Origin of the sequence: Pseudomonas migulae, from assembly GCF_043225285.1 — a bacterium.
Classification (GTDB): Bacteria; Pseudomonadota; Gammaproteobacteria; order Pseudomonadales; family Pseudomonadaceae; genus Aquipseudomonas; species Aquipseudomonas migulae_C.
Genome location: NZ_CP171224.1, coordinates 4,901,009 through 4,957,171 on the forward strand (window position 1 = coordinate 4,901,009; position 56,163 = coordinate 4,957,171).

The following is a 56,163-nucleotide window of genomic DNA, read 5'->3' on the forward strand; positions in this document are numbered from 1 at the left end:
CACGACCTGTACCGCGATCACCGTGGCTGGCTGGAAGGCTGGTTGAGAAAACGCATGGACAACCGCTGCGATGCGGCTGACCTGAGTCAGGACACGTTCCTGCGCGTGCTCGCCAGTTCCCAGCGGATCGCCGACCTGCAAGAACCCCGTGCCTACCTGCTGACCGTGGGCAAGCGCCTGCTGAGCAATTTCTACCAGCGCCGCAGTCTTGAGCAGGCCTACCTCGCCGCACTGGCATCGATGCCGGAAGAATGCGCGCCATCCCCCGAGCAGCGCTGGTTGCTGCTGGAAACCCTGCAAGCGCTGGATGAACTGCTCGATGGATTACCGAGGGCGGTGCGTCGGGCATTTTTATGGAGTCAGCTCGAAGGCCTGAACTACCAGCAAATCGCCGAGCGGTTGCAGGTTTCCGAGCGCACGATCAAGCGCTACATGGCGCAAGCCTACGAGCATTGCCTGTTGGTGGACCTGTGAACAGCCAGGCGTCGGGTCCCCGTCAGGCCGTGCGAGCGGCCGCGCAATGGCTGGCGTTGCTGGAGTCCGGTGGGGCCAATGAGCAGGACCGGGCGAATCTGCAACGTTGGCGTGACGCCTGCGCCAGTCACGAGCAGGCCTGGCAGAAGGCTCAGGCCTTGCGCCAGCGTTTCGCCGACCTGCCTTCAGCGTTGGCGTTGAGCAGCCTGGATCGTCCTGATCCATCCCGGCGCATGGTGTTGAAGCGCGCATTGGGCGCCGTGGCGTTGGTGCCGGCCGCCTGGCTGATCAGCCGCCAGTTACCCCTGGATGTCTGGCGTGCCGACCTGCACACCGCCACTGGCGAGCGCAAAAAAGTGCAGCTCGCCGACGGCAGTTCCCTGCAACTCAACACCGCCAGCGCGGTTGATGTGGATGTGCAGGCCCGTCACGTTAAGTTGATCGAGGGCGAACTGTCGCTGAAGGTGCCGGGATCTGCTCCGCTGACGATCCAGACGAAGTTTGGCAACGTGATCGTCAGCCGGAGTGAAGTCTGCGTACGCCAGGATGCGCGCGGCTGCCGGGTGTCGGTGTTCAATGGTTTCGTGCAGTTGCAGCCTCTGCAAGGCCCGGCACTGGCATTGCGCGGAGGGCAGCAAGTCAGCCTTCAAGCGACGGGGGCTGGCACGATCACACCGTTCGATGCGCTGGCGCCGGGGTGGCGTGAAGGCGTGCTGATGGCGAACAACCAGCCGCTGGGCGATTTCCTCCGCGAGCTTGGCACTTACCGGCTGGGCGTCCTGCGCTGGGAGCCGGAGCTGGAAAACCTGCGGGTCACCGGCAGTTTCCTGCTCGACGATACCGATCGCGTCCTCGCGCTGCTCGCGGCCAGCCTCCCGCTGGAAGTGCATGCCCGCACCCGTTATTGGGTCACGCTGCAGCCGCGCAAAAATAGTGTGTAAAGCCTGTCCCCTTTTTTCGGCTCGCTTGTCATTCAAGGCATGTGAACGAATCAAGAGAGCAATTCCAATGCCTGCACCTTGTTATCCGCGTCTGCGTCCGTTGTTGCACCTGAGCCTGTTGCTGGGCCTGAGTGCCAGTCCGATGTTCATCACTGCCAGTTGGGCCGATAACAGTGCCAGGCGTACCTATCAGGTGCCTGCCGGCAGCCTGAGCGACGCGCTGACCCGTTTCGCCGGGCTGGCTGGCGTCAATCTGTCGGTGGACCCTGCACTGGTGCGCGGTCGCAACAGCAGCGGCCTTTCCGGCGAATTCGCGGTGGAGGAGGGCTTTGCCCGACTGTTGCAGGGTTCCGGTCTGCAACTGCAAGCGGTGGGCGAGCAGGCCTACATCCTGACCCCGGCGCCGGAAGGTGGCAGCCTGCAACTTGCGCCCACCTCGATCCTCGGTGCCACGGGCGGCGCAGCAGACGGCGAGGTGTACGCCGGCGGCCAGGTCGCGCGTCGTGGCTCGCAAGGTTTGCTCGGCTCGAAAGACTTCATGGAAACGCCGTTCAGCATGACCACCTACACCAGTGAGGCGGTGCAGAACCTGCAAGCGCGCACCCTGGGCGACCTGATCGCCAGCGACCCATCGGTGCGCGCCACCAACCCGGCGGGCGGGCGTTATGAGCAATTCACCATTCGCGGGTTCAGCCTGTTCAACAGTGACGTCGCCTACAACGGGCTCTACGGCGTCCTGCCGACGTACACGATCGACATGGAAATGGCCGATCGCGTCGACATCCTCAAAGGCCCGAGCCAGTTGATCAACGGCATTTCTCCGCGAGGTGCCGTAGGTGGCGGGATCAACGTGGTGCCCAAGCGCGCGACCGACAAACCGATCACCTCGTTCACCGGCAACTATGCGTCCGACAGCCAGGTCGGCGGTGCCGTGGATGTCGGTCGGCGCTTCGGCGAAGACAATCAGTTCGGTCTTCGTTTCAACGGCGTGAAGCAGTCCGGCGATACCGAATGGGATCACCAGAGCGTCGACCGCGAGATGGCTGTGCTGGGCCTGGATTTTCGTGGCGAGCGCCTGCGTCTTTCGACCGACATCGGGCGCACCGAGCGCGATACCGATGCGCCGCAGGAGCGCGTGCAGGTCGGGGCCAACGCGAAGGTGCCGAATGCCAACGATGTGCGCCACAACTATGCGCAGCCCTGGAGCAAGGCCAGCACCAATGACACGTTCGGTACGGTGAACGGCGAGTTCGACGTCAGCGATTCGGTCATGCTGTACGGCGGCGTGGGGGCGCGCAAAAGCAACCATGACTTCCTCCGCCATGCCGTCGCGGTCACCAACGACAAGGGCGACTTCAGCGTCCTGCCGCGTGATTTCACCCGCGACGAAAATGTCCGGACCGCCACGGCCGGCGTGCGCAACTGGTTCCATACCGGGCCGGTGAGCCATGAAGTCAACCTGGCGGCCAGTTACTTCTACATGGACTTTGAAAACGGCGGCGCCCGTTATGCGGCGGCCCCGAGCAACCTTTACAACCCGGTGGAAACACGCACGCCGGTCACGCCGACGCGACTCGATTCCAAGGTGTATACCGAGAACCGTTTCAGCGGTTTGGCGTTGTCCGACACCCTGGGTTTCTTCGATGACCGCTTGCTGCTGACCCTCGGCGCTCGCTGGCAGCGGGTGAAAGTTGATGACTGGACCGACGATGTCAAAGGTGACACGGCTTACGACGAGGAAAAGGTGTCGCCTTCCGGCGGCATCCTGTTCAAGGCCACCGACAAGCTGTCGCTGTACGCCAACTACATGGAAGGGCTGAGCCAGGGCAAAATCGCGCCGTCGACGTCGATCAACGAAGACGAGATCTTCCCGCCGTTCGTCAGCCGTCAGATTGAGGTGGGTGCCAAGTACGACGCCGGTCCGTTTGCCGTCACTGCGGCAGTGTTCCGGATCAAGCAGCCGGCCTACGAAACCAACGCCACGACGCGGGTCTTCGGTCCGAACGGCAAGCGCCAGAACGATGGGGTGGAGCTGAGTGTGTTCGGTGAGCCGCTCAAAGGGTTTCGCTTGCTGGGCGGCGTGATGTACATCGACAGCGAGTTGACCCACACCACCAATGGCACCTTTGACGGCAACCGCGCGCCGGCCACACCGAAATACAACGTCAACCTGGGCGCCGAGTGGGATGTGCCGCATTGGCAGGGGGTGACGCTGACCACGCGGGGTATCTATTCCAGCTCGCAGTATCTGGATCAGTCCAACGACAAGGAAATCGATTCCTGGGAGCGTTTCGATGTGGGGGCCCGCTATGCCTTCAAGGTCGAGGACAAGAACATCACCTTGCGTGCGAATGTCGAGAACGTGGCGGACAAGCGCTACTGGAGTTCGGCCGGGGCTTCGGATGACAGCGAGCCTGGGTTGACGCTGTCGACGCCTCGCACCTATCTGCTTTCGGCGACTGTGGATTTCTGAGGGTTCTTTATTGGCTGATCTGACGCTATCGCGAGCAGGCTCGCTCCTACATTTGATTTGTGTGCGACTCAGATCATTGTAGGAGCGAGCCTGCTCGCGATGGAGGCATCAGCCACACCACCAAAGGCTCAGCCTTGCAAATACACCGCATGCGTATGCGTGTACTCATACAACCCATGCTTGCCATCCGCCCCGCCAATCCCGGATTTGCGCACCCCGGCATGGAAGCCCTGCATCGCCTCGAAGTTCTCCCGATTGACGTAGGTCTCACCAAAATCCAGCTCGCGCATGGCGTGCATGGTTTTGCTCAGGTCGCGGGTATAGATCGACGAAGTCAGGCCGTATTCGCAGTCGTTGGCCAGGGCGATGGCTTCGTCCAGGTCGTCGATGATCTGGATCGGTAGCACCGGGCCGAAAATCTCCTCGCGCATGATGTCCATGTCCGCGCGGCAGCCCGTCAGCACCGTCGGCTGAAAGTGAAAACCGTTCGGCAGATCGGCAATTTGCCCGCCGCTGATCAGGCTCGCGCCCTGGCTCAACGCCGTGCGTACCTTGCTATTGACGCTGTCCAGGCCCTGACGGTTGATCAGCGGGCCCATCTCGACATCGGGTTGCGCAATCGGATCGCCGTAACGGGTCGCACTCATCGCCGCCGCAATGCGTTCGATGAATTGGTCAGCGACTTTACGCTCGACGTATACCCGCTCGGCGCAATTGCACACCTGGCCGCTGTTGATGATCCGCGAATCGCGGATGGCCTTCACGGCCAGGTCGAGATCGGCATCCGCCAGCACAATCGCCGGCGCCTTGCCGCCCAGTTCCAGATTGAGCTTGGTGATGTTCGGCGCGGCGGCGGCCATGATTCGCGAGCCGGTGTCGACGCTGCCGGTAAAGCTGATCATGTCCACACCCTTGTGCGCACTGAGCGCCGCGCCCACTCGACCGTCGCCGCAGACCACGTTGAACACGCCGGGCGGCAGATCGGTTTCCGCCACCAGCCGGGCGAATTCGAAGCAGTTGTTCGGGGTTTCCTCGCTGGGCTTGATCACGATGGTGTTGCCGGTCAGCAGCGCCGGCGCCATCTTGCGCGCGATGAGGAAGAACGGAAAATTCCACGGCAGGATCCCGGCGACCACGCCCAGCGGTTTGCGAAACAGGAAGATGTTTTCGTTCTGCCGGTCGCTGGTGATGATCTCGCCTTCGATGCGCCGTGCCCACTCGGCCATGTAGTCGAGGTAATCGGCAGTGAAGTTGACCTCGACTTCGGCCAGGCCACTGACCTTGCCTTGTTCCAGGGTAATGGTGCGCGCCAGGTGCGTGACGTTTTCCCGCAATTTGGCAGCGATCCGCCGTAGATGCCCGGCGCGCTCGATCGCCGGTTTGCGCGACCAGTCCTTTTGCGCAGCGCGCGCGGCGGCGAGGGCGCGGTCGACGTCTTCGGCGGTCGAGGCCGGGACTTTCGACAACACCGCACCGGTGGCCGGGTTGATCACATCGATATGCGCAGCGCTGGCCACGAACTGGCCGTTGATGAAGTTTTCGTAAACAGGCGACATGGGACGACTCCTTGATCAGTAGGTGCGCGACGGCGCGTGTTCGCTGGCCGGCGTGCGATAGCGCGCGAGAGTCGCCGTGGCGCTCTGGCGCAACAGGCTGATATCGATGGCCACCGCGATGAACTGGCAACCCCAGCTTTGATAACGGCGCGCGTCTTCTTCGTTCGGCGCGAGAATGCCGCACGCCTTGCCGGCCGCGAGCGTCGCTTGCACCGCGTGTTGAATGCGCTCCTGAACGTCGGGATGCCCGGGGTTGCCGGCATGGCCGAGGCCGATGGACAGATCCGCCGGGCCGATGAACACCGCGTCGACGCCTTCGACGGTGGCGATCGCTTCGACGTTTTCCACACCGATCCGCGATTCCACCTGGACGATCAGGCACAGCTGTTCATGAGCGGTGTTCAGATAATCCGGCACGCCATCCCAGCGCGTGGCGCGGGTCAGGCCGCCGCCGACCCCGCGAATGCCGTGGGGCGGATAACGCATGGCGCGCACCAGCGCTGCGGCCTGTTCGGCGGTTTCGACCATCGGGATCATTAGCGTCTGCGCGCCGATATCCAGCAATTGCTTGATCAGGTTGGCGTCGCCCGTCACCGCCCGTACCACCGGCGCGGTGGAGTAGGGCGCGACGGCCTGCAATTGCGCAAGCACGCCGGGCACGGTGTTCGGCGCGTGTTCACCGTCAATCAGCATCCAGTCGTAACCGGTGGTGGCGACGATCTCGGCGGCGTAACCGGTGGCGAATCCGGCCCAGATGCCGTACTGGGTCGCCGGGTTTTTCAGGGCGGCCTTGAAAGCGTTGTGAGGCATGTTCATTGACGGGTCCTTTCTCAGCGGTTGTAAGGCCGGTGCAGCTGGCATTCCGGGTTGAGTGTCACGCCGAAGCCGGGCTGATCGAGCGCCGACAGACGCATGCGGCCATTCACCGGCACCGGTTCGCCGAGCAATTGAGGGTGGAACATCGGCACCACTTCATCGGCTTTCGGCGCCATCATCAGGAACTCGGCGAACGGGCTGTTATGCCGCGTCGCGACGAAGTGATAGCTGTAGACCGACGAGCCGTGAGGAATGACCAGCGCGTTATGCGCGTCGGCCAGGGCGGAAATCTTCACCAGTTCGGTGATGCCGCCGCACCAGCCGACATCCGGCTGGATGATGTCGCAGCAGCCCATTTCCAGGAGCATGCGGAAACCCCAGCGGGTGGCTTCGTGTTCGCCGGTGGTCACCAGCATGCCTTTGGGCACGTTGTTGCGCAGGGCGGCGTAGCCCCAGTAATCGTCCGGCGGCAGCGCTTCTTCGATCCACTTCAGGCCGTGTTCGTGGGCGCCGACCGCCAGTTTGGTCGCATAGTTGAGGTCCAGGCTCATCCAGCAATCGAGCATCAGCCAGAAGTCCGGGCCCACCCGCTCACGCATGGTCGCCAGCTCTTCGAGGTTTTTGCGCAGGCCTTCTTCACCCTCGGCCGGGCCGTGGTGCAGCGGCATCTTGCCGCCGATGAAACCCATTTTTTGCGCGAGGTCCGGGCGGGCGCCGGTGGCGTAGAACTGCAATTCATCGCGCACCGCACCGCCGAGCAATTGGTGCACCGGCTCCTGGCGGATCTTGCCGAGCAAGTCCCACAGCGCCAGGTCGACGCCGGAGAGGGTGTTGATGACGATGCCTTTGCGCCCGTAATACAGGGTCGACTGGTACATCTGGTCCCAGATCTTTTCGATGTCGGTGACCCGTGCGCCTTCGAGGAAACGCGCCAGGTGTTTCTCGACGATGTAGGCCGCGGGCTCGCCACCGGTGGTCACGGCGAAACCGACGGTGCCGTCGCTGGCTTCGATTTCCACCACCAGGGTGCCGAGCACGTTGATGCCGAAGGTGCGGCGGCTCTGGCGGTACTCCGGGTATTTGCTCATCGGCGTGGCAATGTGATCGTCGATCCAGTGGCCGTCCGCCTGGTCGTGATAATCCGCGCCGCCGCCTCTCAAGGTGAAAGCGCGGACGTGTTTGATGGTTGGAATGCCCATGGTGTGACTCCTCAGGTTTAAACGGTGGCCGGTTTGTTCGAGGCTTTATGGCCGGGCGAACGCACGCCCAGCACCAGCAACGCGGCGACGACAGTGGTGCCGGCCAGCACGTACAAACCGGCGGCCGGTGAATGGAAGGCGCCTTCGGCCCAGTTCTTCAGCACCGGGGCGATGAAGCCGCCGAGGGCGCCGAACGAGTTGATCAGGGCAATACCGGCGGCAGCGGCGCTGCCGGCGAGGTAGCTGGACGGGAAGGTCCAGAACACCGGTTGCACGGCGATGAACCCGGACGCGGCGAAACACAGGGCGACGATGCCCAGGAACGGGCTGCTGAAGGTCACCGAGCAGGCAATCCCGGCAGCGGCCATCAGCAAGGTCAGGCTCGCGGTACGGCGACGTTCGCCGGTCCTATCGCTGTAGCCGGGAATCAGGTAGGCGGCCACCAATGCGCAGATCCATGGGATCGCCGTGACCAGCCCGACCATCAGCCCGACCTTGGTGCCGAGTAGCCCGCCCACCTGGGTCGGCAGATAGAACACTACCCCGTAGACGCTGGCCTGGATCAGTAGATAAATCAGGCACAGGTACAGCACCGAGGGTTGGCACAGAACGTTGAGCAGGCTGCGGCCGTGGTTCTGTTTGTGGCTGTCTTCCTGATCGAGCAGAGCCTGCACTTGCTGGCGCTCTTCGACGGTCAGCCACTTGGCATCGGTGGGGCGATTGTCCAGGTAGAAGTAGGCCCAGATGCCGACCACGGAAGCCATCAAGCCTTCCACCGCAAACAGCCATTGCCAGCCGTGGAAACCGGCAAAGCCATCCAGCTCCAGCAGCAGGCCGGATAACGGGCTGCCAAAAATGAAGGCCAGCGGCGCACCGAAGTAGAAGAACCCCATGGCTTTTCCGCGTACCGCGCTCGGAAACCAGTAGGTGAGGTAGAGAATCACGCCGGGGAAGAAGCCCGCCTCGGCCACACCCAGCAAAAAGCGCAGGACGTAGAAGGTGGTTTCGTTGTGGGCGAAGACCATGGCCGCGGAGACCAGGCCCCAGGTGACCATGATGCGGCACATCCACAAACGGGCGCCGACGCGGTGCAGGATCAGGTTGCTCGGCACTTCGAGCAGCGCGTAGCCGACAAAGAATACGCCGGCGCCGAAGGCGAAGGCGGCATCACTGATATGGGTGTCGGCCTGGAAAGCTTGCTTGGCAAACCCGACGTTGGCGCGGTCGAGGAAGGCCATGATGTACATCAGCAGGAGAAACGGGAGCAGCCGCCAGGAAATTTTGGCGAGCAGAGGCGCGGGTAGAGTCTTCATCGCAGTTTTCCTTTGGTAGGGCATTTGTTCTTATGTGAAGGACTGTACGGCCGCTGATCGATGCGTTACAAATCGAATCTAGCTAACAACTGATACCCTCAAGGTATCGACTGAAAAGGCCCGCCATGACCCAAAACCATTCGGTTAAACGATCGCGCTCTCCTGTAGGAGCGTGCCTGCTCGCGATGGTCGTCAACGATGCCGCGTGTTCTGCTGATTCAACGCGGCGCTCTCGAGTCCATCGCGAGCAGGCTCGCTCCTACAGAGTTTTCGAGTAAACGACATGACCACACCAACCATCTCCCGCAGCCTGCTCAACCGCCTGCGCTACAAGCATTTGCACATGCTGGTGGCGCTCAGCAGCAGCCAGAACCTGCACCGCGCCTCGCAAAGCCTGAACATGTCGCAACCCGCCGCGACCCGCATGCTGCATGAGATCGAAGACATGTTTGGCTGCGACCTGTTCGAACGCTTGCCGCGCGGGATGCGGCCGACGGCATTGGGGCAGGAGCTGATCCGGTTCGCTGAGTCCGCCATCAGCGGCCTGGATCGCTGCGCCGAAGACTTGATCGCGCGCCAGCAGGGCGGTTATGGCTATCTCTCCATCGGCACGATCATGGGGGCGGCTCCTGACCTGGTGATGGATTCGATCGCCGAAATCAAGGCGCTCAACCCGCAACTGCGCATTCGCATCATGGGCGACACCAGCGACCAGGTGATCCAATTGCTGGAACAGGGGCGCATCGACCTGGCCATCGCCCGGCGCAACGCGGCCACCGACAGCGAGCACTACACCTTCGAACAGTTGGGCAACGAACGCCTGCTGGTGGTGGTGCACGCCGGTCATCCGCTGGCCAAACGCAAGAAACTGGCGCTGGCGGAACTGGTCAGCGACTGGCCGTGGATCCTGCAACCGGAGACCAGCCCGGCGCGCATCGGCCTGGATCAGGCCCTGCAACGCCTGGCGATGCCGCTGCCGGCGGACATCATCGAATGCAGTTCGGTGTATTCCATGCAGCAACTGATTCAACTGACCGACGCAATCATGGTGCTCTCGGAAACCGCGTTGCGCGACTACCTGAAAATGGGCCTGGTGGTGGCGTTGCCGGTGGAGCTGGACGTGCAACTGGCGCCGTTCGGCTTGCTGCTGCGCAAGGGCGAGCACATCAGTCGCGAGCTGGGTTTGTTCATCGATTTGCTGCGACGCAAAGCGGCGGTTTTCTGATTCGCTGGTCAGATTTATGTAACCAGTTGTTTTCTAAAAGTGCATAAGCCTATAAAGTTAACCTTTCGGTCAGCTTTGCACTGTCAATTCAGCCCTTTGTTACGTCAATAAGGGCTTCTGCAAGACTCGAGATTTCCAGAACTAACCAGAAGGGCGGACCCATAACCGCCCAGAGGATGATCCATGTCCAACCGTGATATATCCCGGCGCTCGTTCCTTCAGGGCGGGCTGGTGGCGGGTGTGAGCGTGACGCTCACGCCGCTCAGCAGTCAGGCGCTGGCGGCCTTGATGGAAAACAGCGTGACCGTGCCGTCCGAGCAGTGGCTCGGCAACAACGGCAAGGCGCGCTCGCGTAACGATGCTTTGTCAAAAGTCTGCGGCAGCAAAGTCTTTGCCCGCGACATCCGCGCCAAGGACATGCCGGGCTGGCCGCAACAGCAGGGCCACGCCATGCTGCTGAAAACCATCAAGGCCGATCGCATCTACGCAGGCTACGACCTGTCGTGGCTCGGCGACGACCTGCAGCCGGATCGCATCGTCACCGCCGCAGACCTGATCAAGGACGGCATCGTCTTCCCGGAAGAGCACGCGCCGGATCCGTTGCTGCCGGAAGGCAAGGTGCCGATGTTCATCGGTCACCCGGTTGCGATCCTGATCTGGAACGATTTCGAGCGTTTCCGCCAGGCCAAGGCCAAACTCAAATTCAATGACAAAGCCATCCGCTACGGCGCTCAGGTTCCGTTCTACGAGGGCGACCCGTACGGCAGTTTCCGTTACGTGCGCGTCGGCGGCGCGACCTCGGCGGACGAAGACGAATTCGCCAGCCTCAAGGATTCGATCCTGTTCCCGATGCTGCGTAACCGGCGCCCGGTGTGGAATTCGCAACCGAACCTGCACGGCAACCTGACCGAGCGCGGGCTGTTTTACGCCGAGCGCATGAAGCAGCAGATCGACACGCCGCCCGACAACTGGCTGGTGTTCGACGAGCGCTACAAGACGCCATCGATCGAACCGGCCGCGATGGAGCCGGACAACGGCAACGGCTGGTACGACCCGGCGACCAAGACCCTGCATTTTGTCGTCGCCACCCAGTGCCCGCTGGAGACCGCCACCGAGACCGCGAAGATGATCGCCCCCTCGCGTTTCGGCCTCGCCAACCTGAACATGCACCCGGGTTACACCGTCGGCTACGGCTCCAAAGACCACAACATTTTCGTCTACTACGCAGCCCTCGCGGCGCTGTACGGCGCGGGTGTGCCGGTGCGTCTGGCCAACGATCGCTACGAGCAGTTCCAGAGCGGGATCAAGCGTCACCCGTTCGACATCCGCTACCAACTGGCGGTGGACAAGACCGATCACAGCTTCAAGATTTTCCGCGCCGAGATGAGCGTCGATGGCGGCGGACGGATCAACTACAGCCCGTCGGTGGCGGCGGTTGGCGCCACGGCGGCGCAGTCGATCTACTACATGCCGCAGAACGATTTGCAGGTGACGGCCTACCATTCCCGCGCGGTCGAAGCCGGGTCGATGCGTGGTTACGGCACCCTGCAAAGCATGGCGTCCACCGAGATGATGGTCGATGAAATCGCCGGTCGCCTCGGCATCGATGCCATCGACCTGCGCAAGAAAAACGCCATGGTCTCTGGCATGAAAAACACCCAGGGCGCAGTGCCTGCGGGTGCTTTGCGCCTGCATGAAATTCTCGACAAGGCCGCCGTGCACGAAGTCTGGAAAAACCGCGACGCAATCAAGAAACAACGCGAAGCCGCAGACCCGGACAACTGGTACGGCGTCGGTTTCGCCATCTGCCAGAAAGACTTCGGCACCGGTTCCGAAGCACCGATGGCGAGCATCGAGTTCAGCGCTGAAGGGCGCATTCACCTGCGTCACATCGGCATCGAAATCGGCACCGGCATGTCCACTTCGCAAGCCATGGTGGTGGCCGATTTCCTCGGCAGCCCGGCGCACGAAGTGAAGACCGGCGAGACCGAATGGAAAGAGTTGCAGCTGATCACCGGCGGCAACCCGTACATCATGAGCCAGGCCGAGCAGGACGCCCTGCTGCGCAACCCGCGCTGGGTCGGCAAACTGGCGTCGGCCTCGTCGGCGACCAACTCCGCGTACTACTTCAGCCACGCCACCCGTGAAGCGGCGCGCGTGCTGTTCAACCACGGCTTGTGGCCGGCGGCGTTGCAGATCTGGGGCCAGGGCCCATACGGCGGCCAGGCCAACCCGTACGTGGTGCGTCGCGAAGACGCGCATTGGGTCGACGGCAAACTCACGGCCAACGGCATGCAGCCGCTGAGCTTCGAGCAATTGGCCAAACACGCCCACGACAAAGGCCTGGTGACCGGCGCGACGGTGCACGGCTTCAACCGCTGGAGCTGGGCCGAGGCCGAGTTCAGCATCGACGGCGTACGCGAACGCCTGCCGCTCGACGGCCTGGCGGTGAAGTACGGCGATGGCGCACCGAACGTGAAAAAGGCGCAGATGAACAGTGCCGGTTTCCATCTGCTCGACCGCCAGAACGTGCACTACCCGGACACGCAGTTGAACAACGCGGCGGTGACCTACTACAGCCCGGTCGCGACGCTGGTGGAATTGAAAGTGAACAAGGGCTCTGCCGAAGTCCAGGTGCTCAACCACCACTCGTGGGTCGAGTGTGGTCGGGTGCTGGTGGAAGAATTGGTGAAGGGGCAGCTCGAAGGCGGGATCGCCATGGGCATCGGCCATGCGCTGATGGAAGAGATGCCGTTGTATGAAGGCGGGCCGGGGGAGGGTGACTGGAACTTCAACCGTTACCGCTTGCCGATGGCGCGCCACGTTGCGGTGTGGAAGCAGACGGCGGAAATCCTGCCGCCGCTGTCGCCGAGCGACCCGTCCAAAGGCATCGCCGAAGTGGTGATGATCCCGGTGGTCGGCGCCATCGGTAACGCCGTGGCCCACGCCATCGGCAAACGCGTCCGTGACCTGCCTATCACTTCTGCCCGCATCAAGGAGGCCCTCAATGGCTAACCGTCCGCTTCAACTGACCCTCAACGGTCAATCCGTCGGCCCGGTGGACATCCCTGATGACCTGCCGATGATCGACTATCTGCACGAATACAAAAACCTCACCGGCTCGCGTCTCGGCTGCGGCCAGGGCATTTGCCACGCCTGCGTGGTGATCGTCGACAACCCGGACGGCACCAGCGAAGAAGTGCGCACCTGCATCACTGGCGCGCATTACTTCGAAGGCAAGAAAGTGCGGACCATCGAAGGCCACGCGACCCGCGACGAGCAGGGCAAGGTCACCGAGCTGAACCCGATCCAGCAGCGCTTCGTCGATGAGTTCGCCTTCCAGTGCAGCTACTGCGCCCCGGGTTTCGTGAATGCCGCGACGGTGCTGGTGGAAAAGCTGCAGCGTCAGCCGATCGTCAAAAGCCAGCTGGAACAAGTGATCGAGGACAGTCTCGGTCACCACATCTGCCGTTGCACGGGTTATGTGCGTTATTACAGCGCGACACGCAACGTGCTGACGGATCTCGGCCTGGTCAAGGAAGGTTAAGCATGAAGACTCTACTTTCCCGTCTGGCATTGGCGGTCGGTCTGGCTGCGTCCGCGTTGCTGGCGCAGGCCGATGATCAGGTGGTGCGCGGGGCCTATCTCGCCCGCGCCGCAGACTGCATGGCCTGCCACACCGCGCCGGGTGGCGCGCCGTACGCCGGCGGCCTGCCGATTGTCTCGCCGTTCGGCACGATCTACGGCACCAACATCACCCCGAGCAAAGAGCACGGCATCGGCCTCTACAGCGATGACGAGTTCTTTGCCGCGCTCACCGAGGGCAAGCGTCGTGACGGCGCGAACCTGTACCCGGCGATGCCGTACACCTCGTATCACTTGATGCCGCGTGCCGACTCGGACGCGATCCACGCCTATCTGAAAACTATCGAGCCGATCGAACGTGCAGCGCCGGTCACCCGCCTGAGCTTTCCGTTCAACGTGCGCCTGGGTTTGATGGGCTGGAACATGCTCTACGGCAAGGACGTGAAACTGTCGTCCACCGAAGGCAAAAGCGAAGCCTTCAAGCGAGGCCAATACATGGTCGACGTGCTCGGTCACTGCGGTGAATGCCACACGCCGCGCGGTTTGCCCGGCGCGATGCAGCAGGACAAACGCCTCACCGGCGGTCTGCTCAACGGCTATCTGGCGCCCAGCCTGCTGGCCACTGACCTGGCCGCACGCGGCTGGAATCATCAGGACCTGAGCACCTTCCTCAAGCACGGCATGAGTGCCCAGGGCACGATGTTCAACGAGATGTTCCCGGTGTTCCACAACAGCACCCAGGGCCTCAATGATGCGGATCTGGCGGCGATGGCGACCTTCCTGCTCGGCGATCAACCGCCGGCGGCCAAAGTGCTGACCGACGTGCCGCTGGAGACCCTCAGTGCCAGCGCCCAGCGCGGTCGTCAGGATTACCTCAACGTCTGCGCCGGTTGCCATGCGGTCGGTGGCGAAGGCAAGCCGCACATCGCGGTGGCCATGCGTGGCAACACCACGCTACGCCTGGAAGATCCGCGCAACCTGGTGCGGGTGATCGACGACGGGATTGGCGAGCAGAAGTTTGCCGGGTTCGAGCACATGCAGCCGATGCCGGGGTTTGCCGAAAAGCTCAGCCACGAGCAACTCACTGACCTGCTGAACTACCTGCGTCAGGGCTGGGGCGGTCAGGCGGGTGATCTGGCCGTCAGTGATGTGCAGAAGCTGCGTGCCGATGCGCCGCCGCTCGAGCACAAGGCGCACTGACATGCAGCATCTCGATCTGCAAGTGGTGCGCCGGGCGCTGGCGTGGTCGACGGCCGGTCAGCGCGTGTGGCTGTGCACGGTGCTGGCTACCTACGGCTCGGCACCGCGTGCACCGGGTTCGCTGCTGGCGGTGAATGCCCAGGGGCAATGGATCGGCTCGCTGTCCGGCGGCTGCGTCGAGGAAGATTTTCTTGAGCGCGTCGCCGAGGGGGCTTTTCTAGAGCCCGTCACTGTCGTGCGGTACGGCGAGGGCGATGATCCGCGTTCGCGGGTCAGCCTGCCCTGTGGCGGCGTGCTCGATGTGCTGGTGGAAAAACTGGAGCCCGATTGTGAGGTCCAGGCGCATTTGCGCGAGCTGGAGTCGGCGCTGTTGGGCCAGCGCCGATTGATCCGCGAAGTCGATCTTGCCAGCGGCGCGCGCAGCCTGTTCGCGGATCACGAGCAAGGCGTGCGCATCGAGCGCGAGATCGATCGGGTACGTGCGCGCATCGGTGCGGCTCAGCGCTTGTTGCTGGCGGGTTATTCCAGTGTCGCGCAGGCGTGTGCGGAGTTCGCGGTGAGCCTGGGTTTCGAGGTGATTCTCTGCGATCCCCGCGACGAAGTGCTGGAAGGCGTGGTGCTGGAAAACGTCGAGATCCGGCGTCAATTGCCATCGGTGTTCATCGCCGACGGTGGTTGTCACCGCGACACCGCGGTGGTGGCGCTGACCCACGACCCGCGCATCGATGACCTGGCGATGATGGAGGCCGTGCGCACCGAGGCGTTCTACATCGGCGTGATGGGCTCGCTGCAAACCTCGCAGAAACGCTTCGAGCGGTTGCGCCGGATTGGTGGTTTGAATGACATCGAACTGGAGCGGATTCACGCGCCGATCGGATTGAACCTGGGCAGCAAAACCCCGGCAGAAATTGCCTTGGCGGTACTCGCCGACATCCTGCGAATCCGCAGCGGTATCCCCCGCGACCGGCTTTAACACAATCCCTGTAGGAGCCGGCTTGCCGGCGATCGCGGTGGTTCAGTCAATGTAATTGTTGACTGGACCACCGCGATCGCCAGCAAGCTGGCTCCTACAGGGGTCATCAATACCCGAACTTGTCCCGCAACCCGTAATACCACGCACCCAGCGCGGCAAACGGCGTGCGCAGCAATTGCCCGCCGGGGAAGGGGTAGTGCGGCAAATCGGCAAACGCATCGAAACGCTCGGCCTGACCGCGCAACGCTTCGGCCAGCACCTTGCCTGCCAGGTGCGTATACGTCACGCCGTGGCCGCTGCAACCCTGGGAATAGTAGATGTTGTCGCCTAGCCGACCGACCTGCGGCAGGCGCGACAGGGTCAGCAGGAAATTGCCGGTCCAGGCGTAATCGATCTTCACGTCCTTGAGCTGCGGGAAAGCCTTGAGCATCTTCGGCCGGATGATCGCTTCGATGTTCGCCGGATCCCGCGCGCCGTACACCACGCCGCCACCGAAGATCAGGCGCTTGTCGCCGCTCAAGCGGTAGTAGTCGAGCAGGTAGTTGCAGTCTTCGACGCAATAATCCTGAGGCAGCAGGCTTTTCGCCAATTCGTCGCCCAGAGGCTCCGTGGTAATTACCTGTGTGCCGCAAGGCATCGACTTGGCCGCCAGTTCCGGCACCAGGTTGCCGAGATAGGCATTGCCCGCGACGATGATGAATTTGGCCTGGACCTTACCCTGAGGCGTGTGCACCACCGGGTTCGCGCCGCGCTCGATGCGCACCGCCGGCGATTGCTCGTAGATAGTGCCACCCAGCGACTCCACGGCCGCTGCTTCGCCCAGGGCCAGGTTCAGCGGATGAATGTGCCCGCCGCTCATGTCGAGCATGCCGCCCACGTATTGATCGCAGTTCACCACTTCACGGATGCGCTGCTGATCCATCAACTCAAGCTGTGTATGACCGAAACGCTCCCACAGACGCTTCTGCGATTCCAGGTGACCCATCTGCTTGGCGGTGATCGCGGCGAACACGCCACCATCCTTCAAGTCGCACTGGATGTTGTACTTGGCCACCCGTTCCCGAATGATCCGCCCACCCTCGAACGCCATCCGCCCGAGCAACTCAGCTTGCTTGGGGCCGACCGTGCGCTCGATCACATCGATATCGCGGCTGTAGCTGTTAACGATCTGGCCACCGTTACGGCCCGACGCGCCGAAGCCGACCTTGGCGGCTTCCAGCACCGTGACCTTGAAACCGTTCTCCAGCAGAAACAGGGCAGAGGACAGGCCGGTGTAGCCGGCGCCGATCACGCAGACGTCAGTCTCTACTTCACCCTGCAAGGCCGGGCGCGGCGGAACCGCATTGGCCGATGCGGCGTAATAGGACTCTGGGTAGGGGGTGTTCGCCATCCTGCAGCCTCTGTTTAATATATTTTACGAGTGAGCCGATCCTACCCGAGTTAAAAATCGACCGCCAGCCACCGCAAATTCTTCTTTGCAGCGCTGAAATTAAATATTTTGCATATTCATAGGGTTAGCTCGAAAAAAGGTGTTGACACCCCTCCGGAATTCCGTAGAATGCCGCCTCACAGCAGGCACGTAGCTCAGTTGGTTAGAGCACCACCTTGACATGGTGGGGGTCGTTGGTTCGAGTCCAATCGCGCCTACCAAACAAAATCCGCTCTGCTGGGCGGTCTAGAAGGGCTCACCGAAAGGTGGGCCCTTTTTTGTTGTCTGAAATTTGGCAAGCCATTGAAAACGCTCATTTCGGAAACGCTAATTCTGCGTCTATCCGAAGCGCTGCATGCTGGCTTCGATGACGCTCTGCCACTGGGGGAGGCTAGCGAGGGGGGGCTCACTTTTGAGTGCTTGGGATGGTTTGGGGGAATTAATCCCCCAGGTAGAGCGGAAAATCGAGATCAGTCAGCCTCAGTGCCTTCGAGAGCTTTGCCGCGCCGAACCTGAAGCGCTTTCGATAGGGTGTTGCGAAGGTGGTTGTCGACTACTCCAAGCAGGCGCTTTCCTGGTTCGTCAGGCCTGCCGCTGAAAGACGTCACATGGAAATAGTCGTCATCGTCCGGAGAGACTTTGGAAAAATAGTAGTTGGATACGCAGCAGCGTGGCGTTTCAACAACGACTTTGCTCACGGAATGCCACGAATCGCGATTGGTATCCATTACCACCAGGCGGTTGAACTTGGAGACGATGGTCTTCTGTTGTTTGACCTTGCTGTCCCACAGTTCGAAGTTTCCACCGTTCTCAAGTGCCCAGTCCGGAGTCACGTAATACAGAAGGTTCAGTCGCCGGTACAAACCGCGACCGCCATCGTGGCTGTTATCGATATGCGGGTTCAGGAAGTTGTCCTTGAACATCATCGACAGGCCACCGGCGTAGAGAGAAGGGTCCGGGACAATGCTATCCACACCTAACAGTTCCGCTACCTTGCCTACAACCTCAGCGCTTTGCATGGCGTACGTGACGTCGCGCAGGATTTCCGGGCGGTCTTCAAGGTTTGCTAGCGTTTTCTTCTTCTCGCGAAATGATTTCTGATCAATGAAGCCGTCAGCGTCACGCGGGAACGCAGCATAGATGGCGTGGGTTATGTTCTCGGGTAGAAGACCATCGATAACGAAGTGGCGGGTATGGGTTCCTTGCGGGTTGTTCCATTGACTCAGGATATCCTCTCGGCAGCCCTCAAGGCGATCGACAATGAGGGCAGTAATTTCTTTGACGTCCATTCCAGTTCCTGGTTAGTAGATGACTTAGAGGCGGCGCGCATTTTCAAGTGGTGCGTACAAAGGATCAAACTATTTTTTGAGTAATTCAGGCACCCGCATGATCTGGTAGATGCGTGCGGATTTGTGGCTGAGGAGAGGAGCGCTGCGAGGATTAGCTATTCGCTGAAGAAGAGGCTCCTGTATGCAGCGTTAAGTTAATGCCTGTTACAGGCTGATGTTCCGATCTTGAGTGTATCGGAAACCGTAAGAAGTAGTGGCTATTTGGCATTGTCCGGATTTCCGGGTATGGTTACGCCAATCTTTTACAGGCAATGGATGGCGGTAATGATGTTGGAACCTTCGCTCGTGACGAAACGTGAGACTCACCTGGGTTACGAGATTCGGGTTGCTACAGTCGGGCCCATCCAGACAGAGCAAAACGAACCGGCAAATCTGCGTACCCATCACCAGACCAGAATTTCGATTTGGCTCAATGGCAATGAAGTCAGAGGGGCGGGTGACGCGCCTTTCATGCGTTTTTTGTCGAGGGAAGATGCCGATGAGTTTGGTTTCGAAATCGGTCGAATGATTGTCGCGCAACGTCGGCAATCAACATCCAATCTGATTGCTCGTACTCGTGAGCGCATCAAGTTGCCGCGACTGTTTTTCCGGAATTTGGCTTTCAGGTTATAGCAGGGTTGCGAAGCGGGCGACGGCTTGGCTCCCGTCACTGAAGTGTCGCTCATGCATAGTTATTCAGCTGCACGATTGATGTCTTTCATGAGTTGATGGCGCGCAGCCTCTCTTCCATCTTGTGCCGCAAGCAGGTTCCTGCTTTTTGAACTACTACTTCAGACCAATTCAAACCCGGCCTGAGGCGTATATCGATGCTTGTGCACTGGTTTCTTGCGACGATCCATCTATGGGCATTTGCCCTTGGTTTCTGGGCGGTCCTCTCCCGTGGTACGGCCTTTCGACACCTGGCTACCGGCGTGGGTGAGGTCCGCAGCGTATTGATTGCGGATAACCTGTGGGGGATTTCTGCGGTCGTCCTGCTCGTCACGGGTGGGATGCGTGCCTTTGGTGGGTACGAAAAGGGTACTGACTATTACCTTCACCAACCGCTGTTCCACCTTAAGATGACGCTCTTCGTCCTCATCCTGCTGCTGGAAGTGGCACCGATGATCACGCTGATCAAGTGGCGAGTTGCGCAGTCGCGCGGCACTGCGATCGACTCCGGTCGTGCGACGTTGTTTGCACGGATCAGTCATATCGAAGCAATGCTGGTGTTGCTGATAGTCGTCGCGGCTGCGGGCATGGCGCGAGGGGTGACGTTCGGTTAGCGAAGAACGGATCCAATAATAATCAGAAGCGTCTTACAGTCACGACGTGAGACAGGCCAGTAGTATTGGCTTCACGTGCTGCTGGGGGCTGTAATGATAGCGTCGCTTGAATCTTAGCCAGCCGTGATTCCGGGGCGAACGGGCTGGCTACTGATTGCAGCTGGATTCAGGATTGCGGCTTTTCCGGGGCGGTCAGGCCAGCTTGAATGCGCTGATAAATTTCTTCGCGGTGCACCGCCACGTCTTTCGGGGCGTTGATGCCAATTCTGACTTGCTGGCCGCTTACGCCCAGAATGGTGATCGTAATGTCATCACCAATGTTTATGCTTTCACCGACTTTGCGGGTGAGTATCAGCATGGTCTTCTCCTTGATTGCTTTGTGGGGCACCTGATTCGGACAGTGCAGGGGTCGGTGGTATGTATAGATTAGTGCGAAGTCTCACGGTTTGGGTGCCTCTTTCTGACGCGCAGATGCTGCATTAATTCCCAAGGCGTAACTATACAGAGGCCGCATCCATGATTCTCGTTGTTTTGCGCCCATTTTGCGGCACTCGCGAAGTATTCATGGATGTTAAAATCCCCACTTTCGGCATTCAGAGGGAAGCGTTGTGCGCAAAATGGCTTTGGTAATCGCAGTACTGGCACTGGCGGGATGCGGTGAGGACAAGCGCGTTGATGCGCCAAAGCCGCAGCCGGCCGTGGCGGCAGCCCCGGCAGCGGTGTCCGCGCCTCAGTGGGATCTGGAGGTGCGAGGTGAAATAACCCAGGCTGTCAGCGACCTGAGTGGCTGGCTGATCGAGCACAGTTTCGTTTCCAGCGTGATCAAGGAAAATGGCAAGACCCGAATCCTCATGGGGCCATTCAACTCGAAAGCCGAAGCTGAAGCCAAGCAGGATGAAGTGCGCGCAGCGCTGACCCGGGCGAAAAAACAGAACATCGAGTTACTGGTCATTGAGCATTCGGTGACTCAGTAATGTCGCCATCGCCGGTCGGGTGCCTTGGTACCCGCCGGGTTTAAAACGAAAAAGGCCTTGGGCATTCAACCTGAGGCCTTTTCGTTTTCAACAAGCGTTTAACCGCAAGCTTTCATGTCCACCGGCCCGACAAACTCGTTGCCGCGCCCCATCACGCACGCCACGCTCTGGTTGCGTTGGCGTTCCCAGGCTTGCACCGGGTAGGTCTTGTTCCAGGCTTCGTACAGCTGCCGATCCTGTTTCGATAGGCGCAAACCATACTGCTTGCTCATGTAGAAATAAGTCCGGGCGATCATGCCGCGAATGGACGGGCGGGGCATGACCTTCTTGGCTTTAAAGTCGACCTGGGTCAGGCACGAGCCATATTGACCGGACTGCTCCGGCAACCAGCCAAAACTGAAATTGCTCCGATCACCATTAACCTCTCCGATGCTGGGTACCAGGTTATGCAAATCGGCCTCGGCTTTCTGATAGGTCGGATCGTAGCGTGTGCAGTTCTTGCGCCCACCTTCCTGCCAGCACCGGCGCTGATGGCCGATCTCCCAGGCCGGGACGATGTGCTCCCATTCGATGCGGGCGGCACGCTTGGCATTTTTACGCGGTACATAACCGCAGGCGGAGAGATTCACCTTATTGCCGGTGTACTTGCACCCGCAATAGAACTCGGTGGATTGCGGGGCGTAGAGCTTCCAGGCGACTTTCTTGGCTTCGCTGAAGGTGCGCGGGGCGTCGGCCTGGGCGCCCATTGCGAAGAGCAGGAACAGCAAAGCAAAACAACGGACACTCATTGACTCAGTCTTCCTTCGGCACAACCCAGAAAATCTGCACGCCGCCATCGTCGCGATAGGCGAGGGTGACGTTGTCGTTCTCATCGATTTCTTCGAGCAACTGTTCCCACTCATCGACTGGCTCGTCCGGGAGGCGGAAGATCAGGGCTGACTTGGCTTTCTGGGCGGTGGGGGAATTGATGATTTTCTGAACGCGGATGCCCATGCGTTGATAGGCGTCAGGAGAAGCAGAGGTGGTAGCCACGGAATTGTCCTTATTAAGCTGTACGTGCATACAGTATTTAACTGTAAGCATTTTCGCAACCGCTTAAAATTCAAGAAAATCCTCTGACAGTGCTTTTTTCCATTTGGTGTAGGAAGAAGGAGATTTTTTTATCAGATGTCTGACCGCTCGCCGAAATCTGGCGAGCGGTGACAGCGGTGCCCGACCGGAGCCGGTCGGGCGAGGGCGAATCAATATTCCCAGAACATCCGTTGCAGCTCTTTGCTGTCGTTGGTCTTGGTCAGCGCGACCATGGCCAGGATGCGAGCCTTCTGTGGATTCAAGTCATGGGCGACTACCCAGTCGTACTTGTCGTCAGGCTGTTCGGCATTGCGCAGTACGAAACCGCCGGCGTTGACGTGGGAAGAACGAATGATCTGCACGCCATCTTTGCGTAGAGCCTGCAAAGCGGGAACGACCCGGGAAGACACCGAACCGTTGCCGGTGCCGGCGTGGATGATGGCCTTAGCACCCGACTGAGCCAGCGCCTTGTAGGCGGTATCACTCACGTTGCCGTAGGAATAGGCGATTTCGACGTCAGGAAGGCTCTTGATGTTCTTGATGTCGAATTCCGAATCCATGGTGTGGCGCTTGGCTGGAAGGCGGAACCAGTAGGATTTGCCTTCGACCACCATGCCCAATGGCCCCCAGGCGCTTTTGAACGCTTCGGTCTTGATGTTGATCATCTTGCTGACATCGCGACCTGACTGGATTTCATCATTCATGGTCACCAGCACGCCTTTGCCCCGAGCGTCTTTGCTGCTGGCCACGGCGACGGCGTTGTACAGGTTCAGCATGCCGTCAGCGGACATCGCGGTGCCTGGGCGCATGGACCCCACGACGATGATCGGCTTGTCGGTTTTTTCCACCAGGTTGAGGAAGTACGCGGTTTCTTCCAGGGTGTCGGTGCCGTGGGTGATGACGATGCCATCGACGTCCTTGCTGTCGGCCAGTTCCGCCACGCGGCGTCCCAGTTGCAGCAGGTTGTCGTTGGTGATGCTTTCCGACGCAATCTGCATGACCTGCTCGCCGCGAACGTTAGCCAGTTGGCTCAGTTCCGGAACCCCGGCGATCAATTGTTCGATGCCGACTTTCGCCGCTTGATAGGTCGCGCTATTGGCGGCGCTGGCGCCTGCGCCGGCAATGGTGCCGCCGGTGGCGAGAATCACTACGTTGGCCAGTTTCTGTTTGGTTTCGACTTCTTTTGCCTGAAGGGCTGTCGGAAGGAGCAGCAGGAGGGCCAAGGCGCCCGGAACGAAAGTCTTGAAAGCAGATGTCATTATTTTTCTCTCTAGTAGTGAGACGGTGCTGATGCAGGTTCATCTAGATGCGCCCCCGACGGATCTGAACGCCGGAGGTGAGAGAGAGGGAGCAGGATCTGTACCAGTCATATCCTGAATTGAAAAAATGCTACTAACCTAATGATTTGTATCAATTATTAGTTTTTCGTCGGAGAGGCCTTAAACGCCTTTTTGTCCGGGTTTCCGAATATTTCGGGCGATGCTGTTCGGCTCTCCGACAGACTTGTTAAGCCAGCCGTTTACTCATTGCTAAAGAAACCCGCGTACAGGTCGATGCCCTTCAAAGGATTTTTACTCCAGGAGTTCACATGTCATTTTCGATTGGTTTCCCCAACTCCGGCGCAATCACCATCGCTGGCAAATCCACGGCAACCATCAACGCTTTGAGCGAATCGACTTCCGAGGCGTCGACGTTGGCGTTGGGTACCGAGGACGAAGGTGATACCACTCAAGTTCGAGCCGGTGGCGGTGCTCCGGCCGAAGGAAAAGCAGAAAGTGGCGGCAATCAGAGCATCGCGGTGAAAATCCTGCTCAAGCGCATACAGGAACTGCAACAGCAGTTGCGAGAACAACAGCAGCAATTGGCTGCAGCCCAAGCGGCGTCGTACCCGACAGAGGAAGCCAAGGCTTCGATAGTCATGGCGATTCAGGGGCAAATAGCCGACACCAATGGCGCACTGCTGGAAGTGACCGGCCATTTGGTGACGGAGCTGGCAAAGGGCTCCAGCGCCGGTGGCGTGATCAGCACCACTGCTTGACCGTAGAAGCAAAAATCAGCTTTTTCGGTCGTTGACAAATCACGGCAGGATTCGCATAGTTCGGTCTTCGCAAACGTTTGCGCGGCATCGCTGATAGCTTGTCTTCAGCGAATGCAGTGAATTTTACGCCAGCGCAAGCGTTGCTCAGAATAATCATAAGATCGGAGTGAACCCATGAAGCTGCCATTCGCTGGACGTCTTCTCGCTGTCGCTATGCTGGCTGCCGCATCCGTCGCGTTGCCTGTCTCCCCGGCTTTCGCCGAATCTGTTGAAAAGCCAAAAGTCGCGCTGGTCATGAAATCCCTGGCCAATGAATTCTTCCTGACCATGGAAGACGGCGCCAAGGCCTACCAAAAAGACCACTCCGCCGATTTCGACCTGATCTCCAACGGCATCAAGGACGAAACGGATACCGCTGGCCAAACACGTATCGTCGAGCAAATGATTCTGGCCAAGGTCAATGCCCTGGTGATCGCGCCTGCCGACTCCAAGGCCATGGTCCCGGTGATCAAGAAAGCCATCGATGCCGGCATCACCGTGATCAACATCGATAACCAGCTGGATCCGGCTGTCGTCAAAAGCAAAAACATCAATGTTCCGTTCGTAGGCCCGGACAACCGCAAAGGCGCGCGTCTGGTGGGTGAATACCTGGCCAAGCAGCTGAAGGCCGGTGACGAAGTCGGCATCATCGAAGGCGTTTCCACCACCACCAATGCCCAGGCCAGGACGGCTGGCTTCAAGGATGCAATGGAAGCGGCGCAGATCAAGGTGGTGTCGCTGCAATCCGGTGACTGGGAAATCGACAAAGGCAACAAGGTCGCCGCTTCGATTCTCAGCGAATACCCGGAAGTCAAAGCCCTGCTGGCCGGTAACGACAGCATGGCCGTCGGCGCGGTGTCTGCCGTGCGAGCCGCAGGCAAGGCGGGCAAGGTCCAAGTGGTTGGCTACGACAACATCAACGCCATCAAGCCGATGCTCAAGGATGGCCGCGTCCTCGCCACCGCTGACCAGTTTGCTGCCAAGCAGGCCGTGTTCGGTATCGAGACAGCGCTGAAAGTCATCAAGGGCGAGAAGGTCGACAGCGGCACCAACGGCGTCATCGAAACGCCGGTAGAGCTGGTGACCAAGTAGTACTTCTGGCGACACAACGGTGCTCGCCCGAACGGGCGAGCGCATGGAGAGTTTTTTATGTCAGTTTCCGCTCCGAACGCTGTCCTCTCGGTCAGCGGTATCGGTAAGACCTATGCGCAACCTGTCCTCTCCGGCATTGACCTGACGCTGATGCGCGGCGAAGTGCTGGCGCTGACCGGCGAGAACGGTGCCGGCAAAAGCACGCTGTCGAAGATCATCGGCGGGCTGGTCACACCGACCACTGGCCAGATGCAATTCCAGGGTCAGGATTATCGTCCCGGCAGCCGCACCCAAGCCGAAGACCTGGGCATCCGCATGGTCATGCAAGAACTCAATCTGTTGCCGACCCTGTCGGTGGCGGAAAACCTGTTTCTCGACAATCTGCCCAGCAACGCGGGCTGGATCAGTCGCAAGCAATTGCGCAAAGCCGCGATCGAAGCCATGGCTCAAGTCGGGCTCGACGCGATTGACCCGGACACCCTGGTCGGTGAGCTGGGCATCGGTCACCAGCAAATGGTCGAGATCGCCCGCAACCTGATCGGTGACTGCCATGTGCTGATCCTCGACGAACCGACCGCGATGCTCACGGCCCGTGAAGTCGAAATGCTGTTCGAGCAGATCACGCGCCTGCAAGCGCGCGGCGTGTCGATCATCTATATCTCTCATCGCCTCGAAGAATTGGCCCGGGTCGCTCAACGCATTGCGGTACTGCGCGACGGTCAACTGGTCTGCGTCGAGCCGATGGCCAATTACAACAGCGAGCAACTGGTCACCCTGATGGTCGGCCGTGAACTCGGCGAACACATCGACATGGGCCCGCGCAACATCGGCGCGCCGGCGTTGACGGTCAAAGGCCTGACGCGCTCCGACAAGGTTCGCGACGTTTCCTTTGAGGTGCGTGCCGGCGAAATCTACGGGATTTCCGGTTTGATCGGGGCAGGGCGCACCGAACTGCTGCGCCTGATCTTCGGCGCGGACACGGCGGACAGCGGCACGGTTGCGCTGGGTTCGCCGGCGAAGGTCGTGAGTATCCGGTCGCCGGCGGACGCGGTCGGTCACGGAATTGCCCTCATCACCGAAGATCGCAAGGGTGAAGGTTTGCTGCTGACCCAATCGATCAGCACGAACATTGCCTTGGGCAACATGCCGGAGATTTCCAGCGGCGGTTTCGTCAACAACGGTGATGAGATGTCCCTGGCGCGGCGTCAGATCGACGCCATGCGGATCCGCAGTTCCAGCCCGACGCAACTCGTTTCGGAACTGTCCGGCGGCAACCAGCAGAAAGTCGTGATCGGCCGTTGGCTGGAGCGCGATTGTTCGGTGCTGCTGTTCGACGAGCCGACTCGTGGCATCGACGTCGGCGCCAAATTCGACATTTATGCACTGCTCGGTCAACTGACGCGTCAGGGCAAGGCGCTGGTGGTGGTGTCCAGTGATCTGCGCGAACTGATGCTGATCTGCGACCGCATCGGCGTGCTGTCGGCGGGGCGTCTGATCGAGACGTTCGAGCGCGACAGCTGGACCCAGGATGACTTGCTTGCCGCCGCTTTTGCCGGCTATCAAAAACGTGATGCGTTGCTCAATGAAGCAGCGCCTAGGGATCTTCCATGAAAACTGCAACGTCTGCCGGTAAACGTAGTGGCAATTTTTACGGCCTCGGCACCTATCTGGGCCTGGCCGGTGCCTTGCTGGCGATGGTCGCGCTGTTCTCGGTCCTGAGCAGCCATTTCCTGTCTTACGACACCTTCAGCACGCTCGCCAACCAGATCCCGGACTTGATGGTGCTGGCAGTCGGCATGACCTTCGTGTTGATCATCGGCGGCATCGACCTGTCAGTCGGGTCGGTGCTGGCGCTCGCGGCGTCGACGGTCAGCGTGGCGATTCTCGGCTGGGGCTGGAGCGTATTGCCGGCCGCGCTGCTCGGCATGGCGGCGGCCGCACTGGCTGGGACCATCACCGGTTCGATCACGGTGGCGTGGCGCATTCCGTCGTTCATCGTGTCCCTCGGCGTTCTGGAAATGGCGCGCGGTGTGGCATACCAGATGACCGGTTCGCGCACGGCCTACATCGGTGATGCCTTTGCCTGGCTGTCCAACCCGATCGCTTTTGGCATCTCGCCTTCGTTCATCATCGCCTTTCTAATCATCATCATTGCCCAGGCCGTGCTGACCCGCACGGTGTTCGGCCGCTACCTGATCGGCATCGGCACCAACGAGGAAGCGGTGCGTCTGGCGGGGATCAATCCGAAGCCGTACAAAATTTTGGTGTTCAGCCTGATGGGTCTGCTGGCGGGGATCGCCGCGCTGTTTCAGATCTCGCGTCTGGAAGCGGCTGACCCGAATGCCGGTTCCGGTCTGGAACTTCAAGTGATTGCGGCGGTGGTAATCGGCGGGACCAGCCTGATGGGCGGCCGCGGTTCGGTCATCAGCACCTTCTTCGGCGTGCTGATCATCTCTGTCCTGGCGGCCGGTCTGGCGCAGATCGGTGCGACCGAACCGACCAAACGCATCATCACCGGCGCGGTCATTGTGATCGCGGTGGTGCTGGATACCTATCGCAGTCAGCGCGCAAGCCGGCGGACCTGAGTCATGGCAACGATCAAGGATGTGGCCGCACTCGCGGGGATTTCCTACACCACGGTTTCCCACGTGGTGAACAAGACGCGGCCGGTCAGCGAAGAAGTGCGGATCAAGGTCGAGGCCGCAATCAAGAGCCTCGACTACGTGCCCAGCGCCGTGGCCCGCTCATTGAAAGCCAAGACCACCGCGACCATCGGCCTGCTGGTGCCCAACAGCCTCAACCCGTACTTCGCCGAACTGGCGCGCGGCATCGAGGATTACTGCGAGCGCAATGGCTACTGCGTGATCCTCTGCAACTCCGACGACAACCCGGACAAGCAGCGCAGCTACCTGCGCGTGTTGCTGGAAAAACGCATCGACGGGCTGATCGTGGCGTCCGCCGGTGGTGATGCGGGGCTGGCCGAAGGGTTGGCCGGCGTGCGCACGCCGATGGTCATCGTCGACCGTGGGCTGGAAGGCGTGAATGCCGATCTGGTGCGCATCGATCACGAGTACGGTGCTTATCTGGCGACCCGGCACCTTCTGGAGTTGGGGCATCGGGACATCGCCACGATTGGCGGGCCGGCGAGCACCAGCGTGGCGCAGATGCGTCTGGCCGGTTATTGCCGGGCCTTGAAAGAGGCGGGCGTCGAAGTGCCGCCCGGGCGCATGCTCGAAAGCGATTTCACCAGCACGGGCGGTTACAGCGCCGCCGCGATCCTGCTGGAGAAGAACCCGCCCAGTGCGATTTTCGCCGGCAACGACATGATCGGTATCGGCGTGCTGCGGGCTGCGGCCGAGCGCAATATCCGTGTGCCGGCCGAGTTGTCGGTGATCGGCTTCGACGATATCCAGATGAGCCGTTACGTCTATCCGGCGCTGACCACCGTGGGGCAGTCGATTCTGCAACTCGGCGAGATGGCGGCCAGCGTGCTGTTGCGCCGGATCGCCACGCCGGATCTGGCCACCGATCAGCGAATCGTGACGCCCAGTATTGTCCTGCGGGAATCGACTGCGCCGCTGGCGGGCGTTTTTGCCCAGTTCCGATAAACAGAAAGCACCGTTGAAATTGCATTTATGAGTAGTGATGTATGTCCGCAAAAGTAGTGGTGATAGGCAGCCTGAACATGGACCTGGTGACGCGCGCGCCGCGGTTGCCCCGTGGCGGTGAAACGCTGATCGGCGAGTCGTTTACCACGGTCTCCGGCGGCAAGGGCGCCAATCAGGCGGTTGCAGCGGCGCGGCTGGGGGCGCAAGTGTCGATGGTGGGTTGCGTTGGCAGCGACGCCTACGGAAAAGAATTACGTGACGCGCTGTTGACCGACCGGATCGATTGTCAGGCGGTCAGCACTGTCGACGGCGCCAGCGGCGTGGCATTGATCGTGGTCGATGACAACAGCCAGAACGCGATCGTCATTGTCGCCGGCGCAAATGGCGCGCTGACGCCAGAGGTCATCGATCGGTTTGACTCGGTGTTGCGGGCGGCGGACGTGATCATCTGCCAGCTGGAAGTGCCGGATGCCACGGTGGGGCATGCGCTCAAGCGTGGCCGTGAACTGGGCAAAACCGTGATCCTCAACCCGGCGCCGGCCAGTCGTCCGCTGCCGGCGGACTGGTATGCCGCGATTGATTACCTGATCCCTAATGAAAGCGAGGCCTCGGCCCTGAGCGGTTTGCCGGTGGACTCGCTGGCCACCGCGGAAACCGCTGCGACACGATTGATGGCGATGGGCGCAGGCAAGGTCATCATCACCCTCGGTGCCGAAGGGTCGCTGTTCGCCAATGGCAAAAGCTTCGAGCACTTCCCGGCGCCGAAAGTGAAAGCGGTCGATACCACGGCGGCGGGCGACACCTTTGTCGGTGGATTTGCTGCTGCACTGGCGGCCGGAAAGACTGAAGCCGAAGCCATCCGTTTTGGCCAGGTGGCCGCTGCGCTGTCGGTGACTCGCGCTGGCGCGCAACCCTCAATCCCCGATTTGTCCGATGTACAGGCCTTTAAGACACCATGAAGAAAACACCTCTGCTCAACGTCGCGTTGTCGCGGCTGATCGCTTCCCTGGGGCACAGCGACATGGTCGTGATTGGCGATGCCGGTCTGCCGGTGCCGCCGGGCGTCGAGCTGATCGACCTGGCCCTGACCCATGGGGTCCCGGATTTCATCAGTACCTTGAAAGTCGTGCTCAGTGAAATGCAGGTCGAAAGCCACGTGTTGGCCCAGGAGATTCTGGACAAACAACCGTCGGCACTGACCGCGCTGGATGAGCTGCACGCCGAGGGCGCACTGGGGCAGCGTGAGTTGCTCAGTCATGACCAGTTCAAGGTCTTGAGCCGACAAGCACGGGCGATTGTTCGTACAGGCGAATGTCAGCCGTACTGCAACATCGTCCTGGTCGCCGGGGTAACGTTCTGATTCGCTGATGTCTTTCCGCTTTCCCTTGCACAAGGAGTGCACCATGCAACGCTATGCTCAGAAACTGCATCACCTTTTCCGGAGTCTGCTGCTTTTGTCCCTGATTACTGCAACAAGCGCCCAGGCGGCGGAAAAGATCGACCTGATCATCGACACTGACCCAGGCGCCGATGACGTCGTCGCCTTGCTGTTCGCACTGGCCTCGCCGGAAGAGCTGAACATTCGCGCGCTGACCACCGTCGCCGGCAACGTGCGCCTGGACAAGACCTCGCGTAATACGCGACTGGCCCGCGAGTGGGCGGGGCGCGAAGAGGTGCCGGTCTACGCCGGCGCGCCGAAGCCGCTGATGCGCACGCCGATCTATGCTGAGAACATTCATGGCAAGGAAGGTTTGTCGGGCATTACCGTGCATGAGCCGAAGCAAGGCCTGGCCAAGGGCAATGCGGTCAATTACCTGATCGACACGCTCAAGTCCGCCAAGCCTCACAGCATCACCATTGCCATGCTCGGCCCGCAGACAAACCTGGCCCTGGCGTTGATCCAGGAGCCTGAAATCGTTCAGGGCATCAAGGAAGTGGTGATCATGGGCGGCGCACACTTCAATGGCGGCAATATCACCCCGGTGGCCGAGTTCAACCTTTTCGCCGACCCGCAGGCCGCCGAAGTCGTGTTGAAAAGTGGCGTCAAACTGACCTATCTGCCGCTGGATGTGACCCACAAGATCCTCACCAGCGAAGCACGCCTGAAGCAGATTGCCGCGCTGAACAACAAGGCAAGCAAGCTGGTGGGCGATATTCTCAACGAGTACGTCAAAGGCGACATGGAGCACTACGGTCTTCCGGGCGGCCCGGTGCATGACGCGACGGTCATTGCCTACCTGCTCAAGCCGGAGCTGTTCACTGGGCGTTCGGTCAATGTGGTGGTCGATAGCCGCGAAGGTCCGACCTTTGGGCAAACCATCGTCGACTGGTATGACGGCCTGAAAGCGCCGAAGAACGCTTTCTGGGTCGAAAGCGGCGACGCTCAAGGCTTCTTTGACCTGCTGACCCAGCGTCTGGCACGTCTGAAGTAAGTCTTAAGCCCGCAGGTGCCAGCCTGCGGGTTTCACTCCCGTTCGTTGTATTCCGCGCCCTTGTAGTCGGCCGGGTACTTCTCGAACACCTGCGCGATGAACGATTGCGCCGCTTCAGTCCCCAGCTCCTTGACCAATAGATCGATGCCAATGATTGCCAGCTCTTCCGGACTACCCGGGCTGTAGGAGCTATGGCCTTGTGGCCACTTGGCTTTGATGTCGGCGTCGATGCTTACGGTGGTCATGATGGCGCTCGTGAATTTGGAAAAGTCTGAGTGCGAGTTAACCATTTTGCCGGGCGTTTGGCACTCCGACTTAGGCATGAGGGGAGGGCTATGCGACACTTGGTCTTTGATATTTTCAAGGACCGCGCTGTGCAGATCGATTTGAACTCCCCTGACGGCTTGACCCTTGAAGCCGTGCGCCAGCTGCTGGCCTCTGCCAGTGATGACGAGCACACTCAATTGCGCGTGACCAAGGGTGGCATCGCCTACATTTCCTCGGGCGTCGTGGGCGGCACCGACATCGGTGGGCTGTTGTTTCGCCTGGAGACGTGGGCCAAGGGCTCCGGGTATGTGGGATTGGTCGCTGCCAGTGACGAGGTCTGGGTCATGCAGATCTACAACGCGTTGAAAGAGAACTGGCCGTCGCCACCGTTCGATTACATCGACATCTATTGAGCGCAGGTCATATTCAGTCACGATTGCGGGGTGAACGACCGGAAATGCTCAGGCAAACTCGCCGGTTATCCGGATCGAGGGCAGGGCTAAGGCGCTGTCCGTGAAACCAAACGCCAGATTGGCGGTCGCACGATCTCAGCTTAACTATTGAAAAAAGGAGGCTTCATGCCTTGGAAGCTCGCGTCATTGGGTACTTTGTTGGCCACTAGTCTGCTGGCAGGTTGCAGCAGCACGTCCACCGAATCGGCAACAGACCCTGTCACGACGACGGATACCGGCCACAGTCGTTGCGAAGCAAAGGCTGCCGAATTCACCATTGGCAAAAAGGCTTCGCCAGAACTGCTGGAGCAGGTACGCATCCGCGCAGGCGCGCAAAATGCCCGTATCCTCAAGCCCGACGACATGGTGACCCTGGAGTACCGTTCCGATCGCCTGAACCTGAATACCGATAACAACCTGGTAATCACGCGTATCAACTGCGGCTGACACCTTCAGGCTTTTGCTTCACCCATAAAAAACCCCGTCACATGGACGGGGTTTTTTTAGTGCGCCAAGAAATTACTCTGGGCGAACTTGAGCAGCTTGCATACCCTTTTGGCCTTTCTCAGCCACGAAGGAAACAGTCTGGCCTTCTTTCAGGCTTTTGAAACCGTCGCTTTCGATAGCTTTGAAGTGTACGAACAGGTCGTCACCGCCACCTTGAGGAGTGATGAAGCCGAAGCCTTTTTCATCGTTGAACCATTTAACGGTGCCGGTTTGGCGATTAGACATGGTGTATCTCCAAGAAACATATATTTTCAGTAGTACTGTGCTGCTCAGGCCAACTGGGCACACCGGGGTATCATAGTCGAAATGTTCGCTTTGGGAGCCCCCCGGACGTGCTGTTTGCCCTACAGTCGCGCTTTCTTTGTTGCTTGATATGGCTGAAAGCCCCGATTTAAAAGGCTTTCAGCCGAAAGTAAAGACGATAAAAAAAGCTGTAAAACCTGCATAATTTGTACGAAAAAGAGCTTTTCGGGGGCTTTTCATCGGCTATTGAGGCCTTCAAAGCGTCCTTTCGGGCTTATTTTTTTGCCTTGTTATCGGCCTTGCAGGCCGAAATCTGGGTCAGCGCTTTTTGTTTCAGCGCGTCACTCGCCGTGTTGTCCATCAACGACTGAATGTCGCTGGCCGGGTACGACTTGATGGCGTCAGCGCCACAAGCACAGTGGGCTTTGGCCGCCGCTGCGCCAATCTGCGGAGTCGCTGCCTGGGTGCACTGAGCCATGTATTTATCGCGCTCGCCCTTCGGCCAGTCGGCATGGGCGGCCAGTGGCAGCAGCAGGGCGATGGGGGCGACTACTGCGAACAAACGATTCAGACGCATGCTGGGATGCTCCTTGTGGGTCAATGTCTTGTTATCTGAGGGGCAAAGCGGGGTTCAAGTTCAGCACTCTGGCACAAAAAGGACTGATTTGCCCCAGCAGAAAACCTCGGCACCGCGGCGACCGTTCATCTGTGCTAGCATGCCCCGCTCGGGTATTTGCAAGCCTCGGAGACCTTCAGTCCCGGCGGCGGCAGTTGCCCGATTAACCCTGATTTGAATCCCAGTCACTCTGGTTCGGTTTTCCGGTTGGCCGCAAGGCTCCTGCCGCTGTAAGGCAGGCGTTCGTCATTGAATGGCCTGGATCGGATCTTGTACTGGCTCATCCCAACCCACGTGACCTTTGGTAGGGGTCACCACTAGGAGAGGAGGCGCCATGCCAACTATTACTCTTCCCGACGGCAGTCAACGTTCATTCGATCACCCGGTTTCCGTAGCCGAGGTCGCCGCATCCATTGGTGCAGGTCTGGCCAAAGCCACCGTGGCCGGCAAAGTCGATGGCAAGCTGGTAGACGCCAGTGACATCATCAGCGCCGACGCTACGCTGCAAATCATTACGCCAAAGGATGAAGAGGGGCTGGAGATCATTCGCCACTCTTGCGCCCACCTGGTTGGCCACGCGGTCAAACAGCTGTATCCGACCGCCAAAATGGTCATCGGCCCGGTCATCGACGAAGGCTTCTATTACGACATCGCCTTCGAACGTCCTTTCACTCCGGACGACCTGGCCGCCATCGAACAGCGCATGCAACAGCTGATCGAAAAAGATTACGACGTGATCAAGAAAGTCACTCCGCGTGCCGAAGTGATCGAAGTGTTCAAGGCTCGCGGCGAAGACTACAAGCTGCGCCTGGTCGAGGACATGCCGAACGAACAGGCCATGGGCCTGTACTATCACGAAGAATACGTCGATATGTGTCGCGGCCCGCACGTGCCGAACACCCGTTTCCTCAAGTCCTTCAAGCTGACCAAGTTATCCGGCGCCTACTGGCGTGGCGATGCCAAGAACGAGCAATTGCAGCGCGTTTACGGCACCGCATGGGCGGACAAGAAGCAGCTGGCGGCTTACATCCAGCGCATCGAAGAAGCTGAAAAGCGCGATCACCGCAAGATCGGCAAGCGTCTGGGCCTGTTCCACACCCAGGAAGAGTCGCCGGGCATGGTGTTCTGGCACCCGAACGGCTGGACTCTGTACCAGGTGCTCGAGCAGTACATGCGCAAGGTGCAGCGCGACAACGGCTACCTGGAGATCAAAACTCCGCAGGTCGTCGACCGCAGCCTGTGGGAGAAATCCGGGCACTGGGCCAACTACGCCGACAACATGTTCACGACCCAGTCGGAAAACCGCGACTACGCCATCAAGCCGATGAACTGCCCTTGCCACGTGCAGGTGTTCAACCAGGGCCTGAAAAGCTACCGCGAGTTGCCGATGCGCCTGGCCGAATTCGGTGCCTGCCACCGTAACGAGCCATCGGGTGCGTTGCACGGCATCATGCGTGTGCGTGCGTTCACCCAGGATGACGCCCACATCTTCTGCACCGAAGAGCAGATGCAGGCCGAATCCGCCGCATTCATCAAGCTGACCATGGACGTTTACGCCGACTTCGGCTTCAAAGACGTCGAAATGAAGCTGTCCACTCGTCCGGAAAAACGCGTCGGTTCCGACGAATTGTGGGATCGCGCCGAAGCTGCATTGGCTGCAGCCCTTGATAGCGCTGGCCTGCCGTACGATCTGCAGCCGGGCGAGGGTGCGTTCTACGGTCCGAAGATCGAGTTCTCGCTGAAAGATTGCCTCGGTCGCGTCTGGCAGTGTGGTACCCTGCAGCTCGATTTTAACCTGCCTGTCCGTCTGGGAGCCGAATACGTCTCCGAAGACAACAGTCGCAAGCACCCGGTTATGTTGCACCGGGCGATCCTCGGGTCCTTCGAACGTTTCGTCGGAATCCTGATCGAGCACTACGAGGGTGCATTCCCTGCGTGGCTGGCTCCGACCCAGGCAGTGATCATGAACATCACTGACAAACAGGCCGATTTCGCCGCCGAGGTTGAAAAAACTCTCAACGAAAGCGGATTTCGTGCCAAGTCTGACTTGAGAAATGAAAAGATCGGCTTTAAAATCCGCGAGCATACTTTGCTCAAGGTTCCCTATCTCTTGGTTATCGGAGATCGGGAAGTCGAGATGCAGACTGTCGCTGTGCGTACTCGTGAAGGTGCTGACCTGGGCTCGATGCCCGTCGCCCAGTTCGCTGAGTTTCTCGCGCAAGCGGTTTCCCGGCGTGGTCGCCCAGATTCGGAGTAATTATTATTAAGCGTGAAATGAGACAAGATAAACGAGCTGCACCGAAAGCCCCGATCAACGAGAATATCTCGGCACGCGAGGTTCGGTTAATTGGGGCTGAAGGTGAACAGCTTGGGATTGTGTCAATTGAAGACGCGCTTCTTAAGGCTGAAGAGGCCAAGCTGGATTTGGTGGAGATTTCCGCCGATGCAGTACCCCCTGTTTGCAAACTGATGGACTACGGCAAATCGATCTTCGAAAAGAAGAAGCAGATTGCCGCGGCCAAGAAAAACCAGAAGCAGATTCAGGTTAAAGAAATCAAGTTTCGTCCAGGGACGGAGGAAGGGGATTACCAGGTAAAACTGCGCAACCTGGTACGTTTCCTGAGTGATGGGGACAGGGCCAAGGTATCCTTGCGATTCCGCGGCCGTGAGATGGCCCACCAGGAGCTGGGGATGGAACTCCTCAAGCGAGTTGAAGGTGACTTGCTCGAGTACGGTTCGGTCGAACAGCATCCTAAGATGGAAGGACGCCAGCTGATCATGGTCATCGCCCCGAAAAAGAAGAAGTAATCAACAGGGCACGGCAGGCCTTCTGATTATGTTTATCAACTGAATGCGGAGTATCCGAACATGCCAAAAATGAAGACCAAAAGTGGTGCTGCTAAGCGGTTTCTGAAAACTGCTAACGGTATCAAGCACAAGCACGCTTTCAAGAGCCACATCCTGACTAAAATGTCGACCAAGCGTAAGCGTCAACTGCGCGGTAGCAGCTTGCTGCATCCGTCTGACGTGGCAAAAGTCGAGCGCATGCTGCGCCTTCGTTAATTTTAGTCAAGAATAGAGGAAGTAACTCATGGCTCGTGTAAAGCGTGGCGTCATTGCCCGTAAACGTCACAAAAAAATTCTGAAACTTGCTAAAGGCTACTACGGCGCTCGCTCGCGCGTATTCCGTGTTGCCAAGCAAGCGGTAATCAAGGCAGGCCAATACGCCTACCGTGACCGTCGTCAGAAAAAACGTCAGTTCCGCGCTCTGTGGATCGCTCGTATCAACGCTGGTGCACGTATCAACGGTCTGTCCTACAGCCGTTTCATCGCCGGCCTGAAAAAAGCGTCCATCGAGATCGACCGTAAGGTTCTGGCTGATCTGGCAGTGAACGAAAAAGCGGCGTTTGCTGCGATTGTCGAGAAAGCTAAAGCCACCTTGGCTTAAGTACCCCCGACAGTCACCCGGCCTCACCTCTGTGGGGCCAGGTGTTAAACGTCATAAATAGGGGAAGAGCCTTCAAGCTCTTCCCCTATTTTGTATCTGGAGTCTGTACATGGAAAACCTGGATGCGCTCGTCTCTCAAGCACTAGAGGCTGTGCAAAGCGCTGAAGATATCAATGCCCTGGAGCAAATCCGGGTTCACTACCTTGGCAAAAAGGGTGAATTGACTCAGGTGATGAAGACCCTGGGGAATTTGCCGGCAGAAGAGCGTCCGCAAGTCGGCGCCCTGATCAACGTTGCCAAGGAGCGTGTCACAGAGGTTCTCAATGCCCGCAAGGCGCTGTTTGAAGAGGCCGACCTGGCCGCCAAACTGTCTGCCGAGTCCATTGACGTGACCCTGCCTGGCCGCGGCCAGACCTCGGGTGGTCTGCATCCGGTTACTCGCACTCTGGAACGTATCGAACAGTTCTTCACCCACATCGGCTACGGCATCGCCGAAGGCCCTGAGGTCGAAGACGATTATCACAACTTCGAAGCGCTCAACATCCCAGGCCATCACCCGGCCCGGTCGATGCATGACACCTTCTATTTCAATGCCAACATGTTGCTGCGCACCCATACCTCGCCGGTACAGGTCCGCACCATGGAATCGAAACAGCCGCCGATCCGCATCGTCTGCCCAGGCCGTGTGTACCGCAGCGACTCCGATATCACCCACTCGCCGATGTTCCACCAGGTCGAAGGCCTGCTGGTCGATCGCGATATCAACTTCGCCGACCTGAAAGGGACCATCGAAGAATTCCTGCGCGTGTTCTTCGAAAAAGAACTGGCCGTGCGTTTCCGTCCTTCGTATTTCCCGTTCACCGAGCCATCCGCTGAAGTCGACATGGAATGCGTGATGTGCAGCGGTAAAGGCTGCCGTGTCTGCAAACAGACTGGCTGGCTGGAAGTCATGGGCTGCGGCATGGTTCACCCGAACGTGTTGCGCATGTCCGGGATCGACCCGGAAGAGTTTTCGGGCTTTGCCTTCGGCATGGGCGTTGAGCGTCTGGCCATGCTGCGTTACGGCGTGAACGACTTGCGTCTGTTCTTCGACAACGACTTGCGGTTCCTCGCGCAATTTCGCTAGTCGTAACGAATTCTTAGGAGAGCAGGATGAAATTCAGTGAACAATGGCTGCGTGGCTGGGTAAGCCCGCAGGTAAGTCGCGACGAGCTGGTTGCCCGTCTGTCGATGGCCGGTCTTGAGGTCGATAGCGTTACGCCGGCCGCCGGTGAATTCAGCGGTGTGGTCGTGGGCGAGGTGCTGAGCACCGAACAGCACCCGGACGCTGACAAGTTGCGCGTTTGCCAGGTCAGCAATGGCTCGGAGACTTTCCAGGTAGTATGCGGCGCGCCAAACGTGCGTCCGGGCCTGAAGATCCCGTTCGCCATGATCGGTGCCGAACTGCCGGGCGACTTCAAAATCAAGAAAGCCAAGCTGCGTGGCGTCGAGTCCAACGGCATGCTGTGCTCGCAAGCCGAACTGCAAGTGGGTGAAGGCAACGATGGCCTGATGGAATTGCCGGTTGATGCACCGGTAGGTCAGGACATTCGTGAATACCTGAACCTGGACGATGCCAGCATCGAGGTCGACCTGACCCCGAACCGCGGCGACTGCCTGTCCCTGGCCGGTCTGGCTCGCGAAGTCGGCGCGCTGTACGACGCCAAGGTCACCCGCCCGGTCATCGCTTCTGTTCCAGCCGTGCACGACGAAGTGCGCTCGGTTGAAGTGCTGGCGCCAGCCGCCTGCCCGCGCTATCTGGGTCGTGTGATCCGCAACGTCGACCTGTCCAAGCCTACGCCGCTGTGGATGGTCGAGCGCTTGCGTCGTGCCGACGTGCGCAGCATTGACGCTGCCGTCGACATCACCAATTACGTGATGCTGGAGCTGGGTCAACCGCTGCACGCGTTCGATCTCGCCGAAATCAATGGCGGCATCCGCGTACGCATGGCCGAAGAAGGCGAGAAGCTGGTGCTGCTCGACGGTCAGGAAGTCAGCCTGCGCAGCGATACGCTGGTCATCGCCGACCACACCCGCGCCCTGGCTATCGCCGGCGTCATGGGTGGCGAACACAGCGGCGTCAACACCGCGACCACGCGTGACATTTTCCTTGAAAGTGCGTTCTTCGATCAGATCGCCGTTGCTGGCAAGGCCCGTTCCTACGGCCTGCACACCGACGCTTCGCACCGCTACGAGCGCGGCGTGGACTGGCAGCTGGCCCGTGAAGCCATGGAGCGCGCCACTGGCCTGCTGCTGGAAATCACCGGCGGCGAAGCTGGCCCGATCATCGAAACCGTCAGCGAACAGCACCTGCCTTCCATTGCGCCGGTGACTCTGCGCGCGCAACGCATCTCTCAGATGTTGGGCATGGAAATGGATTCGGCCGAAGTCGAGCGTCTGCTCAGCGGCCTGGGTCTGAAGATTGCTGCCGATGGGGCAGGGCAGTGGCGCGTAGAAGTGCCAAGCCATCGCTTCGACATCAGCCTCGAAGTTGACCTGATCGAAGAGCTGGCGCGTCTGTACGGCTACAACCGTCTGCCAGTTCGTTACCCGCAAGCCCGTCTGGCGCCGCAAGCCAAGGCGGAAGCCCGTAGCGATCTGCCTGAACTGCGTCGCCTGCTGGTGGCTCGTGGTTATCAGGAAGCGATCACTTACAGCTTCATCGATCCGAAACAATTCGAGTTGTTTAATCCGGGTGTCGAGCCGCTGCTGCTGGCCAATCCGATCTCGAACGACATGGCAGCCATGCGCTCGTCCTTGTGGCCAGGTCTGGTCAAGGCGCTTCAGCACAACCTGAACCGTCAGCAGGATCGCGTCCGTCTGTTCGAAAGCGGCCTGCGTTTCATTGGTCAGCTGGAAGGCCTGAAGCAAGAGCCGATGCTGGCCGGTGTGGTGTGCGGTAGCCGTCTGCCGGAAGGCTGGGCACAAGGTCGCGATGTCGTGGACTTCTTCGACGTCAAAGCTGATGTGGAAGCCGTGCTGGGCTTCGCCGGTGCACTGGATTCGTTCACCTTCGTGCCGGGCAAACACCCTGCGTTGCACCCGGGTCAAACCGCGCGCATTGAGCGTGAAGGTCGTCTGGTAGGTTTCGTCGGCGCTATTCACCCTGAATTGTCGAAAACCCTGGGTCTCGATCGTCCGGTCTTCGTTTTCGAGCTGGTTCTGGCTGAAGTGGCGTTGGGCAAAATGCCTAAATTCCAGGAGTTATCGCGCTTTCCTGAAGTGCGTCGTGACCTAGCGCTGATTGCGCACAAAGACGTTGCAGCCTCGGCTGTACTGGACGTAATCCGTGAAAATGCAGGCGAATGGCTCACAGACCTCAGGCTATTTGACGTGTATCAGGGTAAAGGCATTGATCCTGATAGAAAAAGCCTTGCAGTCGGCTTGACCTGGCAGCATCCATCGCGCACTCTTAATGACGATGAGGTGAATACCACGACGCAAAACATCCTCACCTCGCTCGAACAAAGGTTGAACGCCACGTTAAGGAAGTGACGTATGGGGGCTCTGACGAAAGCTGAGATGGCGGAACGTCTGTATGAGGAGCTGGGCCTGAATAAACGGGAGGCCAAGGAATTGGTCGAACTGTTTTTTGAAGAAATCAGGCACGCTCTCGAAGACAACGAACAAGTCAAATTGTCCGGTTTCGGCAATTTCGACCTTCGGGACAAACGCCAGCGGCCTGGCCGCAATCCGAAAACGGGTGAAGAAATCCCGATCACGGCTCGCCGTGTGGTCACCTTTCGTCCAGGGCAGAAGTTGAAGGCCCGAGTTGAGGCTTATGCTGGAACCAAGTCATAACGACGAGCTACCCGTCATCCCAGGCAAACGCTACTTCACCATTGGTGAAGTCAGCGAGCTGTGTGCCGTAAAACCGCACGTGCTGCGCTATTGGGAGCAGGAGTTTCCTCAACTCAACCCCGTCAAACGGCGCGGAAACCGCCGGTATTATCAGCGCCAGGACGTGCTGATGATCCGTCAGATCCGCGCACTTCTTTACGACCAAGGGTTCACCATCGGCGGCGCACGCTTGCGTTTGTCCGGCGATGAAGCCAAAGACGACACCACTCAATACAAACAGATGATTCGGCAGATGATTGCCGAATTGGAAGATGTGCTGGTGGTCCTCAAGAAATAAATTCCTGCGTTTGAATACTTCCAGTTTTCAAAAGCTTGCGATATATTCTTGAGCGTTCTTCGAGATGAGGAACGAGTTTCACGCCTAGTCGGGGCGTAGCGCAGTCCGGTAGCGCACTAGCATGGGGTGCTAGGGGTCGAGTGTTCGAATCACTCCGTCCCGACCATATTTTTCAATGACTTGGGCCGGTAGCGAAAGCACCGGCCTTTTTCATGCCTTTCAAAAAACTCCACTTAAACCCCCACCCAAAAAATTCTGCCTGATGTTTGTCGCCTTCATAGGAATAGAGAGGACGGCAACTCCAATTCTGCGGGCATACATGGCCCATCCCAGACGTTCCGGCTGAGAGCGGTTATACAAAAAATACCGTTCGTCGGCACCCACGCACGATCAACCAGTTAGCCAGTCGATGTAGTAGCCCAATAAAAACAGGTGCCTATGCGACCTCTAATTCTAGATATGCCGAATGGGCGCGAGCTCATTGATGAGCTTGATCTTGCGACCGCTCTGATGATGTCCATCCCGGTCGAACTTCTCGGTAGCGTTCAATGGCAGGAAGCTGCCAGCAGGCAGTACCAGGCCTTCAAAAAATGGCGTGAGTACCTTCATCGCATGGCCGATGGGCGGGTACGTGTCGAGACATTGAAGGTTGCCTGACGAAATATCCCCAGCGCGCGTCCCGCTTGGCACCCAAGGATGCCCATCCCCCATTTGCCCGCTACAATGCCTGCCTCGACCGTGACAACCAGATAAAAAAATATGTCCTTGCCCAAACATCACCTGGAACTGCTCAGCCCTGCCCGTGACGTGAGCATCGCTCGCGAGGCGATTCTGCATGGTGCCGATGCCATTTATATCGGTGGCCCAAGCTTCGGCGCCCGCCACAACGCCTGCAACGAGGTGAGTGAGATCGCCGGGCTGGTGGAGTTCGCCCGGCGCTATCACGCGCGGGTGTTCACCACGATCAACACGATCCTGCATGACAATGAGCTGGAGCCGGCCCGCAAGCTTATTCACCAGCTCTACGATGCCGGGGTCGATGCGTTGATCGTCCAGGACCTGGGCGTGATGGAACTGGATATTCCGCCGATCGAGCTGCACGCCAGCACCCAGACCGACATCCGCACCCTGGCGCGTGCGAAGTTTCTCGACCAGGCGGGCTTCTCCCAATTGGTGCTGGCTCGCGAGCTGAATCTGCAAGAGATTCGCACCATCGCTGACGAAACCGATGCGGCGATCGAGTTCTTCATCCATGGCGCGTTGTGCGTGGCGTTCTCCGGCCAGTGCAACATTTCCCATGCGCAGAACGGTCGCAGCGCGAACCGTGGCGATTGCTCCCAGGCCTGTCGTTTGCCGTACACCCTCAAGGACGATCAGGGCCGCGTCGTCGCTTACGAAAAACACCTGCTGTCGATGAAGGACAACAACCAGAGCGCCAACATCCGCGCCCTGGTCGAAGCCGGCGTTCGTTCCTTCAAGATCGAAGGGCGTTACAAGGACATGGGGTATGTGAAGAACATCACGGCCTACTACCGCCAGCGCCTCGACGATGTGCTTGAAGACCGTCCGGACCTCGCCCGTGCATCCAGTGGCCGCACCGCGCATTTCTTCGTGCCTGACCCGGACAAGACTTTCCACCGTGGCAGCACCGACTACTTTGTCACCGACCGCAAGGTCGACATCGGCGCCTTCGATTCGCCGACCTTCACCGGTTTGCCGGTGGGCGTGGTGGAGAAGGTCGGCAAGCGTGACTTGCAGGTAGTGACCTCCGAGCCGCTGTCCAACGGCGATGGTCTCAACGTGCAGATCAAACGCGAAGTGGTAGGTTTCCGCGCCAACATCGCCGAGCCCAAGGGCGAGTTCCTCGAAGAGGGCGAGAAGCGCTATCGCTACCGTGTCGAGCCCAACGAAATGCCGGACGGCATGTACAAGCTGCGGCCCAACCATCCGCTGAGCCGCAACCTCGACCACAACTGGCAGCAAGCCTTGCAGAAGACTTCGGCCGAGCGGCGTATTGGCCTGGAATGGGTTGCCCGGCTAGACGAGCATCGCCTTGAATTGACCGCCACGAGCGAGGAGGGCGTCAGCGCCAGTGTGTCGCTGGACGGTCCGTTCGGTCTGGCCAACAAGCCGGAGCAGGCGCTGGAGCAATTGCGTGATCTGCTCGGCCAGCTCGGCACCACCGACTACCACGCCACCGACATCAAGCTGGAAGCCAACCAGGCGTTCTTCATCCCCAACTCGCAGCTCAAGGCCCTGCGTCGCGAAGTGATCGAAGCGCTGACCGCGGCCCGTCTGCTGGCCCACCCACGGGGTGGCCGCAAGGCCGAGACAAACCCGCCGCCGGTGTACCCGGAGTCGCACCTGTCGTTCCTGGCCAACGTCTATAACCAGAAGGCTCGCGATTTCTATCACCGTCACGGCGTCAAGCTGATCGACGCGGCGTTCGAGGCCCACGAGGAAACCGGGGAAGTGCCGGTGATGATCACCAAGCACTGCCTGCGGTTCTCCTTCAACCTCTGCCCGAAACAGGCCAAAGGCGTCACCGGTGTGCGCACCAAGGTCGCGCCGATGCAGCTGATTCACGGTGATGAGGTACTGACGCTGAAGTTCGACTGCAAGCCTTGCGAAATGCACGTGATCGGCAAGATCAAGGGCCACATCCTTGACCTGCCGCTACCGGGTAGCGTCGCTGAGCCGGTGGTCGGTTACATCAGCCCTGCGGATCTGCTCAAGACAATCCCGCGCGCACCACACTAACCCCTGTAGGAGCGAGCCTGCTCGCGATAGTCGTTAACGATGCCGCGAGTTTTGCTGACTAAACGTAGCGCTCTCGAGTCCATCGCGAGCAGGCTCGCTCCTACAGTAAGTCGTTCATCAGGGACGTTCCTGATGGGCGAGTCACTCGCCGAGCCGTTGCAAATAAACCTTCGGCGAACACCCCGTCCGCTCCTTGAAACACCGATAAAACGTCGACAACGAATTAAACCCCGCCGCCCCCGCAATCTCTTCGATCCGCGACGAATGCCGTTCTGCATTCAACCGCTCCAGCGCCTCATCCAGCCGCAGCTGATTGAGAAACCCATAGAACGTCTGCCCCCGAACCTGATTCAAGAAGAACGAAATCTGATTGCGCGTATACCCCGTCGCTACCGCGACATGGGACAGGTCCAGTTGCGGATCAAGATAAGGTTTCGATTGCTCGAAGTACTGCTGCAAATCATTGGCCAGTGCCCCCACCTGACGGGCCGACAACCCCAATCGGCTGACCGCATTGGCGCTGTATGCCGGGCGAGTGGTGGCAGGCGTCTGGCTCACCAGCACCGCATGTTCGTTGACCTTGATGATCAGGCCGTTCTGCATCGTCAGCGCTTCGACCGTGCGGAATGACACCAGGCCGTCGCTGCCATTGAGCGTCACGCGGTATTGCAGGAATGCGGTGTCGCCGTCGATGCGCAGGCGATCGGTGTAGGTCTGCAATTCCTCCGATCCCGTCGGCATGGTTGCCCCGAGGTAATCACGCAGTTGCGAGTAGTCGAGGGTGCGGTTCTGGAAGAAATCGTTGTACTCGACTGCCGGGTGATACAGCGCCATCACACCATCGAGGTCGCGGCGTTTCCACGCCTGGTGGTAACGCACGGCGACTTCATGGGTCTGCACGCTCGAAGGGTCCGCCTGGAAGGTGGGGGTGGTGTGTAAATCGAGTGCTTCCACGACGCGCTCCAGGGTGCAGTTGAAGGGGGCAGTCCGGAGTATTCCAGAAGCCGGGCTTTTCCGCCCGTGTCCGCTGCGAGGTTTGCCGCGCCGTTGTGCCTGTGAAAGCGCCGGTCATTGCTTTAGCGTCAGCCCATGATTTTTTCGGAGCCTGCACCCATGACACTTCACACCGCGAACCAGTCCCTGGCTGACGCCCGGCCTTATCCTGTCTGGCAGGAAACACGGATCACCGCGCCCGCTGCGCCAAGGCTCACCGGCGAAGTGCTGTGTGATATCGCAATTGTGGGCGGCGGGTTTGTCGGGCTGTGGACGGCGTTGATGGCGCGTCAGCGCTGGCCTGAGGCAGCGATTGTGGTGCTTGAAGCCGGTCAGTGCGGCGGCGAAGCCAGCGGGCGCAACGGCGGGTTCTGCGCGCCGAGCATTTCTCACGGGGTGTCCAATGCGCTCAAGCGTTGGCCGAAAGAAGCGGAGCAACTGGTGCGACTCGGCCGGGAAAACCTCGTGGCCTTCGAGGAGGATTTGCAGCGCTATGGCATGGATGCAGCGTTTGAGCGCTCGGGGAAATTGAACGTCGCGAGTCAGCCCTGGCAGGTGGAAGGGCTGAGGTCGATGCAGCGCAATTACGCACGCTTCGGTATCGATTGCGAATACCTCGAAGGCGATTCCCTCAAGTCGTACCTCGACTCGCCGGACTATGTCGCCGGTGTTTTCGAGCCCAACTATGCGTTGCTGAACCCGGTGAAGATGGTCGCGGAATTGCGTCGCGTATGCCTGGCGCTGGGCGTTCAGCTGTTCGAGCATTCGCCGGTCAGCGCCTTGCGCCAGGACGGTGTTCATCAGGTTCTCGATGCTGGTCTGGGAACCGTAAGGGCCGCGAAAGTCGCCCTCGGCACCAACATTGCGCCGCCGCTGCTGGGCTCGCTGAAGTCCAAGGTCATTCCGATTTACGACTACGCGTTGGCGACCCGGCCGCTCGACGATGATCAGTTGCGCGCCATCGGCTGGGTTGGGCGCTACGGCATTGCCGACAGCGGCAACCAGTTTCATTACCTGCGCAAGACCGAGGACAACCGCATTCTCTGGGGTGGCTACGACGCCATCTATCACTACGGAAGCCGCCGCGATGAGGCGTTGACGCAACGTCCGGAAAGCTTCGCGACCCTGGCCCGGCAATTTCAATCAGCGTTCCCGGCGTTGGCGGACGTCACGTTCAGTCATGCCTGGGGCGGCATCATCGATACGTCCGCGCGCACCACGATGTTCTGCGGCACCTCGTCTGACGGCCGCGTTGCCTACGCCCAAGGTTTTACCGGGCAAGGTGTTTCTGCTAGCCGTTTCGCTGCGTTGACGATGCTCGACTTGCTCGAAGGTAAATCGACCGAACGCACGCAGCTGGCGATGACCTCGACCGCGCCTTTCCCGTTTCCACCCGAGCCCTTGCGCTATGCCGGGGTGTCGCTGGCGCAGCGTTCACTGGCCCGCGAAGACCTCACCGGGCACCGCGACTGGCTGCTCAAAGGGTTTGATGCGCTGGGCATCGGTTTTGATTCTTGAACTGGAGTAAGCACGACCATGAGTAAACCCGAACACATCATCGACTTCGCCAATCCAGATTTGCCGGTTGTCGAGCTGGAAACCAGCGATCCGGCGCTGGTCGACACGCCGTATCGCAGCCGAAGCTGGCGGCACTTTGTCGAGCCGCAGAAAAAAGCCACCGCCGGCATCTGGGAAGCGCCGGAGCACTTGGAACGCTGTGAATGCGACTACGACGAACTCTGTCATTTGCTCGAAGGCCGTGTGCGCCTGACCGACAGCCATGGCGTCAGCCAGGAGTTCGAGGCCGGCGCCACGTTCGTGGTCGCCGCCGGCTTCAAGGGCACCTGGGAGAACCTCACGCCGGTGCGCAAGGTGTTCGTGATTCTCCGGGGCTGAGGCCTCAGTCGACCCGCGCAATCATTTCCAGCTCCCGCATCAGCCAGTCCGAAAAGGCTTTGGCCAGGTCATTAGCGCCGCGCGGCGGCATGATGATGAAGTAGGGGTGCGGGGCTGGAAATTCGATGTCGAACAGACGGATCAAGGTGCCCTGTGCCAACTGCTCGCCCGCCAGAATATGGTCGCTGATGGTGACCCCGGTGCCGGCAATCGCCGCATCGATGGTCAGCGAGGCGTTCGGCAGGTAGATGTTCTGCCGGCCCTGCAGGCTGGGAATGCCTGCCGCCAGGAAGTAGCGGCTCCAGTCGTAACCTTCATCCTCGTGCAACAGCATCTGTCGCTCCAGGTCGCGGGGTTTGCGCAACGGCTCGCTGCCGTTGAGCAGGCGCGGGCTGCACACCGGGAAGTACATGATGTCGCCCAGTGCCGCGATGCGCTGGCCTTCGACTTCGCTGTCGCCGAACGAGATCACCATGTCGGCGTTCTGGTGGGGCTGATCGAGCGGCAACATGTACAGCGACACGTCCGGGTAATCCCTGAGGAAACGATCGAGAATCTTCGAAATGCGCGCCAGCAGCGCCGGGGCGCAGGCGATGCGCAAGCTGCCGGAAGGCGTCGAGGTGGGCAGGGCGGTTTGAATGTCGCGCAGTTGCTCGAATGCGCCGTTGACCAGCTGGCTGAGTTTTCTGCCGGCGGAGGTCAGGTGTACACCTTTGCCCTGGCGCTCCACCAGCGCGACTTCCAGTTCTTCTTCGAGCTTCTTGATCTGATGGCTGATGGCGCTGTGGGTGACGTGCAATTCCAGCGCCGCGCCACCGGTGCTGCCTTGCCGGACGAGTGCATCGAAGGCGCGCAAGGCGATCAGGGAGGGCAGTCGGCGCGTCGCTTTCAGAGCCATGATTGACTTCTTTTCGGTTAGTTAAATTCACATGAAACCTAGAAAACAAATCATTTGATGTCAATCTGATTTGTCCTGAAGATGGCAGCACGCGTTAGCAATCCAACCAGTTCCAGGCGAGGGGTTTCGAATGTCGGTTCCGCATGAGCATTTTGTCGACCTGTTACGACTGGGCAAGTCCTATGGCGAAACCCGTGCGCTGAGCGACCTGACCCTGCATATCAAACGCGGTGAATTCCTCACCTTGCTCGGGCCGTCCGGCTCCGGGAAAAGTACCACCCTGATGATGCTGGCCGGCTTCGAGCAACCGACCGAGGGCCGCATCGAGCGCAACGGTCAGGACATCACCCATCTGCCGGCCGATCAGCGTGACTTTGGCGTGGTGTTCCAGGGCTATGCGTTGTTCCCGCACATGACCGTGGAGCAGAACATCGCTTACCCGCTCAAGGTGCGCAAAGTGCCTGCCGCGCAGATCAAGGAAAAAGTCGGGCAGATGCTGGAACGGGTCGGCCTGGCGGGCAAAGGCCAGCGCGGTATCAAGCAGTTGTCCGGCGGCCAGCAACAACGGGTGGCGCTCGCCCGGGCGCTGGTGTTCGAGCCGTCCCTGTTGCTGCTGGATGAGCCGCTGTCGGCCCTTGACCGGCGTTTGCGCCAGGAAATGCAGGTCGAACTGGCGCGCATGCACAAAGAGTTCGGCACCACTTTCGTATTCGTCACCCACGACCAGGAAGAAGCGCTGGCGCTCTCCGATCGGGTCGCGGTGTTCAATCATGGTCGGCTGGAGCAACTGGGGACGCCCCAGGAAGTCTATGAGCGCCCGGCGAGCCGCTTTGTCGCCAACTTCCTCGGCGACATGAACCTGCTCGGCGTACAAGGCATCTTCCGCCAGGACGACACCCTGATGTGCGATTACCACGGCCATTCGCTTGCAGTCACCCAGAGTGCTGACAACGTGGTCCCGAGTCATCTCGGGCAGAGCTGGCTGGCGATCCGTCCCGAACATGTCGACCTGCAGCCGTTCGCCCAGGCGGGTGCCGGTAACGGCGTAGTGGCCCGCATGGAAAAACTGACCTACCTGGGCACCCACGTCAGCCTCGATATGCGCCTGGAAAATGCGCAACCGATGGCGCTGCGCATTCCGGTCAGCCACCCGATGTTAAACAGTCTGGAGCGCGGCCAGCCGTATTGGTGCGCCTGGTCAAAACACCATGGCCACCTGATTTCCGCCTAAGAAAAACAATCAAGCAACACACCTAATAAAAACTGGTTCGATCACCTGCCCACAACCACTTCATGGGGTACCGAGGATGAAAGACAAACAGCGCTTTATCGACGACACAGTGGACATCGCCCGGGAAAAACTCGAGGCCGGCACGCTCAGCCGTCGCAGTTTCAACCAGGCCCTGATGGTCGCGGCCGCGATGGCCGGGCTGGGTCCGCTGCGCAGCGCCTTCGCCGAGGGCGGTTCGCTGGTGGTGTCCAACTGGGGCGGTGATGCGGTCCCGGCCTTTGAGAAAAGCTACCTGGATTTCGCCGCCGCCAGCGGCCTCAAATTGAAGATCGATGGCAGCGGTCCCACCGAAGGCGCGGTGAAAACCCAGGTCAACAGCGGCGCCGTGCGCTGGGACGTGTGCGACGGTGAAATGTATTCCTCCTACCGCCTCGGCAAAGAAGGCGTGCTGGCGCCGATCGACTACTCGATTGTCGACAAGTCGTTGATCGGCTACGGCGACATCCATGAATTCGGCCTGGCGAATTACACCTACAGCTACGTGATCGGGTACGACGCGAAACGCTTCGGCAAGAACCCGCCAAAAAGCTGGGCGGATTTCTGGGACGTCAAGAAGTACCCCGGCAAACGCACACTCTACAAATGGATGAGCGCGAATCTCGAGTGCGCTTTGCTGGCCGATGGCGTCGAACCCGACAAGCTCTACCCGCTGGACGTCGATCGCGCACTGCGCAAAATCGAAGAGTTGATGCCGCACGTGGTCACGCACTGGTCGACCGGCGCCGAGTCGCAACAACTGCTGCGAGACGGCGAGGCGACGATGGGCCAGATGTGGCACACCCGCGCCGAGCTGGTCAAACACGACACCGGTGGCGCGATCGACTGGACCTTCGACAACGCCATCGTCGCGCCGTCAGTGTGGATGGTGCCCAAGAGCAATCCGGCCGGCGCCGCCAACGCCATGAAATTCATTGCCTACGCGTTGCGCCCGGAAGTGCAGGCCAAGCTGATGGAGGTCTACAACATGGGGCCGGTGGACGAGAAGGTGAACGCGTTGCTCTCGCCTGAGCTGCAGCGGATCAACCCCACCGCGCCGGACAACCTGCGCAAGCAAGTGTCGATGAACAACCTCTGGTACGCCGATCACTACGGTGAAACGCTCGAGCGTTACCTGGCCTTGATCGGGGGCTGATATGCGAATCGGTTCCCAAGGCACGTTGCGCATCTACGCGCTGCTGATTCTGCCGCTGCCGGTGATCATTCTCATCGGTTACCTGCTGCCGACGCTGGGCGTACTGGGCTGGAGCCTCAGCCTGCCGCAACCCGGGGTCCAGCATTACGCGACCATCATCGACAGCGCGACGATTCACACGGTCATCTGGCGCACGCTGCGGATCTGCCTGCTGACGACGCTGATCAGCGTCGCCATCGCTTACCTGATCGCCTATCGCTGGCGCTTCGCGTCGGGCCGGGGCCGGCAGTTCATCGAGTTGTTCGTGCTGTTGCCGTTCTGGCTGTCGATGCTGATTCGGGCGTTCGCCTGGCTGGTGTTGTTGCGCAACGATGGCCTGGTCAACCAGAGCCTGCTGACTTTGGGGGTCGTCGACGAGCCACTGGCGCTGGTACGCAACGAGCTCGGGGCGTTGATCGGCATGGTGCATTTCATGGTGCCGTACGCGGTGCTGCCGTTGCTGTCCTCCATGCGCCAGATCGATGACGGCCTGTTGAGGGCGGCGAGCAGTCTGGGCGCCGGGCGCTGGGCCACGTTGAAGGACGTGTTCCTGCCCCTGACCTTGCCCGGTGTGGCGGCGGCCTCGGCGACGGTGTTCGTGTTCAGCCTTGGCTGTTTCGTGACGCCGGCCCTGTTGGGTGGCGGCAAAGCGGCGATGTTGGCGGAGAGCATCTACATCCAGATGTTCCAGTTATCCAACTGGGGTCTGGGCGCTGCGCTGAGCATTGTCCTGATGTTGATGGTCGCGGTTTGCGCGGTGGTGTTCGGCAAACTGGTGGGCTTTGGACGTTTTACCGGGAGAACCGCATGAGCACGGTGCCTACAGTGACTCGGCTGGCTGCGCAAACGCCTGCCGCCACCCGCTTCAAGCCGCGTCCCGATCTGGCGAAGCTGCTGTCGTTCGCCGGTCTGCTGCTGGCGGCATTGTTCCTGCTGCTGCCGATCCTGGTGATTGTGCCGCTGTCTTTTGGTGATCAGCGCTACCTGGCCTTTCCGGACGGTGCGTGGTCATTGCGGCATTACCTCGAACTGCTCAACGGCGCGTGGCTGAGTTCGATCCTGCAAAGCCTCGGGCTGGCGGTGGCGGTCGGTGTGGTCAGTACCGCGCTCGCGTTCCTGTTCGCCACCGGTATCTGGCTGGAGCCGCGCTACCGCGTCGCGCTGACCACCGTGGTGTTGCTGCCGATGATCGTGCCGCAGGTGGTGTCCGCCATGTCCATCTACTACCTCGGGGCGAAGGTCCAGCAGCTCGATACTTTGCTGGGCGTGGGTTTCGGTCATTTGATGATGGCACTGCCGTACTCGCTGATCGCCATGCTGGTGGCTTACAGCCGGCTTGAGACCAGCCTCTACAAGGCCTCTCGCTCACTGGGCGCGGGGTTGTGGATGACCATTCGCCAGGTGCTGATGCCGAACGTGCGTGTGGGCATGGCGGGCAGCTTTTTCATGGCATTCATCATGTCCTGGGAGGAGGTGGTGGTCACCTTGTTCACCAGCGGACTCAACGTCATCACGCTGCCCAAACGGATATGGGACGGCCTGCGCTACAACCTGGACCCGGCCATCGCGGCCGTCTCCACCCTGATGATCTTCATCACCCTGATCGTGCTGTTGGTGCGCCTGTACCGGCACGACAGAAACGCTGATTCACCGGGTCGCTAGCCGACCCGCAATCCCCTGATATTTCATTTTTACCCGTGCACCTTTTCCCTAAGGAGGGATACCTCATGATGACTGCATTTCCCCTGCGCACTTATCGTCAACGTATCGAAGCGGTAAAACGTCGAATGAGCGAACGTGGCCTGGACGCTCTGGTGGTCAATTACCCGGACAACATCAACTACCTGACCGGTTTCGACAGCCTCGGCTTCCTCTGGTATCAGGCGCTGATCATTTCGCCGAAACTGGCCAACCCGATCTTCCTGACCCGCACCAGCGAGGAGCCTTGCACCTACGAGTTGTCGAGCATGGAAGAGGGGATTTTCTACGACATCGCCAAGCAGGACCCGCTGCGCATCGTCGCCGATTCACTTGAAGAGCTAGGCCTGAGCCAGGGTCGTATCGGCCTGGAAATGCAGGCCTCGACCTTCAGTCCTCTGCAATACACCACGCTGTTGCGGCACATGCCGAACGCGCATTTCGAGGACGCTTCGGTGGTGGTGGCCGAGGAGCGCCTGATCAAGACCGCGGAAGAAATCGAGTACCAGCGCAGTGCCGCGCGGATGGCGGACTACGGCATGCGCGCCGCGTTCGAGGCGCTGCGTCCGGGCATGTCCGAGGTGGAGATTTCCGGGATCGTCTCCAAGGCGTTGGGCGAGGCGGGCAGCGAGTATTCGGCGATCAGCCCGATGTGCGCCACCGGGCGCCGCAGCACCATGACCCACGCCATGCCGCATCGCATCACGATCAGCCCGGGTGACGTGGTGATTCTCGAGCACGCCGGCGTGTGCAACCGCTATCACGCGATCCTGATGCGCACCGCCGTCATCGGCAAACCGACGGCGCGGGTGCGTGAGGTGTCGACCCTGCTGACGGAAGCGTTCAACGCTGCCATCGACGTCGCGAAGCCGGGCACGCCGGTCGGTGAGGCCAATCGGGTGTGCAACAAAATCCTTGATCGCATCGACCTGTCGCGGACCCGCGTGCACCGCATCGGCTACAGCCTCGGGTTGGCGTATCCACCGACCTGGCTTGAAGCAATGATGGTCGATGAGGCCGACGACCATGTGTTCCAGCCGAACATGTCGTTTTCCATCGAGCCAAACCTGTCGCTGTATTCCGAAGGCTTCGGGCTCAAGCTGGGCGACACGGTGCTGTGCGAGGCGGACGGTTCGCGCAGCCTGTCGGAGATTCCACCCGAGCTGACGATCATCGATTGAGGAGCACCTTATGTCTGGATTGATGGACGTTTTCTGGCATGACGATGTGCTGCGCCACGACACCGGTTACGGGGTGTTCGAGGCGCCGCCGAGTGACCTTCTGGAAACGCAGACCCAGCACCCGGAAAGCAGCCCGCGGCTGGTCAACATGCGGGCGATTTTGCGTAATGGTCCCGTGGCCGCGAATCTGCTCTGGCACACCGGCCGGCATGCGACGCGGGAGGAGTTGTTGCGTTTTCACACGGAGGATTACTGGCGAAGCATTCAGTCGGCGGATCAGCAGGGACGGCGATTCAGCAGTACCACGTTGATCAATGCCGGCGGTTTGGCTGGCCTGCTTGCCGCTGCCGGGACCAGTCTCGCGGCGCTTGAGCAAACGCTGCGCGAACGCCGTCCTGCCATGGCTTTGGTGCGCCCGCCTGGGCACCACGCGGCGCCCGACATGGCGGACGGTTACTGCTTTTTCAACAACGTTGCCGTGGCGGCGCGGGCTGCTCAGGCGGCCGGCATCGAGCGGGTCGCCATCGTCGACTGGGATGTGCATCACGGCAATGGCACCCAGGAGGGATTTTACGAGGACCCGTCGGTGCTCACGGTGTCGATGCACATGGATCACGGCGCCTGGGGCGCCAGTCATCCTCAGACCGGTGGCGTGGACGAGCGGGGCAGAGGCGCGGGGGTTGGCAGCAACCTGAATATTCCGTTGCCGATGGGGTCGGGCGACCTGGCGTATGAGCTGGCGTTCGAGCGGTTTGTCGAGCCGGCGCTGGCGGCATTTGCGCCGCAACTGTTGATCATCGCCAATGGCCTCGACGCTTCGCAGTTCGACCCGAATGGCCGGCAGCTGCTGACCATGAACGGCTTCAATCGCCTTGCACAGCGGGCTCGGCGGTTTGCCGACGAGCACTGTGAGGGGCGGCTGTTGATTGTTCAGGAGGGCGGTTACAACCCGGCGTACAGTGCGTATTGCCTGCACGCGGCGTCGCAAGGCTTTCTCGGGCAGGCCTCGACGCTGGCGGATCCGTTGGCGTACATGCCGCCGTTCGAGGAGAGAAGCGAGGACGATGTTTCCGCCCTGGGCCGCGCGTTGCAGGGAGCCGGTTGGGCGTTCCAAACAACGCAGGATTCGCGCCCGACGGCAATCAAACTGTAGGAGCCGGCTTGCCGGCGATCGCGGTGGCACAGGCGAATGCTTGGTTGACTGACACTCCGCGATCGCCAGCAAGCCGGCTTCTACACGGGAATGTGGTTGAGCGCGGGATATGCGCCCGACGATGATCAACTGTAGGAGCCGGCTTGCCGGCGATCGCGGTGGCACAGGCGAAGGCATGGTTGGCTGACACTCCGCGATCGCCAGCAAGCTGGCTCCTACACGGGAATGTTGTTCAGCGCAGGATATGCGCCCGACGCAGATCAAACTGTAGGAGCCGGCTTGCTGGCGATAGCGGTGGTTCAGGCGACGAGTTGGTTGGCTGGCACTCCGCGATCGCCAGCAAGCTGGCTCCTACTGGGGTTCTTATGCGTCGGGCAGCGCCATGATCGCCCGCGCCGCGATGTCAGTGCCGCGGGTCGCCTGCATGGTTTTACTGAACGCTTGCAGCCGTTGTTTCATCCCGTGATCGGCCAACAGCTGCTCAAGAGCGGCGGGCAGGGCGGCCAGTGGATTGGCAAAGCGTGGCAGGTAGCGGCCGACGCCGACTTCCTCGGCGCGGGCGGCGTTGTCGTGGCCGTCCCAGCAGTAAGGAATGATCAGCGACGGCAAGCCGAAGTACAGCGCTTCGCAGAAGCTGTTGTTGCCGCCGTGGTGGATGAACAACTGGCATTCCTTGAGCACGGCCGGCTGTGGAAACCAGCTGTCCAGGTACACGTTGTCCGGGACGGTGGTGTAGGTGTCGCGATAGGCACCGACGTTGATGAGGAAGCGGTAGGGCAACGGTTCGATGGTGCTGATCAGGCGCTTGATCATGTCGGTGTCGGCAGCTCCGAGGCTACCGAAACTGATGTAGATCAGCGGCGCATCGTTGTGCCGCGGAAAGCCGGGAACGATGTAAGGCGCCTCGCGCCGCACGCAACCGTCGAGGTACACGTAACGCTGCGGATCCAGCGGCGGCTGGCGCTCGTAACGCACCGGCGTCGGTGACAGCAGCAGGTTGAGCCACGGCGAATCGCCAAGGAACTGGCCGGGCGGGCAGGGCGCGGTGCCGTTGCTCGCAAGAAACTGCGAAAAGCGCTCATGGGCCGGTGCGACCGCTTTTTGATAATGCTCGACAAAGCGTTCGCGGGCCTCGGTATCGCCGGCCAGGCAGCCCGACAGGTAAGGCGGCACCGCAGGATCCGGCAGTTCGGTTTCCGCGCAGGACACCATGCGCACCCACGGGCATCCCGCGTTGGCGATGGCGGGGAACATGACCACGTTGTCGAGGACGATGACGTCCGGTTTCAAGCGGCCGAGCAACTGCTGCAGCGGCTTTTCCGCTTCGATCGCGGTGTCGATGATCGCTTCCCAGGCCGGCGCCACGTAGCTGTCAATCTGCGCCAAAGGCGTCTGGTCGAAGTAGGGAATGTTGCGCTCGATAAAGCGCTCCCAGTAATGCTGGTGTTCCGCTGCCGACAACGGGCTGGCTTGTGGAATCGGGTACTCGTCGAAGCCGTATTCGGCGAAGAGCCCCTGAAAATGTTCGTGGCAGATAAAGACCGGTTTTGCTCCCAGCTCACGCAGTGACTGGGCGATACCAATGCAGTTCAAGGCCGCGCCGAAACTGGCTTCCGGAAACAAGGCGATCAGTTTGTGTGTGTGCATGGCGAAGAAAGTCCATGGCGGGTAAAGCCCGCCCTGCCTGAGATGACTGGATGCTGTCTTATTTTATAAAAAAAATCATCATGTTTTTTGAGGGGCTTAGCGACGCCCGAACAAATGACCCTGGGGAATCCCGCGATTGGCGGTTTGCGGGCGCTGGGCGGCGCTCAATCGCAGGTGCAGGCGCAGCAGGTCGGCGGCGATCTCCAGTTGGCCGCGCTCGATGTGCGCAATGATTTGCAGGTGCTCGCGCAGGGCTTCCTGCAGGCGGTGCACGCTGACGGTCGGCAGCAGATTCGGCAGGCGCCGCAGGCTCTGATGCTGGAGCAAGGCATCACCGATAAAACGGTTGCCGCAGCTCTGGCCAATCAGTTCATGAAAGCTGATGTCCAGCTCGCGAAACTGCTGGATGTCGAAGTCTTCGACCGGCCTGGACAGCAAGGTTTGCATGGCGCTGCGCAGCAATGCCAGGCGCTGCGGATCGGCGTTGAAGTGCGGGCTGAGCAAGGCTTCCGGTTCGAGGATCAGGCGGAACTTGAGGCTTTCTTCGAGGGCGGCGAGGCTGTTCAGCGACGGGCGAAACAGCCAGGACTGGCCGGGGCCGCGCTCGATCGCCTGGCTTTCGCTGAGTTGCAGCAGGGCTTTTTGCGCGGCGGGGCGGCCGATGTCGTAGCGGCGCATCAGCTCGCTGATGCTGATGCTGTCGCCGAGACGTCCGG

The 56,163-nt window shown here is 60.1% G+C and carries 55 protein-coding genes and 2 tRNA genes (2 of these 57 only partly in view); 40 read left to right on the forward strand and 17 right to left on the reverse strand.

The genetic code is table 11. The annotated features are described in order from the left end of the window. The 3 genes from ACF6ZU_RS22460 to ACF6ZU_RS22470 all read left to right on the forward strand — a co-directional run. Positions 1-474, forward strand: partial view of a sigma-70 family RNA polymerase sigma factor gene (locus ACF6ZU_RS22460; RefSeq protein ID WP_392887073.1) — the 3' portion only. It extends 36 nt beyond the left edge of the window; the window shows 474 of its 510 coding nt (coding positions 37-510); its start codon lies off the left edge, out of view; the stop codon is at positions 472-474. Then, positions 471-1,415, forward strand: a complete 945-nt coding sequence (locus ACF6ZU_RS22465; protein WP_392887074.1) for a FecR domain-containing protein — start codon at positions 471-473, stop codon at positions 1,413-1,415. The genes ACF6ZU_RS22460 and ACF6ZU_RS22465 overlap by 4 nt, the downstream gene beginning before the upstream one ends. A gap of 67 nt (positions 1,416-1,482) precedes the next feature. Beyond that, a complete protein-coding gene (locus ACF6ZU_RS22470) occupies positions 1,483-3,888 on the forward strand; it encodes a TonB-dependent siderophore receptor (protein ID WP_392887076.1) in 2,406 nt (801 codons plus the stop codon). 128 nt (positions 3,889-4,016) lie between these two features. Here the strand turns inward: ACF6ZU_RS22470 and aldA are convergent, their stop codons facing one another. From aldA to ACF6ZU_RS22490, 4 genes are read right to left on the reverse strand one after another with little or no spacing between them, the layout of a single operon-like run. After that, the gene (aldA, locus tag ACF6ZU_RS22475; protein ID WP_392887078.1) at positions 4,017-5,444 is read right to left on the reverse strand and encodes an aldehyde dehydrogenase; all 1,428 of its coding nucleotides are present in this window, start codon (positions 5,442-5,444) and stop codon (positions 4,017-4,019) included. A gap of 15 nt (positions 5,445-5,459) precedes the next feature. Then, positions 5,460-6,260, reverse strand: a complete 801-nt coding sequence (locus tag ACF6ZU_RS22480; protein ID WP_392887079.1) for an aldolase/citrate lyase family protein — start codon at positions 6,258-6,260, stop codon at positions 5,460-5,462. Between the two features lie 14 nt (positions 6,261-6,274). Continuing rightward, complete coding sequence (gene rhmD, locus ACF6ZU_RS22485; RefSeq protein WP_392887080.1) at positions 6,275-7,459, reverse strand: L-rhamnonate dehydratase; 1,185 nt, start codon at positions 7,457-7,459, stop codon at positions 6,275-6,277. A 17-nt stretch (positions 7,460-7,476) separates the two neighbouring features. Further along, complete coding sequence (locus ACF6ZU_RS22490; protein ID WP_392887082.1) at positions 7,477-8,772, reverse strand: MFS transporter; 1,296 nt, start codon at positions 8,770-8,772, stop codon at positions 7,477-7,479. A gap of 283 nt (positions 8,773-9,055) precedes the next feature. Here ACF6ZU_RS22490 and ACF6ZU_RS22495 point away from each other — a divergent pair, with 283 nt between their 5' ends. The 5 genes from ACF6ZU_RS22495 to ACF6ZU_RS22515 all read left to right on the forward strand — a co-directional run bounded on the left by ACF6ZU_RS22495 (position 9,056) and on the right by ACF6ZU_RS22515 (position 15,755). Beyond that, on the forward strand, positions 9,056-9,997 hold the full coding sequence (locus ACF6ZU_RS22495; RefSeq protein WP_392887084.1) for a LysR family transcriptional regulator: 942 nt from the start codon (positions 9,056-9,058) through the stop codon (positions 9,995-9,997). A 183-nt stretch (positions 9,998-10,180) separates the two neighbouring features. Further along, positions 10,181-13,012: a xanthine dehydrogenase family protein molybdopterin-binding subunit gene (locus ACF6ZU_RS22500; RefSeq protein WP_392887085.1), complete on the forward strand. Its 2,832-nt coding sequence runs from the start codon at positions 10,181-10,183 to the stop codon at positions 13,010-13,012. After that, positions 13,005-13,544 (forward strand): (2Fe-2S)-binding protein, encoded by a 540-nt coding sequence (locus ACF6ZU_RS22505; protein ID WP_093218009.1) that lies wholly within the window; start codon positions 13,005-13,007, stop codon positions 13,542-13,544. The genes ACF6ZU_RS22500 and ACF6ZU_RS22505 overlap by 8 nt, the downstream gene beginning before the upstream one ends. 2 nt (positions 13,545-13,546) lie before the next feature. Continuing rightward, positions 13,547-14,782, forward strand: a complete 1,236-nt coding sequence (locus ACF6ZU_RS22510) for a c-type cytochrome (RefSeq protein WP_392887087.1) — start codon at positions 13,547-13,549, stop codon at positions 14,780-14,782. 1 nt (position 14,783) lies between these two features. Continuing rightward, on the forward strand, positions 14,784-15,755 hold the full coding sequence (locus ACF6ZU_RS22515; protein ID WP_392887090.1) for an XdhC family protein: 972 nt from the start codon (positions 14,784-14,786) through the stop codon (positions 15,753-15,755). Positions 15,756-15,861: 106 nt separating this feature from the next. Here the strand turns inward: ACF6ZU_RS22515 and ACF6ZU_RS22520 are convergent, their stop codons facing one another. Then, positions 15,862-17,145 (reverse strand): NAD(P)/FAD-dependent oxidoreductase, encoded by a 1,284-nt coding sequence (locus ACF6ZU_RS22520; RefSeq protein ID WP_392887092.1) that lies wholly within the window; start codon positions 17,143-17,145, stop codon positions 15,862-15,864. Positions 17,146-17,328: 183 nt separating this feature from the next. Between ACF6ZU_RS22520 and ACF6ZU_RS22525 the strand changes: the two genes are divergently transcribed. After that, positions 17,329-17,405 (forward strand) — tRNA-Val (locus ACF6ZU_RS22525). Between the two features lie 249 nt (positions 17,406-17,654). On the opposite strand, the gene ACF6ZU_RS22530 is transcribed toward ACF6ZU_RS22525, so the two are convergent. Further along, entirely contained in the window at positions 17,655-18,473 is an 819-nt protein-coding gene (locus ACF6ZU_RS22530; protein ID WP_392887094.1) for a 2OG-Fe(II) oxygenase, read from the reverse strand. A 285-nt stretch (positions 18,474-18,758) separates the two neighbouring features. On the opposite strand from ACF6ZU_RS22530, the gene ACF6ZU_RS22535 reads away from it, so the two are divergent. Continuing rightward, positions 18,759-19,145 (forward strand): hypothetical protein, encoded by a 387-nt coding sequence (locus ACF6ZU_RS22535; protein ID WP_392887096.1) that lies wholly within the window; start codon positions 18,759-18,761, stop codon positions 19,143-19,145. 194 nt (positions 19,146-19,339) lie between these two features. Further along, a complete protein-coding gene (locus ACF6ZU_RS22540; protein ID WP_392887097.1) occupies positions 19,340-19,795 on the forward strand; it encodes a DUF2214 family protein in 456 nt (151 codons plus the stop codon). A gap of 166 nt (positions 19,796-19,961) precedes the next feature. On the opposite strand, the gene csrA is transcribed toward ACF6ZU_RS22540, so the two are convergent. Beyond that, positions 19,962-20,153, reverse strand: coding sequence for a carbon storage regulator CsrA (gene csrA, locus ACF6ZU_RS22545; protein WP_007975691.1), 192 nt, complete (start codon positions 20,151-20,153; stop codon positions 19,962-19,964). Positions 20,154-20,403: 250 nt separating this feature from the next. On the opposite strand from csrA, the gene ACF6ZU_RS22550 reads away from it, so the two are divergent. Beyond that, a complete protein-coding gene (locus ACF6ZU_RS22550; RefSeq protein ID WP_392887101.1) occupies positions 20,404-20,769 on the forward strand; it encodes an SPOR domain-containing protein in 366 nt (121 codons plus the stop codon). Between the two features lie 98 nt (positions 20,770-20,867). Here the strand turns inward: ACF6ZU_RS22550 and ACF6ZU_RS22555 are convergent, their stop codons facing one another. From ACF6ZU_RS22555 to ACF6ZU_RS22565, 3 genes are all read right to left on the reverse strand, one after another. Beyond that, a complete protein-coding gene (locus ACF6ZU_RS22555; RefSeq protein WP_392887103.1) occupies positions 20,868-21,557 on the reverse strand; it encodes an endonuclease in 690 nt (229 codons plus the stop codon). Positions 21,558-21,561: 4 nt separating this feature from the next. Continuing rightward, entirely contained in the window at positions 21,562-21,852 is a 291-nt protein-coding gene (locus ACF6ZU_RS22560; protein ID WP_392887105.1) for a DUF1654 domain-containing protein, read from the reverse strand. A 158-nt stretch (positions 21,853-22,010) separates the two neighbouring features. Then, on the reverse strand, positions 22,011-23,099 hold the full coding sequence (locus ACF6ZU_RS22565; protein ID WP_392887108.1) for an asparaginase: 1,089 nt from the start codon (positions 23,097-23,099) through the stop codon (positions 22,011-22,013). A gap of 329 nt (positions 23,100-23,428) precedes the next feature. Between ACF6ZU_RS22565 and ACF6ZU_RS22570 the strand changes: the two genes are divergently transcribed. The 8 genes from ACF6ZU_RS22570 (at position 23,429) to ACF6ZU_RS22605 (ending at position 31,049) form a co-directional block, all read left to right on the forward strand. Then, positions 23,429-23,878 carry a hypothetical protein gene (locus ACF6ZU_RS22570; RefSeq protein WP_392887110.1) on the forward strand — a complete coding sequence of 150 codons (450 nt, stop codon included), beginning with the start codon at positions 23,429-23,431 and terminating at the stop codon, positions 23,876-23,878. A 174-nt stretch (positions 23,879-24,052) separates the two neighbouring features. Further along, entirely contained in the window at positions 24,053-25,009 is a 957-nt protein-coding gene (locus ACF6ZU_RS22575; protein ID WP_392887112.1) for a sugar ABC transporter substrate-binding protein, read from the forward strand. 57 nt (positions 25,010-25,066) lie between these two features. Continuing rightward, entirely contained in the window at positions 25,067-26,620 is a 1,554-nt protein-coding gene (locus tag ACF6ZU_RS22580; RefSeq protein ID WP_392887113.1) for a sugar ABC transporter ATP-binding protein, read from the forward strand. Next, positions 26,617-27,594 carry an ABC transporter permease gene (locus tag ACF6ZU_RS22585; RefSeq protein WP_392887115.1) on the forward strand — a complete coding sequence of 326 codons (978 nt, stop codon included), beginning with the start codon at positions 26,617-26,619 and terminating at the stop codon, positions 27,592-27,594. The genes ACF6ZU_RS22580 and ACF6ZU_RS22585 overlap by 4 nt, the downstream gene beginning before the upstream one ends. 3 nt (positions 27,595-27,597) lie before the next feature. Continuing rightward, positions 27,598-28,617: a LacI family DNA-binding transcriptional regulator gene (locus ACF6ZU_RS22590; protein WP_392887116.1), complete on the forward strand. Its 1,020-nt coding sequence runs from the start codon at positions 27,598-27,600 to the stop codon at positions 28,615-28,617. Positions 28,618-28,658: 41 nt separating this feature from the next. Beyond that, positions 28,659-29,576 (forward strand): ribokinase, encoded by a 918-nt coding sequence (gene rbsK, locus ACF6ZU_RS22595; RefSeq protein ID WP_392887119.1) that lies wholly within the window; start codon positions 28,659-28,661, stop codon positions 29,574-29,576. After that, a complete protein-coding gene (gene rbsD / locus ACF6ZU_RS22600; RefSeq protein ID WP_392887121.1) occupies positions 29,573-29,977 on the forward strand; it encodes a D-ribose pyranase in 405 nt (134 codons plus the stop codon). Before rbsK ends, rbsD begins: the two co-directional genes overlap by 4 nt. A 43-nt stretch (positions 29,978-30,020) precedes the next feature. Continuing rightward, entirely contained in the window at positions 30,021-31,049 is a 1,029-nt protein-coding gene (locus ACF6ZU_RS22605; RefSeq protein ID WP_392887123.1) for a nucleoside hydrolase, read from the forward strand. Positions 31,050-31,081: 32 nt separating this feature from the next. On the opposite strand, the gene ACF6ZU_RS22610 is transcribed toward ACF6ZU_RS22605, so the two are convergent. Beyond that, entirely contained in the window at positions 31,082-31,294 is a 213-nt protein-coding gene (locus ACF6ZU_RS22610; RefSeq protein ID WP_033061806.1) for a hypothetical protein, read from the reverse strand. A 129-nt stretch (positions 31,295-31,423) separates the two neighbouring features. On the opposite strand from ACF6ZU_RS22610, the gene ACF6ZU_RS22615 reads away from it, so the two are divergent. Continuing rightward, positions 31,424-31,729, forward strand: coding sequence for a hypothetical protein (locus tag ACF6ZU_RS22615; protein ID WP_392893881.1), 306 nt, complete (start codon positions 31,424-31,426; stop codon positions 31,727-31,729). Positions 31,730-31,894: 165 nt separating this feature from the next. Beyond that, entirely contained in the window at positions 31,895-32,215 is a 321-nt protein-coding gene (locus tag ACF6ZU_RS22620; RefSeq protein ID WP_392887125.1) for an I78 family peptidase inhibitor, read from the forward strand. Between the two features lie 72 nt (positions 32,216-32,287). On the opposite strand, the gene ACF6ZU_RS22625 is transcribed toward ACF6ZU_RS22620, so the two are convergent. Together ACF6ZU_RS22625 and ACF6ZU_RS22630 are read right to left on the reverse strand one after the other, a co-directional pair. After that, a complete protein-coding gene (locus ACF6ZU_RS22625; RefSeq protein ID WP_003179963.1) occupies positions 32,288-32,500 on the reverse strand; it encodes a cold-shock protein in 213 nt (70 codons plus the stop codon). Positions 32,501-32,792: 292 nt separating this feature from the next. Beyond that, positions 32,793-33,095: a hypothetical protein gene (locus ACF6ZU_RS22630; protein ID WP_392887140.1), complete on the reverse strand. Its 303-nt coding sequence runs from the start codon at positions 33,093-33,095 to the stop codon at positions 32,793-32,795. Between the two features lie 373 nt (positions 33,096-33,468). On the opposite strand from ACF6ZU_RS22630, the gene thrS reads away from it, so the two are divergent. The 10 genes from thrS to ACF6ZU_RS22680 all read left to right on the forward strand — a co-directional run bounded on the left by thrS (position 33,469) and on the right by ACF6ZU_RS22680 (position 43,519). After that, complete coding sequence (gene thrS, locus ACF6ZU_RS22635; protein ID WP_008023971.1) at positions 33,469-35,391, forward strand: threonine--tRNA ligase; 1,923 nt, start codon at positions 33,469-33,471, stop codon at positions 35,389-35,391. Beyond that, the gene (gene infC / locus ACF6ZU_RS22640) at positions 35,391-35,942 is read left to right on the forward strand and encodes a translation initiation factor IF-3 (RefSeq protein WP_172435341.1); all 552 of its coding nucleotides are present in this window, start codon (positions 35,391-35,393) and stop codon (positions 35,940-35,942) included. Before thrS ends, infC begins: the two co-directional genes overlap by 1 nt. A 60-nt stretch (positions 35,943-36,002) precedes the next feature. Continuing rightward, entirely contained in the window at positions 36,003-36,197 is a 195-nt protein-coding gene (gene rpmI / locus ACF6ZU_RS22645; protein ID WP_002553160.1) for a 50S ribosomal protein L35, read from the forward strand. Positions 36,198-36,225: 28 nt separating this feature from the next. Next, positions 36,226-36,582 carry a 50S ribosomal protein L20 gene (gene rplT, locus ACF6ZU_RS22650; RefSeq protein ID WP_007905879.1) on the forward strand — a complete coding sequence of 119 codons (357 nt, stop codon included), beginning with the start codon at positions 36,226-36,228 and terminating at the stop codon, positions 36,580-36,582. A 109-nt stretch (positions 36,583-36,691) separates the two neighbouring features. Further along, on the forward strand, positions 36,692-37,708 hold the full coding sequence (gene pheS, locus ACF6ZU_RS22655) for a phenylalanine--tRNA ligase subunit alpha (protein ID WP_007905876.1): 1,017 nt from the start codon (positions 36,692-36,694) through the stop codon (positions 37,706-37,708). A gap of 26 nt (positions 37,709-37,734) precedes the next feature. After that, on the forward strand, positions 37,735-40,116 hold the full coding sequence (pheT, locus tag ACF6ZU_RS22660; RefSeq protein WP_392887161.1) for a phenylalanine--tRNA ligase subunit beta: 2,382 nt from the start codon (positions 37,735-37,737) through the stop codon (positions 40,114-40,116). Between the two features lie 3 nt (positions 40,117-40,119). Then, the gene (gene ihfA, locus ACF6ZU_RS22665) at positions 40,120-40,422 is read left to right on the forward strand and encodes an integration host factor subunit alpha (RefSeq protein WP_002553164.1); all 303 of its coding nucleotides are present in this window, start codon (positions 40,120-40,122) and stop codon (positions 40,420-40,422) included. Beyond that, on the forward strand, positions 40,403-40,759 hold the full coding sequence (locus tag ACF6ZU_RS22670; RefSeq protein WP_003179985.1) for a MerR family transcriptional regulator: 357 nt from the start codon (positions 40,403-40,405) through the stop codon (positions 40,757-40,759). Before ihfA ends, ACF6ZU_RS22670 begins: the two co-directional genes overlap by 20 nt. An 89-nt stretch (positions 40,760-40,848) precedes the next feature. Continuing rightward, a tRNA-Pro gene (locus ACF6ZU_RS22675) sits at positions 40,849-40,925 on the forward strand. 593 nt (positions 40,926-41,518) lie between these two features. Then, positions 41,519-43,519: a U32 family peptidase gene (locus tag ACF6ZU_RS22680; RefSeq protein WP_392887166.1), complete on the forward strand. Its 2,001-nt coding sequence runs from the start codon at positions 41,519-41,521 to the stop codon at positions 43,517-43,519. A gap of 141 nt (positions 43,520-43,660) precedes the next feature. Here ACF6ZU_RS22680 and ACF6ZU_RS22685 read toward each other — a convergent pair whose 3' ends face one another. Further along, positions 43,661-44,473: a helix-turn-helix domain-containing protein gene (locus tag ACF6ZU_RS22685; RefSeq protein ID WP_392887167.1), complete on the reverse strand. Its 813-nt coding sequence runs from the start codon at positions 44,471-44,473 to the stop codon at positions 43,661-43,663. Positions 44,474-44,632: 159 nt separating this feature from the next. On the opposite strand from ACF6ZU_RS22685, the gene ACF6ZU_RS22690 reads away from it, so the two are divergent. Both ACF6ZU_RS22690 and ACF6ZU_RS22695 read left to right on the forward strand, forming a co-directional pair. Beyond that, complete coding sequence (locus ACF6ZU_RS22690) at positions 44,633-46,030, forward strand: NAD(P)/FAD-dependent oxidoreductase (protein WP_392887169.1); 1,398 nt, start codon at positions 44,633-44,635, stop codon at positions 46,028-46,030. 18 nt (positions 46,031-46,048) lie between these two features. After that, positions 46,049-46,408 (forward strand): cupin domain-containing protein, encoded by a 360-nt coding sequence (locus ACF6ZU_RS22695; protein WP_392887170.1) that lies wholly within the window; start codon positions 46,049-46,051, stop codon positions 46,406-46,408. Between the two features lie 4 nt (positions 46,409-46,412). On the opposite strand, the gene ACF6ZU_RS22700 is transcribed toward ACF6ZU_RS22695, so the two are convergent. Next, a complete protein-coding gene (locus tag ACF6ZU_RS22700) occupies positions 46,413-47,306 on the reverse strand; it encodes a LysR substrate-binding domain-containing protein (protein ID WP_392887171.1) in 894 nt (297 codons plus the stop codon). A 130-nt stretch (positions 47,307-47,436) separates the two neighbouring features. On the opposite strand from ACF6ZU_RS22700, the gene ACF6ZU_RS22705 reads away from it, so the two are divergent. The 6 genes from ACF6ZU_RS22705 (at position 47,437) to ACF6ZU_RS22730 (ending at position 53,800) form a co-directional block, all read left to right on the forward strand. Beyond that, a complete protein-coding gene (locus ACF6ZU_RS22705) occupies positions 47,437-48,537 on the forward strand; it encodes an ABC transporter ATP-binding protein (protein WP_392887173.1) in 1,101 nt (366 codons plus the stop codon). Between the two features lie 76 nt (positions 48,538-48,613). Further along, complete coding sequence (locus tag ACF6ZU_RS22710) at positions 48,614-49,729, forward strand: ABC transporter substrate-binding protein (RefSeq protein WP_392887175.1); 1,116 nt, start codon at positions 48,614-48,616, stop codon at positions 49,727-49,729. 1 nt (position 49,730) lies between these two features. Continuing rightward, positions 49,731-50,579: an ABC transporter permease gene (locus ACF6ZU_RS22715; RefSeq protein WP_392887176.1), complete on the forward strand. Its 849-nt coding sequence runs from the start codon at positions 49,731-49,733 to the stop codon at positions 50,577-50,579. Further along, complete coding sequence (locus ACF6ZU_RS22720) at positions 50,576-51,430, forward strand: ABC transporter permease (protein WP_392887177.1); 855 nt, start codon at positions 50,576-50,578, stop codon at positions 51,428-51,430. Before ACF6ZU_RS22715 ends, ACF6ZU_RS22720 begins: the two co-directional genes overlap by 4 nt. A 65-nt stretch (positions 51,431-51,495) precedes the next feature. Continuing rightward, positions 51,496-52,647: a M24 family metallopeptidase gene (locus ACF6ZU_RS22725; RefSeq protein ID WP_392887178.1), complete on the forward strand. Its 1,152-nt coding sequence runs from the start codon at positions 51,496-51,498 to the stop codon at positions 52,645-52,647. 10 nt (positions 52,648-52,657) lie between these two features. Next, positions 52,658-53,800, forward strand: coding sequence for a hypothetical protein (locus tag ACF6ZU_RS22730; RefSeq protein ID WP_392887179.1), 1,143 nt, complete (start codon positions 52,658-52,660; stop codon positions 53,798-53,800). Positions 53,801-54,163: 363 nt separating this feature from the next. Here the strand turns inward: ACF6ZU_RS22730 and ACF6ZU_RS22735 are convergent, their stop codons facing one another. Together ACF6ZU_RS22735 and ACF6ZU_RS22740 are read right to left on the reverse strand one after the other, a co-directional pair. Next, the gene (locus ACF6ZU_RS22735; RefSeq protein WP_392887181.1) at positions 54,164-55,447 is read right to left on the reverse strand and encodes a nucleotide disphospho-sugar-binding domain-containing protein; all 1,284 of its coding nucleotides are present in this window, start codon (positions 55,445-55,447) and stop codon (positions 54,164-54,166) included. A 96-nt stretch (positions 55,448-55,543) separates the two neighbouring features. Beyond that, on the reverse strand, positions 55,544-56,163 hold the 3' portion of the coding sequence (locus tag ACF6ZU_RS22740) for an FCD domain-containing protein (RefSeq protein WP_392887182.1). It continues 313 nt past the right edge of the window; only the last 620 of its 933 coding nucleotides appear in the window; its start codon lies off the right edge, out of view — the gene reads right to left on this strand; its stop codon occupies positions 55,544-55,546.

Coding starts and splice junctions, on each gene's coding strand:
- ACF6ZU_RS22670 (WP_003179985.1), top strand. CDS start 40,403: ATGCTGGAACCAAGTCATAACGACGAGCTACCCGTCATCCCAGGCAAA.
- ACF6ZU_RS22530 (WP_392887094.1), bottom strand. CDS start 18,473: ATGGACGTCAAAGAAATTACTGCCCTCATTGTCGATCGCCTTGAGGGC.
- ACF6ZU_RS22510 (WP_392887087.1), top strand. CDS start 13,547: ATGAAGACTCTACTTTCCCGTCTGGCATTGGCGGTCGGTCTGGCTGCG.
- ACF6ZU_RS22700 (WP_392887171.1), bottom strand. CDS start 47,306: ATGGCTCTGAAAGCGACGCGCCGACTGCCCTCCCTGATCGCCTTGCGC.
- ACF6ZU_RS22500 (WP_392887085.1), top strand. CDS start 10,181: ATGTCCAACCGTGATATATCCCGGCGCTCGTTCCTTCAGGGCGGGCTG.
- ACF6ZU_RS22480 (WP_392887079.1), bottom strand. CDS start 6,260: ATGAACATGCCTCACAACGCTTTCAAGGCCGCCCTGAAAAACCCGGCG.
- ACF6ZU_RS22505 (WP_093218009.1), top strand. CDS start 13,005: ATGGCTAACCGTCCGCTTCAACTGACCCTCAACGGTCAATCCGTCGGC.
- pheT (WP_392887161.1), top strand. CDS start 37,735: ATGAAATTCAGTGAACAATGGCTGCGTGGCTGGGTAAGCCCGCAGGTA.
- ACF6ZU_RS22715 (WP_392887176.1), top strand. CDS start 49,731: ATGCGAATCGGTTCCCAAGGCACGTTGCGCATCTACGCGCTGCTGATT.
- aldA (WP_392887078.1), bottom strand. CDS start 5,444: ATGTCGCCTGTTTACGAAAACTTCATCAACGGCCAGTTCGTGGCCAGC.
- ACF6ZU_RS22680 (WP_392887166.1), top strand. CDS start 41,519: ATGTCCTTGCCCAAACATCACCTGGAACTGCTCAGCCCTGCCCGTGAC.
- ACF6ZU_RS22535 (WP_392887096.1), top strand. CDS start 18,759: ATGGTTACGCCAATCTTTTACAGGCAATGGATGGCGGTAATGATGTTG.
- ACF6ZU_RS22585 (WP_392887115.1), top strand. CDS start 26,617: ATGAAAACTGCAACGTCTGCCGGTAAACGTAGTGGCAATTTTTACGGC.
- rpmI (WP_002553160.1), top strand. CDS start 36,003: ATGCCAAAAATGAAGACCAAAAGTGGTGCTGCTAAGCGGTTTCTGAAA.
- ACF6ZU_RS22590 (WP_392887116.1), top strand. CDS start 27,598: ATGGCAACGATCAAGGATGTGGCCGCACTCGCGGGGATTTCCTACACC.
- ACF6ZU_RS22520 (WP_392887092.1), bottom strand. CDS start 17,145: ATGGCGAACACCCCCTACCCAGAGTCCTATTACGCCGCATCGGCCAAT.
- ACF6ZU_RS22515 (WP_392887090.1), top strand. CDS start 14,784: ATGCAGCATCTCGATCTGCAAGTGGTGCGCCGGGCGCTGGCGTGGTCG.
- ACF6ZU_RS22570 (WP_392887110.1), top strand. CDS start 23,429: ATGTCATTTTCGATTGGTTTCCCCAACTCCGGCGCAATCACCATCGCT.
- pheS (WP_007905876.1), top strand. CDS start 36,692: ATGGAAAACCTGGATGCGCTCGTCTCTCAAGCACTAGAGGCTGTGCAA.
- ACF6ZU_RS22560 (WP_392887105.1), bottom strand. CDS start 21,852: ATGCTTACAGTTAAATACTGTATGCACGTACAGCTTAATAAGGACAAT.
- ACF6ZU_RS22555 (WP_392887103.1), bottom strand. CDS start 21,557: ATGAGTGTCCGTTGTTTTGCTTTGCTGTTCCTGCTCTTCGCAATGGGC.
- ihfA (WP_002553164.1), top strand. CDS start 40,120: ATGGGGGCTCTGACGAAAGCTGAGATGGCGGAACGTCTGTATGAGGAG.
- ACF6ZU_RS22620 (WP_392887125.1), top strand. CDS start 31,895: ATGCCTTGGAAGCTCGCGTCATTGGGTACTTTGTTGGCCACTAGTCTG.
- ACF6ZU_RS22730 (WP_392887179.1), top strand. CDS start 52,658: ATGTCTGGATTGATGGACGTTTTCTGGCATGACGATGTGCTGCGCCAC.
- ACF6ZU_RS22725 (WP_392887178.1), top strand. CDS start 51,496: ATGATGACTGCATTTCCCCTGCGCACTTATCGTCAACGTATCGAAGCG.
- rbsK (WP_392887119.1), top strand. CDS start 28,659: ATGTCCGCAAAAGTAGTGGTGATAGGCAGCCTGAACATGGACCTGGTG.
- rplT (WP_007905879.1), top strand. CDS start 36,226: ATGGCTCGTGTAAAGCGTGGCGTCATTGCCCGTAAACGTCACAAAAAA.
- ACF6ZU_RS22630 (WP_392887140.1), bottom strand. CDS start 33,095: ATGCGTCTGAATCGTTTGTTCGCAGTAGTCGCCCCCATCGCCCTGCTG.
- ACF6ZU_RS22735 (WP_392887181.1), bottom strand. CDS start 55,447: ATGCACACACACAAACTGATCGCCTTGTTTCCGGAAGCCAGTTTCGGC.
- ACF6ZU_RS22610 (WP_033061806.1), bottom strand. CDS start 31,294: ATGACCACCGTAAGCATCGACGCCGACATCAAAGCCAAGTGGCCACAA.
- rhmD (WP_392887080.1), bottom strand. CDS start 7,459: ATGGGCATTCCAACCATCAAACACGTCCGCGCTTTCACCTTGAGAGGC.
- ACF6ZU_RS22625 (WP_003179963.1), bottom strand. CDS start 32,500: ATGTCTAATCGCCAAACCGGCACCGTTAAATGGTTCAACGATGAAAAA.
- ACF6ZU_RS22695 (WP_392887170.1), top strand. CDS start 46,049: ATGAGTAAACCCGAACACATCATCGACTTCGCCAATCCAGATTTGCCG.
- rbsD (WP_392887121.1), top strand. CDS start 29,573: ATGAAGAAAACACCTCTGCTCAACGTCGCGTTGTCGCGGCTGATCGCT.
- ACF6ZU_RS22705 (WP_392887173.1), top strand. CDS start 47,437: ATGTCGGTTCCGCATGAGCATTTTGTCGACCTGTTACGACTGGGCAAG.
- ACF6ZU_RS22720 (WP_392887177.1), top strand. CDS start 50,576: ATGAGCACGGTGCCTACAGTGACTCGGCTGGCTGCGCAAACGCCTGCC.
- ACF6ZU_RS22605 (WP_392887123.1), top strand. CDS start 30,021: ATGCAACGCTATGCTCAGAAACTGCATCACCTTTTCCGGAGTCTGCTG.
- ACF6ZU_RS22540 (WP_392887097.1), top strand. CDS start 19,340: ATGCTTGTGCACTGGTTTCTTGCGACGATCCATCTATGGGCATTTGCC.
- ACF6ZU_RS22495 (WP_392887084.1), top strand. CDS start 9,056: ATGACCACACCAACCATCTCCCGCAGCCTGCTCAACCGCCTGCGCTAC.
- ACF6ZU_RS22575 (WP_392887112.1), top strand. CDS start 24,053: ATGAAGCTGCCATTCGCTGGACGTCTTCTCGCTGTCGCTATGCTGGCT.
- thrS (WP_008023971.1), top strand. CDS start 33,469: ATGCCAACTATTACTCTTCCCGACGGCAGTCAACGTTCATTCGATCAC.
- ACF6ZU_RS22580 (WP_392887113.1), top strand. CDS start 25,067: ATGTCAGTTTCCGCTCCGAACGCTGTCCTCTCGGTCAGCGGTATCGGT.
- ACF6ZU_RS22565 (WP_392887108.1), bottom strand. CDS start 23,099: ATGACATCTGCTTTCAAGACTTTCGTTCCGGGCGCCTTGGCCCTCCTG.
- ACF6ZU_RS22470 (WP_392887076.1), top strand. CDS start 1,483: ATGCCTGCACCTTGTTATCCGCGTCTGCGTCCGTTGTTGCACCTGAGC.
- csrA (WP_007975691.1), bottom strand. CDS start 20,153: ATGCTGATACTCACCCGCAAAGTCGGTGAAAGCATAAACATTGGTGAT.
- ACF6ZU_RS22490 (WP_392887082.1), bottom strand. CDS start 8,772: ATGAAGACTCTACCCGCGCCTCTGCTCGCCAAAATTTCCTGGCGGCTG.
- ACF6ZU_RS22710 (WP_392887175.1), top strand. CDS start 48,614: ATGAAAGACAAACAGCGCTTTATCGACGACACAGTGGACATCGCCCGG.
- ACF6ZU_RS22690 (WP_392887169.1), top strand. CDS start 44,633: ATGACACTTCACACCGCGAACCAGTCCCTGGCTGACGCCCGGCCTTAT.